Source organism: Streptomyces sp. NRRL F-6492, assembly GCF_001280125.1.
Classification (GTDB): domain Bacteria; phylum Actinomycetota; class Actinomycetes; order Streptomycetales; family Streptomycetaceae; genus Streptomyces.
On record NZ_LGEG01000234.1, the window covers coordinates 1 to 50,658 of the forward strand.

Annotated in this window: 45 protein-coding genes; 29 read left to right on the forward strand and 16 right to left on the reverse strand. The window is 74.6% G+C overall.

Annotated elements, in window-relative coordinates; genetic code table 11:
* Window positions 1–37 precede the first annotated feature (37 nt).
* The 4 genes from ADL08_RS23860 (at window position 38) to ADL08_RS23875 (ending at window position 5,121) form a co-directional block, all read left to right on the forward strand.
* Window positions 38–1,621, forward strand: coding sequence for a phytoene desaturase family protein (locus tag ADL08_RS23860; protein WP_053646264.1), 1,584 nt, complete (start codon window positions 38–40; stop codon window positions 1,619–1,621).
* Between the two features lie 286 nt (window positions 1,622–1,907).
* Window positions 1,908–2,942: an L-threonine 3-dehydrogenase gene (gene tdh, locus ADL08_RS23865; RefSeq protein WP_053646266.1), complete on the forward strand. Its 1,035-nt coding sequence runs from the start codon at window positions 1,908–1,910 to the stop codon at window positions 2,940–2,942.
* Window positions 2,943–2,945: 3 nt separating this feature from the next.
* A complete protein-coding gene (locus ADL08_RS23870) occupies window positions 2,946–4,145 on the forward strand; it encodes a glycine C-acetyltransferase (protein WP_053646268.1) in 1,200 nt (399 codons plus the stop codon).
* Window positions 4,146–4,194: 49 nt separating this feature from the next.
* Window positions 4,195–5,121 (forward strand): LysR family transcriptional regulator, encoded by a 927-nt coding sequence (locus ADL08_RS23875; protein WP_053646270.1) that lies wholly within the window; start codon window positions 4,195–4,197, stop codon window positions 5,119–5,121.
* Here the strand turns inward: ADL08_RS23875 and ADL08_RS23880 are convergent, their stop codons facing one another.
* Complete coding sequence (locus ADL08_RS23880; protein ID WP_053646331.1) at window positions 5,122–6,966, reverse strand: serine hydrolase domain-containing protein; 1,845 nt, start codon at window positions 6,964–6,966, stop codon at window positions 5,122–5,124.
* A 215-nt stretch (window positions 6,967–7,181) separates the two neighbouring features.
* Between ADL08_RS23880 and ADL08_RS23885 the strand changes: the two genes are divergently transcribed.
* From ADL08_RS23885 to ADL08_RS23900, 4 genes are all read left to right on the forward strand, one after another.
* Window positions 7,182–7,586: a MarR family winged helix-turn-helix transcriptional regulator gene (locus tag ADL08_RS23885; RefSeq protein ID WP_053646333.1), complete on the forward strand. Its 405-nt coding sequence runs from the start codon at window positions 7,182–7,184 to the stop codon at window positions 7,584–7,586.
* Window positions 7,587–7,628: 42 nt separating this feature from the next.
* Window positions 7,629–8,726, forward strand: a complete 1,098-nt coding sequence (locus tag ADL08_RS23890) for a calcium:proton antiporter (RefSeq protein WP_053646335.1) — start codon at window positions 7,629–7,631, stop codon at window positions 8,724–8,726.
* 180 nt (window positions 8,727–8,906) lie between these two features.
* Window positions 8,907–10,415, forward strand: a complete 1,509-nt coding sequence (locus ADL08_RS23895) for a fatty acyl-CoA synthetase (RefSeq protein WP_053646272.1) — start codon at window positions 8,907–8,909, stop codon at window positions 10,413–10,415.
* Window positions 10,416–10,471: 56 nt separating this feature from the next.
* A complete protein-coding gene (locus tag ADL08_RS23900) occupies window positions 10,472–10,669 on the forward strand; it encodes a hypothetical protein (RefSeq protein WP_053646273.1) in 198 nt (65 codons plus the stop codon).
* Between the two features lie 41 nt (window positions 10,670–10,710).
* Here the strand turns inward: ADL08_RS23900 and paaK are convergent, their stop codons facing one another.
* Window positions 10,711–12,003: a phenylacetate--CoA ligase PaaK gene (gene paaK / locus ADL08_RS23905; protein WP_053646275.1), complete on the reverse strand. Its 1,293-nt coding sequence runs from the start codon at window positions 12,001–12,003 to the stop codon at window positions 10,711–10,713.
* Between the two features lie 261 nt (window positions 12,004–12,264).
* On the opposite strand from paaK, the gene ADL08_RS23910 reads away from it, so the two are divergent.
* Window positions 12,265–13,077, forward strand: a complete 813-nt coding sequence (locus ADL08_RS23910) for a GNAT family N-acetyltransferase (RefSeq protein ID WP_053646277.1) — start codon at window positions 12,265–12,267, stop codon at window positions 13,075–13,077.
* A gap of 15 nt (window positions 13,078–13,092) precedes the next feature.
* Here the strand turns inward: ADL08_RS23910 and ADL08_RS23915 are convergent, their stop codons facing one another.
* Window positions 13,093–13,908: a pentapeptide repeat-containing protein gene (locus tag ADL08_RS23915; protein ID WP_053646279.1), complete on the reverse strand. Its 816-nt coding sequence runs from the start codon at window positions 13,906–13,908 to the stop codon at window positions 13,093–13,095.
* A gap of 174 nt (window positions 13,909–14,082) precedes the next feature.
* On the opposite strand from ADL08_RS23915, the gene ADL08_RS23920 reads away from it, so the two are divergent.
* The gene (locus ADL08_RS23920; protein WP_053646281.1) at window positions 14,083–15,606 is read left to right on the forward strand and encodes an alpha/beta fold hydrolase; all 1,524 of its coding nucleotides are present in this window, start codon (window positions 14,083–14,085) and stop codon (window positions 15,604–15,606) included.
* 13 nt (window positions 15,607–15,619) lie between these two features.
* Here the strand turns inward: ADL08_RS23920 and ADL08_RS23925 are convergent, their stop codons facing one another.
* Window positions 15,620–15,970 carry a winged helix-turn-helix transcriptional regulator gene (locus ADL08_RS23925; RefSeq protein WP_053646282.1) on the reverse strand — a complete coding sequence of 117 codons (351 nt, stop codon included), beginning with the start codon at window positions 15,968–15,970 and terminating at the stop codon, window positions 15,620–15,622.
* 84 nt (window positions 15,971–16,054) lie between these two features.
* Between ADL08_RS23925 and ADL08_RS23930 the strand changes: the two genes are divergently transcribed.
* The 4 genes from ADL08_RS23930 to ADL08_RS23945 all read left to right on the forward strand — a co-directional run bounded on the left by ADL08_RS23930 (window position 16,055) and on the right by ADL08_RS23945 (window position 18,352).
* Entirely contained in the window at window positions 16,055–16,723 is a 669-nt protein-coding gene (locus ADL08_RS23930; RefSeq protein WP_053646284.1) for an NADPH-dependent F420 reductase, read from the forward strand.
* Between the two features lie 36 nt (window positions 16,724–16,759).
* Window positions 16,760–17,170 (forward strand): ACT domain-containing protein, encoded by a 411-nt coding sequence (locus ADL08_RS23935; RefSeq protein WP_053646286.1) that lies wholly within the window; start codon window positions 16,760–16,762, stop codon window positions 17,168–17,170.
* 299 nt (window positions 17,171–17,469) lie between these two features.
* Window positions 17,470–17,970: a hypothetical protein gene (locus ADL08_RS23940; RefSeq protein WP_053646288.1), complete on the forward strand. Its 501-nt coding sequence runs from the start codon at window positions 17,470–17,472 to the stop codon at window positions 17,968–17,970.
* Between the two features lie 16 nt (window positions 17,971–17,986).
* Window positions 17,987–18,352 carry an RNA-binding S4 domain-containing protein gene (locus tag ADL08_RS23945; RefSeq protein ID WP_053646290.1) on the forward strand — a complete coding sequence of 122 codons (366 nt, stop codon included), beginning with the start codon at window positions 17,987–17,989 and terminating at the stop codon, window positions 18,350–18,352.
* Window positions 18,353–18,421: 69 nt separating this feature from the next.
* On the opposite strand, the gene ADL08_RS23950 is transcribed toward ADL08_RS23945, so the two are convergent.
* From ADL08_RS23950 to ADL08_RS23960, 3 genes are all read right to left on the reverse strand, one after another.
* A complete protein-coding gene (locus ADL08_RS23950; RefSeq protein ID WP_053646292.1) occupies window positions 18,422–20,617 on the reverse strand; it encodes a terpene synthase family protein in 2,196 nt (731 codons plus the stop codon).
* A gap of 162 nt (window positions 20,618–20,779) precedes the next feature.
* Complete coding sequence (locus tag ADL08_RS23955) at window positions 20,780–22,699, reverse strand: N-acetylmuramoyl-L-alanine amidase (RefSeq protein ID WP_078968466.1); 1,920 nt, start codon at window positions 22,697–22,699, stop codon at window positions 20,780–20,782.
* A gap of 394 nt (window positions 22,700–23,093) precedes the next feature.
* Window positions 23,094–24,221, reverse strand: a complete 1,128-nt coding sequence (locus ADL08_RS23960; RefSeq protein ID WP_053646296.1) for an aminoglycoside phosphotransferase family protein — start codon at window positions 24,219–24,221, stop codon at window positions 23,094–23,096.
* Between the two features lie 234 nt (window positions 24,222–24,455).
* On the opposite strand from ADL08_RS23960, the gene ADL08_RS23965 reads away from it, so the two are divergent.
* Window positions 24,456–25,949, forward strand: coding sequence for a hypothetical protein (locus ADL08_RS23965; RefSeq protein WP_053646298.1), 1,494 nt, complete (start codon window positions 24,456–24,458; stop codon window positions 25,947–25,949).
* A gap of 60 nt (window positions 25,950–26,009) precedes the next feature.
* On the opposite strand, the gene ADL08_RS23970 is transcribed toward ADL08_RS23965, so the two are convergent.
* On the reverse strand, window positions 26,010–27,479 hold the full coding sequence (locus ADL08_RS23970; protein ID WP_053646300.1) for a PP2C family protein-serine/threonine phosphatase: 1,470 nt from the start codon (window positions 27,477–27,479) through the stop codon (window positions 26,010–26,012).
* A gap of 298 nt (window positions 27,480–27,777) precedes the next feature.
* On the opposite strand from ADL08_RS23970, the gene ADL08_RS23975 reads away from it, so the two are divergent.
* Window positions 27,778–28,977 carry a threonine synthase gene (locus tag ADL08_RS23975; RefSeq protein ID WP_053646337.1) on the forward strand — a complete coding sequence of 400 codons (1,200 nt, stop codon included), beginning with the start codon at window positions 27,778–27,780 and terminating at the stop codon, window positions 28,975–28,977.
* A gap of 88 nt (window positions 28,978–29,065) precedes the next feature.
* On the opposite strand, the gene ADL08_RS23980 is transcribed toward ADL08_RS23975, so the two are convergent.
* Window positions 29,066–29,266, reverse strand: coding sequence for a hypothetical protein (locus ADL08_RS23980; protein WP_324610461.1), 201 nt, complete (start codon window positions 29,264–29,266; stop codon window positions 29,066–29,068).
* 155 nt (window positions 29,267–29,421) lie between these two features.
* Here ADL08_RS23980 and ADL08_RS23985 point away from each other — a divergent pair, with 155 nt between their 5' ends.
* Window positions 29,422–29,949 carry a GNAT family N-acetyltransferase gene (locus ADL08_RS23985; protein ID WP_053646302.1) on the forward strand — a complete coding sequence of 176 codons (528 nt, stop codon included), beginning with the start codon at window positions 29,422–29,424 and terminating at the stop codon, window positions 29,947–29,949.
* A gap of 77 nt (window positions 29,950–30,026) precedes the next feature.
* Here the strand turns inward: ADL08_RS23985 and ADL08_RS23990 are convergent, their stop codons facing one another.
* On the reverse strand, window positions 30,027–30,578 hold the full coding sequence (locus ADL08_RS23990) for a YdeI/OmpD-associated family protein (protein WP_078968467.1): 552 nt from the start codon (window positions 30,576–30,578) through the stop codon (window positions 30,027–30,029).
* A 114-nt stretch (window positions 30,579–30,692) separates the two neighbouring features.
* Here ADL08_RS23990 and ADL08_RS23995 point away from each other — a divergent pair, with 114 nt between their 5' ends.
* Window positions 30,693–31,607: a carbohydrate kinase family protein gene (locus ADL08_RS23995; protein WP_053646306.1), complete on the forward strand. Its 915-nt coding sequence runs from the start codon at window positions 30,693–30,695 to the stop codon at window positions 31,605–31,607.
* Between the two features lie 69 nt (window positions 31,608–31,676).
* Here the strand turns inward: ADL08_RS23995 and ADL08_RS24000 are convergent, their stop codons facing one another.
* Window positions 31,677–32,030: a DUF805 domain-containing protein gene (locus ADL08_RS24000; protein WP_053646308.1), complete on the reverse strand. Its 354-nt coding sequence runs from the start codon at window positions 32,028–32,030 to the stop codon at window positions 31,677–31,679.
* A 213-nt stretch (window positions 32,031–32,243) separates the two neighbouring features.
* Window positions 32,244–32,624, reverse strand: a complete 381-nt coding sequence (locus ADL08_RS24005) for an SPW repeat protein (protein WP_324610460.1) — start codon at window positions 32,622–32,624, stop codon at window positions 32,244–32,246.
* 294 nt (window positions 32,625–32,918) lie between these two features.
* Here ADL08_RS24005 and ADL08_RS24010 point away from each other — a divergent pair, with 294 nt between their 5' ends.
* A complete protein-coding gene (locus ADL08_RS24010; RefSeq protein WP_053646340.1) occupies window positions 32,919–33,284 on the forward strand; it encodes a cupin domain-containing protein in 366 nt (121 codons plus the stop codon).
* A 16-nt stretch (window positions 33,285–33,300) separates the two neighbouring features.
* On the opposite strand, the gene ADL08_RS24015 is transcribed toward ADL08_RS24010, so the two are convergent.
* Both ADL08_RS24015 and ADL08_RS24020 read right to left on the reverse strand, forming a co-directional pair.
* Entirely contained in the window at window positions 33,301–34,713 is a 1,413-nt protein-coding gene (locus ADL08_RS24015; RefSeq protein ID WP_053646312.1) for a sulfatase-like hydrolase/transferase, read from the reverse strand.
* Window positions 34,710–35,762 (reverse strand): TauD/TfdA dioxygenase family protein, encoded by a 1,053-nt coding sequence (locus ADL08_RS24020; RefSeq protein WP_078968465.1) that lies wholly within the window; start codon window positions 35,760–35,762, stop codon window positions 34,710–34,712. Before ADL08_RS24020 ends, ADL08_RS24015 begins: the two co-directional genes overlap by 4 nt.
* Before the next feature lie 546 nt (window positions 35,763–36,308).
* Here ADL08_RS24020 and ADL08_RS24025 point away from each other — a divergent pair.
* The 9 genes from ADL08_RS24025 (at window position 36,309) to ADL08_RS24060 (ending at window position 47,208) form a co-directional block, all read left to right on the forward strand.
* Window positions 36,309–37,541 carry an ROK family transcriptional regulator gene (locus ADL08_RS24025; RefSeq protein WP_053646314.1) on the forward strand — a complete coding sequence of 411 codons (1,233 nt, stop codon included), beginning with the start codon at window positions 36,309–36,311 and terminating at the stop codon, window positions 37,539–37,541.
* 76 nt (window positions 37,542–37,617) lie between these two features.
* Window positions 37,618–37,689 carry a putative leader peptide gene (locus tag ADL08_RS39035; RefSeq protein ID WP_313896399.1) on the forward strand — a complete coding sequence of 24 codons (72 nt, stop codon included), beginning with the start codon at window positions 37,618–37,620 and terminating at the stop codon, window positions 37,687–37,689.
* Window positions 37,690–38,038: 349 nt separating this feature from the next.
* Entirely contained in the window at window positions 38,039–39,637 is a 1,599-nt protein-coding gene (locus ADL08_RS24030) for an ABC transporter substrate-binding protein (protein ID WP_053646316.1), read from the forward strand.
* A gap of 1 nt (window position 39,638) precedes the next feature.
* Complete coding sequence (locus ADL08_RS24035) at window positions 39,639–40,583, forward strand: ABC transporter permease (protein ID WP_053646318.1); 945 nt, start codon at window positions 39,639–39,641, stop codon at window positions 40,581–40,583.
* 2 nt (window positions 40,584–40,585) lie between these two features.
* Entirely contained in the window at window positions 40,586–41,461 is an 876-nt protein-coding gene (locus tag ADL08_RS24040) for an ABC transporter permease (protein ID WP_053646320.1), read from the forward strand.
* A complete protein-coding gene (locus ADL08_RS24045) occupies window positions 41,458–43,434 on the forward strand; it encodes a dipeptide ABC transporter ATP-binding protein (protein WP_053646322.1) in 1,977 nt (658 codons plus the stop codon). Before ADL08_RS24040 ends, ADL08_RS24045 begins: the two co-directional genes overlap by 4 nt.
* Window positions 43,431–44,369 carry a formylglycine-generating enzyme family protein gene (locus ADL08_RS24050; protein ID WP_420709672.1) on the forward strand — a complete coding sequence of 313 codons (939 nt, stop codon included), beginning with the start codon at window positions 43,431–43,433 and terminating at the stop codon, window positions 44,367–44,369. Before ADL08_RS24045 ends, ADL08_RS24050 begins: the two co-directional genes overlap by 4 nt.
* Window positions 44,366–46,708 carry an arylsulfatase gene (locus ADL08_RS24055; RefSeq protein ID WP_053646324.1) on the forward strand — a complete coding sequence of 781 codons (2,343 nt, stop codon included), beginning with the start codon at window positions 44,366–44,368 and terminating at the stop codon, window positions 46,706–46,708. Before ADL08_RS24050 ends, ADL08_RS24055 begins: the two co-directional genes overlap by 4 nt.
* Window positions 46,709–46,782: 74 nt before the next feature.
* A complete protein-coding gene (locus tag ADL08_RS24060) occupies window positions 46,783–47,208 on the forward strand; it encodes a DUF4440 domain-containing protein (RefSeq protein ID WP_053646326.1) in 426 nt (141 codons plus the stop codon).
* Here the strand turns inward: ADL08_RS24060 and ADL08_RS24065 are convergent.
* A complete protein-coding gene (locus ADL08_RS24065; protein ID WP_053646328.1) occupies window positions 47,199–47,567 on the reverse strand; it encodes a hypothetical protein in 369 nt (122 codons plus the stop codon). The genes ADL08_RS24060 and ADL08_RS24065 overlap by 10 nt on opposite strands.
* A 283-nt stretch (window positions 47,568–47,850) precedes the next feature.
* Here ADL08_RS24065 and ADL08_RS24070 point away from each other — a divergent pair, with 283 nt between their 5' ends.
* Entirely contained in the window at window positions 47,851–50,082 is a 2,232-nt protein-coding gene (locus ADL08_RS24070) for a sulfatase-like hydrolase/transferase (protein ID WP_053646330.1), read from the forward strand.
* Here ADL08_RS24070 and ADL08_RS24075 read toward each other — a convergent pair.
* A partial coding sequence (locus ADL08_RS24075) for a hypothetical protein (protein WP_053646346.1) occupies window positions 50,079–50,658 on the reverse strand: 580 nt, incomplete at its 5' end. The genes ADL08_RS24070 and ADL08_RS24075 overlap by 4 nt on opposite strands.

The window sequence follows — 50,658 nt, forward strand, 5'->3', positions numbered from 1 at the left end:
CCCTTCCCCACCCTCCGCCCGCGTGTGAGCATGAGCCATGACCGCCTCCGAGCAGCTCCCCGGCGCCCCCGCGCCCGCCGCCTCGTATGACGCCGTCGTCGTCGGGGGCGGGCACAACGGGCTCGTCGCCGCCGCCTACCTGGCCCGCGCCGGGCAGACCGTCCTCGTCCTGGAACGGCTCGGCTCCACGGGCGGGGCGGCCGTCTCCACCCGCCCCTTCGCCGGGGTGGACGCCCGCCTCTCCCGCTACTCGTACCTCGTCTCGCTCCTCCCGGAGAAGATCGTCCGGGACCTCGGGCTGACGTTCGCGGTGCGGAAGCGGTCCGTCTCCTCGTACACCCCGAAGGGCGACGGCGGCCTCCTCGTCGGCGGCGGCCCCGAGCGCACCCGCGCCTCCTTCGCCGCGCTGACCGGCTCCGACCGCGAGTACGAGGCCTGGCAGGCGTTCTACGCCCGCACCGGCCGGGCCGCCCGCCGGATCTTCCCCACCCTCACCGAACCGCTCCCCACCCGGGCCGGCCTGCGCGCCCGCGTCGACGACGCCGACACCTGGCGGATGCTCTTCGAGGAACCCCTCGGCATCGCGGTGGAGGAGAACTTCGCCGACGACCTGGTCCGGGGCGTCGTCCTCACCGACGCCCTCATCGGCACCTTCGCCGACGCCCACGACCCGACCCTCCTCCAGAACCGCTGCTTCCTCTACCACGTCATCGGCGGCGGCACCGGCGACTGGGACGTGCCCGTGGGCGGCATGGGCGCCCTCACCGACGCCCTCGCGGACGCGGCCCGCGCCGCCGGGGCCCACCTGCGCACCGGCCACGAGGTCACCCGGATCGAGACCGACGGACACCGCGCCGAGGTCACGTACCGCACCGCCGACGGCGAGGGCACCGTCGGGGCGGGCCGCGTCCTCGTCAACGCCTCCCCGCGCGACCTCGCCGCCCTGCTCGGCGACCCGCCCCCGCCCGCCCCCGAAGGCGCCCAGCTCAAGGTCAACATGCTGCTCACCCGGCTGCCGAGGCTCCGGGACCGCTCCGTCGACCCCCGCGAGGCCTTCGCCGGCACCTTCCACATCGCCGAGGGGTACGGACAGCTGGCCGCCGCCCACGCCGAGGCCGCCGCCGGGCGCCTCCCCACCGCCCCGCCCTCCGAGATCTACTGCCACTCCCTCACCGACCCGACGATCCTCGGCCCGGAGCTCGCCGCCCGCGGACACCAGACCCTCACCCTCTTCGGACTGCACACCCCCGCCCGGCTGTTCGCCGCCGACAACGACCGCGCCCGCGCCGAACTCCTCGCCGCCACGCTCGCCCAGCTCGACGCCCATCTGGACGAGCCGATCGCCGACTGCCTCGCCACCGACGCCGACGGCCGGCCCTGTATCGAGGCGAAGACCCCGCTCGACCTCGAACGCGACCTGCGGCTGCCCGGCGGCCACATCTTCCACCGCGACCTCTCCTTCCCGTACGCCGACGAACCGGCCCACGGGGAGGACGGCGGCCGCTGGGGCGTCGGGACCCGCCACGCCAACGTGCTCCTGTGCGGCGCGGGCGCGGTCCGGGGCGGGGGAGTGAGCGGCATCCCCGGCCACAACGCGGCGATGGCCGTCCTGGGGCGGTGACCTGCCGGGGCCGGTGACCCGCCCGGGCCGCGGCGCCCCGGGGCGGTGACCTGCCCGGGGCGGCGACGTTACGGGCGGGCCGCCGCCCCGGAAGGGTGAGCGCCCCCTCCGCGTGTTGACGCCGGGCCGTCCCCGCCCGGGGTGTGAAGCTGATCTGCGAGCGCGCTTAAGAAATCCTCGATGGACCGGGAGCCGCGCGTACGGAAGATTCTCTTCCAGGGATCTTGGGCGCACAGCCCTGCCCCCACCCCCACATCACAGGACACGCACGTCGGGAGCCGTTGCATTGAAGGCACTGGTCAAGCTGAAGGCGGAGCCGGGACTCTGGCTCACGGACGTGCCCGAGCCGGAGACCGGCCCCGCAGACGTCCTCATCAAGGTCAAGCGGACCGGCATCTGCGGCACCGACCTGCACATCCGCTCCTGGGACGGCTGGGCGCAGAGGACGATCGACACCCCGCTGACGATCGGCCACGAGTTCGTCGGCGAGGTCGTCCACACCGGCCGTGACGTCGCCGACATCGCCGTCGGCGACCTGGTCAGCGGCGAGGGCCACCTCGTCTGCGGCAAGTGCCGCAACTGCCTGGCCGGCCGCCGCCACCTCTGCCGCGCCACCATCGGCCTCGGCGTCGGCCGCGACGGCGCCTTCGCCGAGTACGTGGTCCTGCCCGCCTCCAACGTGTGGGTGCACCGCGTCCCCGTCGACCTCGACGTCGCCGCGATCTTCGACCCCTTCGGCAACGCCGTCCACACCGCGCTCTCCTTCCCGCTCGTCGGCGAGGACGTCCTGGTCACCGGCGCCGGCCCGATCGGCATCATGGCCGCCGCCGTCGCCAAGCACGCCGGCGCCCGCAACGTCGTCATCACCGACGTCAGCGAGGAGCGCCTCGAACTCGCCCGCAAGACCGGCGTCACCCTCGCCCTGAACGTGGCCGAGCGGACCATCGCGGACGGCCAGCGCACCCTCGGGCTCAAGGAGGGCTTCGACGTCGGCCTGGAGATGTCCGGCAACCCGCACGCGATGCGCGACATGGTCGCCAACATGACCCACGGCGGCAAGATCGCCATGCTGGGCCTGCCCAGCGAGGACTTCGCCGTCGACTGGGCGAAGATCGTCACCTCCATGATCACGGTCAAGGGCATCTACGGCCGCGAGATGTTCGAGACCTGGTACGCCATGTCGGTGCTCCTGGAGGGCGGCCTCGACCTCGCCCCCGTGATCACCGGACGCTACGCGTACACCGACTTCGAGGCCGCCTTCGACGACGCGGCCTCCGGCAAGAGCGGCAAGATCATCCTCGACTGGACTGCGGGAGCCTGACCCATGTTCGATTCCGTTCGCGACGACGTCCGAGCCACCCTCGAAGAGATCCGGCAGGCGGGACTCCACAAGCCCGAGCGCGTCATCGGCACCCCCCAGTCGGCCACCGTCGAGGTGACCGCCGGCGGCCGCCCCGGCGAGGTGCTCAACTTCTGCGCCAACAACTACCTGGGCCTCGCCGACCACCCCGAGGTGGTCGCCGCCGCCCACGAGGCCCTGGACCGCTGGGGCTACGGCATGGCGTCCGTCCGCTTCATCTGCGGCACGCAGGAGGTCCACAAGGAGCTGGAGGCGCGCCTGTCCTCCTTCCTCGGCCAGGAGGACACGATCCTCTACTCCTCCTGCTTCGACGCCAACGGCGGCGTCTTCGAGACGCTCCTCGGCGCCGAGGACGCCGTCATCTCCGACGCCCTCAACCACGCCTCGATCATCGACGGCATCCGCCTCTCCAAGGCCCGCCGCTTCCGCTACGCCAACCGCGACATGGCCGACCTGGAGCAGCAGCTCAAGGAGGCCGTCGAGGGCGGCGCCCGGCGCAAGCTGATCGTCACCGACGGCGTCTTCTCGATGGACGGCTACGTCGCCCCGCTCGACGAGATCTGCGACCTGGCCGAGCGCTACGACGCCATGGTCATGGTCGACGACTCGCACGCCGTCGGCTTCGTCGGCCCCGGCGGCCGCGGCACCCCCGAGCTGCACGGCGTCATGGACCGCGTCGACATCATCACCGGCACCCTCGGCAAGGCCCTCGGCGGCGCCTCCGGCGGCTACGTCGCCGCCCGCGCCGAGATCGTCGCCCTGCTGCGCCAGCGCTCCCGCCCGTACCTCTTCTCGAACACCCTCGCCCCGGTCATCGCCGCCGCCTCCCTCAAGGTCCTCGACCTCCTGGAGTCCGCCGGCGACCTGCGCGAGCGCCTCAGGGCCAACACGGAACTCTTCCGCTCCCGCATGACCGAGGAGGGCTTCGACGTCCTCCCCGGCGACCACGCCATCGCCCCCGTCATGATCGGCGACGCCTCCGAGGCCGGACGCATGGCCGAGCTGCTCCTGGAGCGCGGCGTGTACGTGATCGGCTTCTCGTACCCGGTCGTGCCGCAGGGACAGGCCCGCATCCGCGTCCAGCTCTCGGCCGCCCACTCCACGGAGGACGTGAACCGGGCCGTGGACGCCTTCGTGGCGGCCCGCGCCGCCCTGGCCGGCTGACGCCGGGACGGCGGCGTGAGCAGGCCCTCCGGCCTGCGAGACTGGGGACATGATCGAAGCGCGGCGGTTGCACATCCTCCGTGCGGTGGCCGACCACCGCACGGTCACGGCGGCGGCCGCCGCGCTCTACCTCACCCCCTCCGCCGTCTCCCAGCAGCTCGCCGCCCTGGAGCAGGAGACCGGCCACCGCCTGGTCGAGCGCAGCGCCCGGGGCGCCCGCCTCACCCCGGCCGGCGAGATCCTGCTGAGCCACGCCAACGCCGTCCTGGCCCAGCTGGAGCGCGCCGAGGCCGAACTCGCCGCCTACGGCTCGGGCGAGGCCGGTACGGTCACGGTCGCCGCCTTCGCCACCGGCATCGGCCTCGTGGTGGCCCCCGCCCTCGCGGCGCTCGCCCGCACCGCGCCCGGCATCCGCGTCCGGGTGCGGGACGCCGAGGGCGACGAGAGCCTGCTCATGGTCCTGGACCGGCAGGTGGACGTGGCCGTCGCCGTCGAGTACCGGGGCGCCCCGGCCGAGGACGACGACCGGCTCACCCGCGTGCCCCTCTACGCGGAGCCCTTCGACGCGGTCCTGCCGCTCGGCCACCCCCTGGCGGCCGGCGAGCGGGTCGCGCTCGCCGCCCTCGCCAAGGACGACTGGATCGGGCAGTCCACCGGCAACCCCTGCCACGACGTGACCGTCCTGGCCTGCGAGTACGCCGGCTTCGCCCCCCGCTTCGCACACGTCTCCGACGACTTCCGCGCCGTCGTCGCCCTCGCCTCCGCCGCCGCCGGGGTCGCCCTCGTGCCGCGCTCGGCGCTGCGCGGGACGGACCTCACGGACGTCGGGATCCGCCCCGTGGACGGGGTCGCCCCCACCCGCCGGGTCTTCGCGGCGGTACGGCGCGGAGCCGAGGAACACCCCCTGATCAGCCCGCTCCTGACCGAACTGCGCACGGCGGCGGCCGGCTGGGGGCCGCGACCGCGCACGGGGTGATCAGTCCCGGGACGCCGTCCACCCCACCGCCTCGACGCGCGCCCCGTCCGCGGGCCGGGCCTCGTCGAAGAGCGGGCGCCCCGAAGCGTCGAGGACCCGCACCCCGTCCACGTACACGCCCCGTCCGACGTACCGCGCGTCCGTCGTGTACCGCCACCGCAGCCGGACGGGGACGGCGCCCCGGGCCGGCTCCGGCACCTCGGCGGCGAGCCGGTGCCAGACGCGCCCGGACCAGCCGCCCACCGCCCCCGCCGGGTGGGGCAGTGGCTCCCCTCCCGGGCGCGCGGTGACGAACGGCAGCGGCTCCCAGCTCGCCCCGCCGTCGCGGGACACCTCCAGGAAGGCGGCGTCCGCGTCCGGTTCGGTGTCCCACCACAGCGCGCACTCCAGGCGCGCGGCGCCGGGGACCGGGGGCAGGGCGAGGGTGGCGGTGGTGCCGCTCTCCATGCCGGAGAACCAGGCCGTGCGCCCCCGGACGGGCCGTACGGGCACGGCCCTGGCCAGCCGGTTCGCGGTGGCGACGCGCGGCGCGGAGCCGGAGCGCCAGGAGCGCACCGGGTGCACGGAGTTGCCGAGGACGATCAGGAAGGCGTCGGTCGTCGGGTCCAGGACGAGGCCGGTGCCGGTGAAGCCGGTGTGCCCGGCCGTGCGGGGCGTGGCCATCGCGCCCATGTACCAGTGCTGGTGGAGCTCGAAGCCGAGCCCGTGCGCGTCGCCGGGGAAGGCGGTGTTGAAGTCGGTGAACATCAGCTCCACGGACGCGGGGGAGAGGATGCGGGCCCGGCCGTACGCCCCGCCGTTGAGCAGGGCGCGGGCGAGGACCGCCAGGTCCCAGGCGCGCGAGAAGACCCCCGCGTGCCCGGCGACCCCGCCCAGCGCGTACGCGTTCTCGTCGTGGACCTCGCCCCGCACCATGCCCCGGTCCAGGCCCGACCAGGGCGGCCGGGCGTCCTCGGTGGCGGCGATGTCCGGCCGCCAGGAGGGCGGCGGGTTGAAGCGCGTGCGGCGCATCCCGAGCGGAGCGGTGATCTCGTCGTGGAGCAGGACGTCCAGACCGCGACCGGTGATCTCCTCCAGGACCAGCTGGAGCGAGATCAGGTTGAGGTCGGAGTAGAGGTACGCGGACCCCGGCGGGTTCGCGAGCCGCTCCTCCCAGAGCAGCCGCAGCCTCCCCTCCCGCGTCGGCTCCCGGTACAGCGGGATCCAGGACCGGAACCCGGAGGTGTGGGTCAGGAGCTGGCGCACCGTCACGTCCCGCTTCCCGCCGCCGCCGAACTCCGGCAGGTACGCGGCGACCCTCGCCTCCAGGTCGAGCGTCCCGCGCTCGATCTGCTGCACCGCGAGGATCGAGGTGAACAGCTTGGAGACGGAGGCCAGGTCGAAGACGGTGTCCTCGGTCATCGGCCGCCGCTGCTCCGGCGGCAGTTCGACGCCGGTGTCGGTCTTCTCGTCGTAGGCCGCGTACCGCACGGCCGAGCCGATCGCCCGGTGCAGGGCCACGGTCCCGCCGCGCCCGGCGAGCAGGACGGCGCCCGCGTACCAGGGGTGCGCGGGGGAGGGGCCGAGGAACGCCTCGGCCTCCGTCACCAGCCGGTCCAGGTGCGGCGCGAGCAGCCCGGCCCGCGCGGCCGAACCGCGCCGCAGCGTGGTCCGCCGCGCGACGGCCCCGGCCCCGGAGCCGCCTCCGGCCCCCGGCCCGCTTCCGGCTCCCGACCCGCCTCCGGCTCCCGCCGCGAGGCCGGCGCCCGGCACCGCACCGATCGTCACCGCTCCTCCGAGGGCCAGGAGCCCGCCGCCGAACGCGCGCCGGGTCGAACGTCCTCGTCTCGCCGCATCCTCCGTCATGCCCACTGTCTCCCACCGGGGACAGGCGCCAAACGGCTCCCCCCCCCGGCACATCCCTTCAGGTAGCATCGGTCGTGAAGATCTCTTTGCTTTCAAAGCAAAATAAAGAGTTTGAAACCGAAAAGAAGGGGGATATACGCGTGCCGAACGCCCACGAGGAGGACGAGGACCCCGGACCGGATCTGGACGAGGCCGTACGCACGCTGCTGCTGCTGATGCCTCGGACGGTCGCACGGGTCAAGCGCGTCAGGATCCCCGAGGACCTGCGGTCGCTCACCCTCGCGCCCCGCCACCTCTCCCTGCTCGCCCACCTCCTCTTCGACGGACCGCTGAGCGTCAACGAGCTCGCCGCCCATCTGGAGGTCGCCCCCACCACCGTCAGCCTGATGGCGGGGGACCTGGCGAAGCAGGGCGTCCTGGAGCGGGTCGAGGACCCCGCCGACCGCAGGCGCAAGATCGTGTCGATCTCCGAGCGGCACCGGGCCGCCATCGACGGCTGGCTCGGGCGCAGCGCCGACGCCTGGCGTGCGGCCCTGGCTCCGCTCGACGCGAGGGAGCGGCGGATGTTCATCGAGACGCTCGCCGCGTACGAGCGGGGCCTCGCCGAACCCCTGGAATGAACGAAATCGGGCGAAAGCCCCCTTTATGGCAGGATGCGGATCATGAGTTCGAGCACGGCGGCATTGACACGTCAGTGGACCACCTGGGGACCAGTGGTGGCGGCACTGGCCCTGGGAGCGGCCTGGGGGCGTGACCTCCCCGGCTTCGTCGTGGGGCTCATCGCGCTCTGCCTCCTCGCGGCGGTCCTCGCGGCGGTCCACCACGCCGAGGTGATCGCCCACCGCGTCGGCGAACCCTTCGGCTCGCTCGTCCTCGCCGTGGCCGTCACCGTCATCGAAGTCGGACTCATCGTCACCCTGATGGCCGGAGGCGGTGAGAAGACCTCGACCTACGCCCGCGACACCGTCTTCGCCGCCGTCATGATCACCTGCAACGGCATCGTCGGCATCTCCCTCCTCGTCGGCGCGCTCCGCAACCGCGTCGCGGTCTTCAACGCCGAGGGGTCCGGCGGCGCGCTCGCCATCGTCTGCACCCTCGCCACGATGACGCTGGTCCTGCCGACCTTCACCACCAGCCACCCCGGCCCCGAGTTCTCCGGCATCCAGCTCGTCTTCGCCGCCGTCGCCTCCCTCTTCCTGTACGGCGTGTTCGTCGGCGTCCAGACGATCCGGCACCGCGACTACTTCCTCCCCGTCCCGCGGCCCGGCCACGAGTCGGAGGACGAGCACGCCGCCCCGCCGGGCGACCGCGAGGCCTGGTTCAGCCTCGGCCTGCTCCTCCTCGCCCTCGTCGCCGTCGTCGGCAACGCCAAGCTGATCTCGCCCACCATCGAGGACGGCGTCCAGTCGGCCGGTCTGCCCAAGGCGGTCGTCGGTGTCGTCATCGCCCTGATGGTGCTGCTCCCCGAGACCCTCGCCGCCGTCCGCGCGGCCCGCCGGGACAGGATGCAGACCAGCCTCAACCTCGCCTACGGCTCCGCCATCGCCAGCATCGGCCTGACCGTCCCGGCGATCGCGCTCGCCTCGATCTGGCTGTCGGGGCCCCTGGTGCTCGGCCTGGGCCCCCTCCACCTGGTCCTGCTCGTCCTCACCGGTGTGGTGAGCGCCCTGACCGTGGTGCCCGGACGGGCCACGCTCCTCCAGGGCGGCGTCCACCTCTCCATCTTCGCCGCCTTCGTGTTCATGTCGTTCAGCCCCTGACGGCCGCCACCCGCCGTCCCGGCGGGCGCGGGCCGGCCTTCCCGCCCCGGAACCGGGAGGCCGCCCGGCGCCCGCCGGGGCGGCCACGGCGTCCACGGGCGCCGAGGCGGTGGCGACGGCCGTGGACGCCGCGCCGCACGGCACTTGACCTTCCGTGAGGTGCGCGCCGAGGATCGCGCCATGAGCCGACTCCCCAGCCGCACCGTCGACGGCGTCCTGCGCGCGAGCGCCCGGCGCGTCCCCGACCGGACCGCCCTCCGGTACGCCGACCGGAGCTGGACCTACGCGGAGCTGGACGCGGCCGTCTCCACCGCCGCCGCCGTCCTGCGGGAGGCCCACCACGGCATCGGACTGCCGGAGTGCGCCCGGGTCGCCACCTACGGCCACAACTCCGACGCCTACCTCATCGCCTTCCTGGCGTGCGCCCGGGCCGGCCTGATCCACGTACCGGTCAACCACCACCTGACCGGCGACGACCTCGCGTACGTCCTGGAGCAGTCGGACAGCTCGCTCGTCCTCGCCGACCCCGCCCTCGCGGACCGGATCCCGGACGGCTTCCCCGTCAAGCCGCTGCGGGACGCGCCCGGTTCCCTGCTCGACGCGCTCGCCGAACCGGAGACGTACGACACCGACCGCGACGCCCGCGACCTCGCCCAGCTGCTCTACACCTCGGGCACCACCGCCCTGCCCAAGGGCGCGATGATGACCCACCTCGCCCTGGTCCACGAGTACGCGAGTGCGATCGAGGCCCTCGACCTGCGCGAGGACGACCGGCCCGTGCACGCGCTGCCGCTCTACCACTCGGCGCAGACGCACGTCTTCCTGCTGCCCTACCTCGCCGTCGGCGCCGAGAACACCCTCGTCGACGGCCCCGATCCGGCCGTCCTGTTCGACCTGGTCGAGACGGGCCGCGCCGACAGCCTGTTCGCCCCGCCGACGGTCTGGATCGCCCTCGCCAACCACCCGGAGTTCGCCTCCCGCGACCTCTCCGCGCTCCGCAAGGCCTACTACGGCGCCTCGATCATGCCCGTGCCCGTCCTGGAGCGCCTGCGCGCCCGGCTGCCGGAGCTGCGGTTCTACAACTGCTTCGGCCAGTCCGAGATCGGCCCGCTCGCCACCGTCCTCGGCCCCGACGAGCACGAGGGCCGGATGGACTCCTGCGGCCGCCCGGTCCGCCACGTCGAGGCCCGCGTCGTCGACGAGAACGGCGACGACGTCCCCGACGGCACGCCCGGCGAGATCGTCTACCGCTCGCCGCAGCTGTGCAAGGGGTACTGGAACAAGCCCGAGGAGACCGGGGCGGCCTTCAGGAACGGCTGGTTCCACTCGGGGGACCTCGCGGTCCGCGACGCCGAGGGCTACTACACGATCGTCGACCGGGTGAAGGACGTCATCAACTCCGGCGGCGTCCTGGTCGCCTCCCGCCAGGTCGAGGACGCCCTCTACACCCACCCCGGAGTCGCCGAGGCGGCCGTGATCGGCCTGCCCGACGACCGCTGGATCGAGGCGGTCACCGCGGTGGTCGTCCCGCGCGGCGAGGTCACCGAGACCGAGATCCTCGCCCACGCCCGCGAGAAGCTCCCCCGCTTCAAGGCCCCCAAGCGCGTCCACTTCCTGCCCGAACTGCCCCGCAACGCGAGCGGCAAGATCCTCAAGCGCGAACTGAGGGACCGGTTCGCGAAGGCCTGAAGGGCGTGTGTCGAAAGTGGCGTCGTCTGCCCGAAGGGCAGGCCCGGCGGTGTCCGGTGCCCGACCTGCGCGTGCCGCTCCTGGTGCTGCTCGCCGGGCGCAGCCGCACCCATCGGGCCGCCGAGGCCGCCGACCGGGTCCGGCGCACGCTCCCGGAGGCCGAGGTGGCCCTGCTCCCGGACGCCACCCACCACTCCCTGCCGCTCACCGAACCGGCGCGGCTCGACGCCCGGCCGCTCGCCTTCCTGGGCTGACGGCGCCGGCCGCCGCGTGATCCCGTCCCACGGGACGGGCCCTACTCGGACCCCCGCAGGTCCACGATCCGCCTGATCTTGCCGACCGACCGCTCCAGCGTCTCGGGATCCACCACCTCGACCCCGACCGAGACCCCGATGCCGTCCTTGACCGCCGCCGCGATCGTCCGGGCCGCCTCCGCCCGCTGCCCGGCCGTCGCGTCCGCCCGCGCCTCGGCCCGTACGGTCAGGGCGTCGAGCCTGCCCTCCCGGGTCAGGCGCAGCTGGAAGTGCGGGGCCACGGCCGGGGTGCGCAGGACGATCTCCTCGATCTGGGTGGGGAAGAGGTTCACCCCGCGCAGGATGATCATGTCGTCGCTGCGTCCCGTGACCTTCTCCATCCGCCGGAAGACCCGCGCGGTCCCCGGCAGCAGCCGGGTCAGGTCCCGGGTCCGGTAGCGGACCACCGGCATGGCCTCCTTGGTGAGCGAGGTGAAGACCAGCTCCCCCTCCTCCCCGTCCGGCAGCACCTCGCCCGTGAACGGGTCCACGACCTCCGGGTAGAAGTGGTCCTCCCAGACGTGCAGGCCGTCCTTGGTCTCCACGCACTCCTGGGCCACGCCCGGCCCCATGACCTCCGACAGGCCGTATATGTCGACCGCGTCGATCGCGAACCGCTCCTCGATCTCCTTGCGCATCTCCTCCGTCCACGGCTCGGCACCGAAGACGCCCACCTCCAGGGAGGTCGACCGCGGGTCCACGCCCTGCCGCTCGAACTCGTCGAGGAGGGTCAGCATGTACGAGGGGGTGACCATGATGACCTCGGGCCGGAAGTCCTGGATCAGCCGCACCTGCCGGGCCGTCATGCCGCCCGAGGCGGGGATCACCGTACAGCCCAGGCGCTCCGCCCCGTAGTGGGCGCCGAGCCCGCCGGTGAACAGGCCGTAGCCGTACGCGACGTGGACCTTGTGCCCGGGGCGCACGCCGGCGGCGCGCAGGGAGCGGGCCACCACGTCCGCCCAGACGTCCAGGTCCCCGTCGGTGTAGCCGACGACGGTGGGCCGGCCGGTGGTGCCGCTGGAGGCGTGGATCCGCCGGACCCGCGACGGGTCGACGGCGAACATCCCGAAGGGGTAGTGGTCGCGCAGGTCCGACTTGGCGGTGAAGGGGAAGCGGGCCAGGTCCGCGAGCGCACGGCAGTCGTCCGGGGAGACCCCGGCCGCGTCGAAGGAACGGCGGTAGAAGTCCACGTTCTCGTACGCGTGCCGCAGGGTCGCCCGCAGCCGCTCCAGCTGGAGCGCCGCCAGCTCCTCCCGTCCGAGCCGCTCGCCGCCGTCCAGCAGGTCTTCCGTCATGCGCCGCTCCTCCACGCTCTCCACCGCGCTCGTCGCCGTACCCGTGAAGCAACCTACCGATCATTCGGTAGATCCGCTCGGGTCAGTAAAACCGGAGGTACGGGGGGCTTGGCAAGGGGGCGGACACGAGGAGCCGCGAGACGGGACGTCCGGTCGCCTCTCCCGCGGCCCCTGCCGCGACGCGGCGGCCCGCCGGGCGGGACCGTCCCCGCCCGCCAAAACCCGTTGCCGGGCCCCGGCCCGGGTGCTGGAGTGACCGCCATGGAACCCCAGCACCCCCGCGCACCCCGCGACCCCCGTGAACTGCGCGACCTGTACGACCGCCAACTGCGCCGCGGCGCCCGCCCCGACGGCCCCGGCAGCCGCGTCGAACGCGTGGGTGCCGTCGTCCGCCAGACCGGCCCCGCGCACGCGTGGAACGGCGTCCTCTGGTCCGGACTCGACGCCGGCGACACGGCGGGCGCCGACGCCGCCGTCGCCGCGCAGATCGACCACTACCGGGCCGCCGGCCTGCCCTTCGAATGGAAGCTGTACGGGCACGACGCCCCCGCCGACCTCGGCGACCGGCTCCGCGCCGCCGGCTTCACCGCCGGGGAGCCCGAGACCCTGATGGCCGCCGAGGCCGCCGCCCTGCCCCGGGACGTCCCGCTGCCCGAGGGCGTCGAACTCCGCGCCGTCACCGACGAGGCGGGCGTACGCCAGGTGGTCGAGGTCCACGCACGCGCCTTCGGCACCGACAGCGCCCCCATCGGGCGCCGACTCCTCGATCAGCTCGCGGCCGCCCCCGACGCCGTCGCCGCCGTCGTCGCCCTCGCCGACGGCGAACCCGTCAGCGCGGCCCGCCTCGAACTCCACCCCGGCACCGACTTCGCCGGCCTCTGGGGCGGCGGCACCGTCGAGGGCTGGCGCGGCCGCGGCCTCTACCGCGCCCTCGTCTCCCACCGCGCCCGCATCGCCGCCGACCGGGGCCACCGCTACGTCCAGGTCGACGCGGCGCCCACGAGCCGCCCGATCCTCCGCCGCCTCGGCTTCCTGGAACTGGCCACCACGACCCCGTACACGTACGAGGTCTGAGCCGGGCCCCCCTTCTCAGGCCGTCCAGTGCGCGGGGCGCTCGAAGCCCTCCGGGAGGCGGGTGGCGGCGTTCCCCCGGGCCGAGTTCAGCTGGGGCTGCGTGAGGAAGAGGGCGTCCGTCAGGTCCGCGCCCGACAGATCGGCGTCCCGCAGGTCGGCGCCGATCAGATCGGCGAGCGACAGGTCCGCCCCCGTCAGGTCGGCGGCGATGAGCAGCGCCCCGCGCAGGTCCGCGCCCCGCAGCCGCGCTCCGCGCAGCCGCTTGCCGATCAGGTCCGCCCCGCGCCGGCTCTTCGGCCGGCCCCCGGCCGTGGCGCGGACCAGCTCGCTCGTCCTGAGCAGCAGCGGGTTCACCTCGGCCCGCACCGCGTTCACGTCCAGCTTCTCCAGCGCGTCCGGCGCTCCCGCCGCGAGCGCCTCGACCCGGGCGAGCGCCGCCCGCACCTCGGCGTGGACGGGACGGGCGGCGGGCGGGACCAGGGCCGCGGTGAGGTACCGCAGCAGCTCGTGGAGCCCGCGCACCACCGGGAACACCTCGTACATCCGCCGGGCCGTCTCCGGCGCCTCGCGCCACGACACGCCGCCGAAGGTCGCCTGGGACACCCGCTGGCCCGCGCCGAAGCAGTCGTACACCGTGCAGCCCTGGAAACCGCTCGGCCGCAGCCGCGTGTGGATGCCGCAGCGGAAGTCCTCCCGCAGGTTCCGGCAGGGCTCGCCGGAGGACTTGTCCACGGCGAAGTCCGCCGACCTGGCGAAGGGCAGCGCCACACAGCACAGACCGAAGCAGTTGGCGCAGTCGCCGCGCAGGGCGGATTCCCGGGTGTCGGGCACGGTGAGACGGTTCCTTAGGGGTGCGGGGTCGGCCCGGGGGAGGGCCCAGGAGGTCCGTGAGGACCGGGGGAGGACCCGGAGGGCGACCGGGCCCGTCCACCGTATCGCGCGCCCGGCTCCCGCTCCCGGCGAAATCCATTGCCAAGATCATCACGGTCCGGTGAGGATCGGCGCATGCCGACGTTCACGACGTATGACGGGACCGAACTCGCCTACCGGACACGGGGGGAGGGCGAGCCGCTGGTGTGCCTGGCGGGCGGGCCGATGCGCGACGCCGCCTACCTCGGGGACCTCGGCGGACTCACCGCCCACCGCACGCTCCTCCTCCTCGACGCCCGCGGCACCGGAGCGAGCGCCGAACCGGCCGACCCCGGCACGTACCGCTGCGACCGGCAGGTCGGCGACGTCGAGGCGCTCCGCGCCCACCTCGGCCTGGAGCGGATCGACCTCCTCGGCCACTCGGCGGGCGGCAACCTCGCGACCCTCTACGCCGCCGCCCACCCCGAGCGGATCCGCTCCCTCGTCCTCGTCACCTCCGCCGCCCGCGCGCTCGGCGTCACCACCACCGACGAGGAGTGGGACGCGGCCGCCGAGGTCTTCGCGGACCGGCCCTGGTACCCGGAGGCCAGGGCCGCGCTCGACGCGACCGGCCCCGACACCCCCCTGTCCCGCGTGTGCGAGATCGCCGCGCCCTTCTCCTACGGCCGCTGGGACGAGGCCGCCCGGCACCACGCGGCCGCCGCCGACCGGCAGACCCGCTGGGAGGCCGCCGGCGCCTACCACGGCGAGGGCGCCTACGACCCGCCCGCGACCCGCCGCGCCCTCGCCGCGCTCACCGCTCCGGTCCTGGTCCTCGCGGGGGAGCACGACGCCGGACCGGCCCCCGCCAAGGCCGCGGAGGCGACCGCCCTCTTCCCCTCCGCCGAACTCGCCGTCCAGGCCGGCGCCGGGCACCACCCCTGGGTGGACGACCCGGACGCCTTCGTCCGCACGGTCGCCGCCTTCCTCGACCCCGCCGTCCGCACGGTCGCCGTGGACGGCGTGCGCCTCGCCCACCGGGTCGCGGGACCCGAGGGCGCCCCGCCCGTCGTCCTGGTCCACGGACGCGGCGAGAACGGCACCACCTGGGCGCGGATCGCGGCCGACCTCGCCGCCGACCACCGGGTGTACGCGCTCGACCTGCGCGGCCACGGACTCAGCGACCGGCGGCCCGGCGGCTACGGCTTCGACGCCTTCCGCGACGAACTCGGCGGCTTCCTCAAGGCCCTCGGCCTCACCGGCGCCACCGTCGTCGCCCACTCGATGGGCGCCGCCGCCGCGTACCTCCTCGCCCAGGAGGAGCCCGGCCTCGTCGGCCGCCTCGTCCTGGAGGAACCCCCGGTCTTCTTCCCGCTCGACCCGCCGCGCCCCGCCGCCGAGCGCCCCGAGGGCCCCCTCGACTTCGACTGGGAGATCGTCCCGGCCACCGACGCCCAGCTGAACGCCCCCGACCCGGCCTGGCGCGAGCGGCTCGCGTCCCTCACCGCCCCCACCCTCGTCCTGGCCGGCGGCCCGACCAGCCACGTGCCCCAGGAACACCTGACCTGGCTGGCCGACCGGATCCCCGGCGCCCGCCTCGTCACCATCGGGGCCGGACACCTCGTCCACACCGACCGTCCGGCCGCATTCCTCACCGCGCTCCGGGAGTTCGGCCTGTAGGGCCCTCGCCCCCTCACCCGCCGTGGCGCTCCTGGGCGGCCATCACCTCGTCGCCGTGCTCGAAGGCCCACGCCCCGAACGCGTCGATCGGACCGAGCAGGGTCCGCCCCAGCGGGGTGAGCCCGTACACGACCCGGCTCGCCGTCCCTGCGCGGACGCGCCGCTCCACCAGGCCGTTGAACTCCAGCCGCCGCAGCGTCTCGGTGAGGACCTTGGAACTGATGCCGCCGACGCGTCCGCGCAGTTCGACATGGCGGCTCGGGCCGTCGCGCAGGGCCCAGAGCACCACCGCGTTCCAGGTGTTGGCGAGCAGGTCGAAGGCCAGTCGGGCCCGGCAGTCGGCGAGGTGTCCGTCGGAAGTCACGTACCGGATGGTGCCCTATCGGCTCCCTAGTGTCGTTCCCGAAGTGCCGGACGTCGGCGCCGGAGGACCGGAAGGACGGGAACGATGAGGATCGGTGTGCTCGGAACGGGCAACATGGCGGACGCCCTCGCCACCCACTGGGTACGGGCGGGCCACGAGGTGCTCGTCGGCGGCCGCGACGGGCGGCGGGCCGAGCGGCTCGCCACCCGGCTGGGCGGCGGGACGCGGCACGGCACCCCGGCGGAGGCGGCCGGGTTCGGCGCCGTCGTCCTCGCCGCGCTGCCGTACGGCGCGGGGGCGGAGGTCGTCGCGGACGTACGGTCCGCCCTGGCCGGGCGGGTCCTGCTGGACTGCTCCAACCCGGTGGGACCCGGCTTCCGGCTGCTCACGGACGGCGGCCCCTCCGCCGCCCGCCGACTGGCCGACGCGGCGCCCGGGGCGCGGGTCGTCAAGGCCTTCAACCTCTGCCACGAGGACGTGTGGCGGATGACCCCGCCCGTCTTCGGCGGCCGGCCCCTCGCCGTCCCGGTCTGCGGGGACGACGGGGAGGCGCTCGCGCTGGTCGCGGAACTGGTGCGGGACACCGGCTGCGCCCCGCTGGCCGGGGGCGGCCTCGACCGCGCCGCCCTCCTGGAGGCCACCGCCGCCCTCTTCATCGGCCTGTGGGTCGGGGAGGGCGCGGACGCCCAGGCGATCGCCCCGCCCCTGGCGTTCGCGGCCGGCCCGGCGGAGGGCGCCCCGCCGCGCCCGTGACCGCGCCCGTGACCGCGTCGGCCTACCCTGGCGCGCATGAACGCGGAACGTGATCTCACCCGGCTCCTCGCCGGCCTGCGACCGGAACTCGACCCCGGCCGGTACGTCTTCACCACGGTGGACGGCCCCGTCCCGGCCGGGCTCGCCCCGGTGGTCACCGTCACCGAGCCCGAGGGGCTCACCCTCGTCGTACGGCAGGAGGAGGCGGACGCGGCCTCCCTCCCGTACGACTACGTGGCGGGCCGGATCACCCTGCGGGTACACTCCGCGCTCGACGCCGTCGGGCTCACCGCCGCCGTCGCGCGCGAACTCGCCGACGCCGGCATGAGCTGCAACGTCGTGGCGGGCTTCCACCACGACCACCTCTTCGTCGAACACGCCCGCGCCGAGGAGGCGTTGGCCGCCCTGAACCGGCTCGCGGAGCGGTCGGGCGGCCGGACCGGATGACGCGTACGGGCGGCTCCGGACGGCGCGCGCGCACCGGACCTCGGGCGGCACGCGCCGCCCCGGGGCCCGGCCGCGCGTCCCACCCGGAGCCACGGGTCCACCGGGGCCCCGGCCTCCCGTACGGGAGCACCCGGAGCGACTGATCGGATGCCCGGAGTGGTGAGTGCCCCCGTCCGCGAGCCTCCCGGAGGGGACCGCCGAGCGTGCGGCGGGAGCCGCGGCACCCCCGCGCGGGCGGGGCGGCGGCACGGGGCCGCCCGGCGCACCGCGCCCCCCGCCCGGGCACGTACCATGGCCGTATGTCCTTCCTCCGCCGCCGCAGCGCCGCCACACCCGCGGGCCCGGACTTCGACGTCCTGGCCATGGACCCGGGGGACTGGCCCGGCAACCTCGGCGCCGGCCTGCTGCCCGCGCCCGACGGCTCCTGCCAGGGCGTGTTCCTCCGGTACGACCTGTTCGGCGGCCGCGGCCCCGCGATGATCATCGGCAACCTGCCGGAGGGCTCCCCGGCCCGCGAGCTCGCGGACGCCCAGATCCCCTTCGAGGTGGCGCAGCTCCTCGCCGCCCTGGAGAACGACGAGCCGGTCGAGGTGCTCGACACCGAGGACGTCCCCGTGATGCAGGGCGACAACCTCCTCATCGTCCGACGCCTCAAGCTCTCCGAGAGCCGCATCTCCTGCGTCCAGTTCGACCGCAGCGACAACGTCCTGGTGACGATCGCCAGTTGGGACCGGCCGATCACCGACGACCTCTACGCGCTGCTCAAGCCGCTGCCCGCCGAGCTGTTCCAGCAGGGCTGACGGGGGAGCGGGGCCGATGAGCGCGCGCGTCGACAGCTGGATCTGGGCGGTCCGCCTGACCAAGACCCGCTCCCAGGCCGCGGCGGCCTGCCGGGCCGGGCACGTCAAGGTCAACGGCGAGCGGGCCAAGCCCGCCCAGCCCGTGAAGCCCGGCGACGAGGTCCGGGTCTTCCACGGCGGCCGGGAGCGGATCGTCGAGATCAAGGTCCTGCACGCCAAGCGGATCGGCCCGCCGGTCGCCGCCGAGGCGTACGTGGACAACAGCCCGCCCCCGCCGCCCCGCGAGCACGTCGCGGTCGCCGCCGTCCGCGACCGGGGCGCCGGCCGCCCCACCAAGCGCGAGCGCCGGGAGATCGACGAACTGCGCGGCCGCCGCACCTGAGACGGTCAAGCCCCCGGGAACCTCCCGGGGGCTTTCGCGCGCGTCGGCGGGGTGCGGCGCGCGCGTGGGTCAGCGCGGCGCGGACCCGAGCAGCTCCGTCACCCGCGCGGCGGACGTGCCGAGCCCCTTCGGAGCGTGCCGCAGCAGCGGGGTCCCGGCGCCCGAGCGCACGTCCTCGGCCCGGTAACGCCGCACGCTCCGGTGCCAGTTGAGGATTCCGGCGAGCCAGTCCTCCAGCTCCCGCAGATACGCCCCGAAGGCCGCCCTGCCCTTCTCGTCGAGTCCGAAGTCCTCGTACAACAGCGGCACTTCGTGCTTCTTCACGTGCTCGTACTGGCGCAGCCGGCCCCGCATCAGGTCGTCGACCATCGCGACCGCCGTCGGGTAGTCGCAGTCGAAGAACTTCTGGAGCACGAGCACGCCGTTGTGCACCTCGCCCTCGACCTCGATCTCCTTCTGGTAAGAGAAGAGGTCGTTGAGGAGCGTCGCGTAGTCCATGACCGACCGCTCCAGGGCGCGCACCGTGCCCGTGCGGTAGAGCGCGGCCGGCAGCGCGTCGGCGTGCCGCAGCCGGCACAGCAGGGTGGTCAGCTCCGAGCCGAAGGTGGAGCGGCGCATCTCGATGTAGTCGACCGGGTCGGGCACCCGGTGCTGCGCCTGGTTGTGCAGCTCCCACAGCCAGCTGTCCAGCATGGCGTCGAGCGCGTGCCGCAGCTGCCCGCGCGCCTCCGGCGACATCGGGCCGGCCGTCCGCGCCCACAGGTCGGCCAGCGAGCGCTCCATCGGGTTCACGGCGAGCGCCGCCCCCAGGGCCGGGTCCTCCAGCGGCATGCAGGCCTTGAACCGCCCGGTCTGCTCCTTCGCGCCGATGAGGTCGCGCGGGCGGCCGAAGACCATCGGGTAGTGGTCGTCCCCGTACGTCCCCCAGGTGAGCCACTCGGAGCTGAGCTCCAGCTCCTCCAGGGTGGCGTCGGGGTCGAGCCCCGCCGCGCAGAGCGCCAGGTCGAAGCCGTCCATCATCGACCGGTCCCAGATGTCGTCCAGGAGCCCCATCCGTTCGGCCCAGTCCTCGGAGAGCCGCTTCGCCTCCTGGTGGTGCGGGCTGAGCGCCAGCGGGTACGGCAGGTCGAACTCCGGCAGCAGCGAGGGCCCCACGTACTGGTGCGGCACGTGGGTGAGGGCCCGCAGCCGCGAGGCCGCCGGCCGCCCGAAGAGGTTCCGGACGTCCAGGGCCGAGGTGCCGATGACCCCGGCCAGGTGCGAGGAGCCGCCGACCATGCCCTCGTTCATGTACCGGCTGGAGCGCATGTGCCACTCGTGCCCGCCGGACTGCCAGTCCTGGAGCCCCTTCGCGTACGCCGCGACGGCCGCGCACTCCTCCGGTGTGAGCCCCTCTTCGGCGGCGAGCGGCGGCACCTCGGTCAGGGCCGTGTTCTCGAACTGGTGGAGGCGCGAGGTCAGCAGGTCGTTGACGGCGTTCGCCGCCTCCTGCGTCGTGCAGCCCAGGAACCGCTCCAGGACGAGCACGCCGTTGCTGTTCTCGCCCTCGTCCTCCACCTCGCGCTGGTACGAGAAGAGGTCGTTGCGCAGGTGCACCGCGTCCGAGAAGGTGTCCCGCAGCACGCACAGCGGCCGGGAGCGCGCCACCCGGTCCGGGACCTCCGCCCCCGCCGCGTACTCGACGAGCCCCGCCGACCAGGGCGCCCCGCCCACCTTGCGGCGCATCTCGATGTACTCGACGGGGTTGGCGACGCGCCCCTCGTTGATGTTGTCGAGCTCCCAGAGCGACTCGTACAGCAGGTGCTCGGTCGCCTCGGCGAACCGCTTCCGCCAGCCCTCGGACATCGCGGGGACGGTCCGCCGCCAGAGGTCCGCGAGGCCCGCCTCGACCGGGTTGGCCGGCTCGGGCATGTCGGCCGGGTCGGCCGGCATGAACATCGGCAGCCGGTCCAGATAGGCCTTGCTCCCGGCCCGGTCCTGGGTGCGCTTGAAGACCTCCAGGAAGTGGTCGTCGAAGAAGAAGACCCAGGTGTACCAGTCGGTGACGAGGTTCAGGGCCTCCTCGCCGCAGTCGGGGTGGGTGTAGGCGCAGAGCAGCGCGTAGTCGTGGGAGTCGAGGTCGTGCTCCTCCCAGACCCCCGAGCCCTCCAGCATCCCCCTCTCGCGCGCCCAGTCACGCGTGTGCGTGCGGGCGGCCTCCACGTGGGGGTTGAGGCGCGCCGGATACGGGACGTAGAAATCCGGCATGACGAAGGGCTGTGGCATGTGCTGGGGGGCCTTCCGGTGTGCGAGGGGCGTCTGACCGGCCCAGCCTTACCCCTCGCCCGTACGGCGCACGCGATCTCCCGAATAGTCGTATGAACGCCGACGGGGTGGTGCCGGACCGCGCGTCCGGCACCACCCCGCGGCTTTCGGCCGCCCCCTCCGCTAGATCCGGGAAACCCGCACGTCGGCGGCCTTCACGAAGGCCACCCGATGGCCGAACTGGATCTCGTAGTACTCCTCCTGGCCCCGGACGACCGTATGCCCGGACGTGTCGAACGTGGGTGCGAAGAAGTACTCGCCCGGGGTACGGCCGCCCACCACGTACCGCTGACCCGCGAGCAGCCCGTACGGCAGCGGCGACACCGCCTGGACCGGCACGCCCGCCGGATAGGCCGAGGCCTCCGGATAGGCCCGCCCGTACACCGGCACCTCCGCGAGACCCGGCCGCGGCGTCAGGACGAGCCCCCGCCCGTTCACCGCCGTGGGCCGGGTGCGCGGGTTGTGGAACCAGGCCTTCTGGCCGAGGTACCAGACCGCCGTCCACTCGCCCCGGCGCTCCGCCACGGCGAAGCTCTGCCCCGTCGAGGCCCGCGCGCCCGTGTCGTTGACGCCGGTGGTGGAGTCCTCCCCGCCCGGACGCAGCCCGACGTCCTTCACCAGCGGCGCGTCGGCGCTCGGCGCGGTGTGCAGGCGCACCGCCCCGCTGCCGTGCGGCGCGCACGCCGTCCCCGCCGTCACGCAGCCCGTGTGGACCGGCCGGTGGGTGTCGTAGTCCGGCCGGATCGTCACCACGCCCGCGTGCGGACCGGCGCTCGGGACGATCGGACGGCCGAGCAGCCGGAAGTAGTGCGCCCAGTCCCAGTACGGGCCCGGGTCCGTGTGCATGCCCCGGATCGAGGACGTCACCGTGCCCGGCACGTTGTCGTGCCCCAGGACGTGCTGCCGGTCCAGCGGGACGTCGTACCGGGCGGCGAGGTACCGCACCAGGCGCGCCGACGAGCGGTACATCGCCTCCGTGTACCAGGAGTCCGGCGCGGTGAGGAAGCCCTCGTGCTCCAGGCCCACCGACTTGGCGTTCACGAACCAGTTGCCCGCGTGCCAGCCGACGTCCTTCAGCGGCAGGTGCTGCGCGACGTGCCCGTCGGAGGAGCGCAGCGAGTACTGCCACGACACGTACGCCGGGTCTCGCACCAGGCCCAGGGTGACGTCCCAGGTGGCCTCGGTGTCGTGGATCACGATGTAGTCGATCGACTGGGAGACGGGCCTGTTCCCCTTGTCGTGGTTGCCGTAGTCGCCGTCGCCGAACTCCTCGTACGGCGCGGGGATCCACTCGCAGGCCACCGTCCGCGGGCACTCCACCGGACCGGCCGACGGCGCGCGCAGGCCGAGCGCCGCCACCTGCCCCGTGGCGGGCGCGACCGACGGGTCGGCCGGGAGCGTCACCACCTGTCCGCCGTCCGTCGTCCGGGTCTGCCCGCTCCGGATCACGTCGAACACGTCGTTCGCGTACGTGGCCGCCGTCGCCGAGTCGTCCGCGCCGGAGTACCGCGCCACCGCCCCGTACCAGTCCGCCGGGTCCGCGCTCGCGGGCAGTCCGGCCTCCCGCTGCGCGGCGGCGAGCAGGGCCGCGCCGCCCTCGATGTTGGCGGCCGTCCGGGTCCGCAGCTCCTCGGCCGGGATCCCGGACAGCGCCGACGCCCGCTCCAGGGTCCGCAGCCGCTCCGGCAGCCGGTCGGCGGACGGCACCGGCGCGGGCGCCTCCGTGCGCGCCGGGCGCGAGGAGTCGCCGCGCGGGTCCTCCTCGCCGTCCGAGTGGTGCGGGGCGGCCCGCGTCAGGGCCGCCACCGCGTCCGTCAGGTGCATCGGCCCGTACCCGCCGGTCACGCTCGGCGCGCCGCCGTGGCCGTCCCACCGCGACTGGAGGTACGAGACGGCGAGCAGCACGCTCTCGGGCACGCCGTGGCGCGCGGCCGCCCGGGCGAACTGCCCCTGGAGGGAACCGGCCTCGGGCGCGTCGGCACCGGCCGGTGGCGCGGCGGACAACAGGGGGAGCAGCAGGGCGGCGGACGCCAGGGCGCCCACCGCCCTCGGTGTACGTCGGTGGGACCCGGAACGGAGCAAGGCGGCCTCCAGGGGGCGTGGGGGTGACACGGGGGGCGTGCGGGGCCGGACCCGTACAGGGGTATCGGCTCCCGAACGATCCGTCAATCACACCCGCACCGTAGGAAGTTCCCACGTCAGAGCGGGAATGGAGGCCGGATGGCGGAGTTTCGCGACGACGGGCCCCGGGCCTGGGACGCGTCACTGGAGTGGACCGCTGGAGGGGCGTCCGCGGGGGAGGACGCGACCGGAGAAGAGGGAGGACGCGATCGGAGAGGACGAGGAGGAAGCGACCGGAAAAGCCGGTGCGCCGCGTCCCGGTGTGTCGGCACCGGGCGCACGGCGCACCACCCCCGTGGTCGGCGGGGCCCGCCCTTCAGCGCGTCCCGACCGCCGCGCGCACGGCCCGCCGTGCCATGGCGCAGTCGTCGTGCAGCCGCCTGAGCAGCAGCCGCTGTTCCTCCCCGGGGGCGAGCGCCCCCGAGGGCACCGGCACGGAACCGGCCGGCGGGGCCTCCTTCATGGTGCGCTGCACCGCCGTCTCGTAGGTGCGGATCTCCCGCGTGAGCACGATCATCAGGTTCACCAGGAAGGCGTCCCGGGAGGCCGGGCCCGCCTGCTGGGCGAGCTGGCTGATCTGGCGCCGGGCCAGCGGCGCGTCACCGAGCACCGCCCACAGGGTCGCCAGGTCGTAGCCGGGCAGGTACCAGCCCGCGTGCTCCCAGTCCACGAGGACCGGTCCCGTCGGGGAGAGCAGGATGTTGGAGAGCAGCGCGTCACCGTGGCAGAACTGGCCCGTCCCCTGGCGGCCGCCCGCGTGCGCCAGACCGTGCAGCAGCTTCTGCAGGTCGTCCCTGTCCCGGTCGGTGAAGAGCCCGAGCTCGTGGTAGCGGGCGATCCGGGCGCCGTAGTCCAGCGGGGCGTCGAAGGTCCCGGCCGGCGGCCGCCAGGCGTTGAGCCGGGCGATCGCGCCGAGCGCGGCCCGCACGTCGGCGCGGGGCGGTGCCTCGACGGGGTGGCGCGAAAGGGCCGCCGCCCGTCCCGGCATCCGCTCGATCACCAGCGTGCAGTTCTCCGGGTCCGCCGCGACCAGCCGGGGCGCCCGCACCGGCGGACGGTGCCGGACGAAGGCGCGGTAGGCAGCTATTTCGTGCCGGAACCGCTCGACCCAGGCCGGCGAGTGGTCCAGTAAACACTTCGCGACCGCCGTGGCCCGCCCGGTCGTCCCGACGATCAGTACGGAACGACCGCTGCGCCGCAGGACCTGCACCGGCTTGAACTCCGGGCAGATGCGGTGGACCGAGGCGATCGCCATCTTCAGCTGGGCGCCCTGGGGGCCGGACAGATCGATTCTTCCGCTGACCGGCTGGGTGCCCGTGCCGCCCGCCCAGCGCCTCGGCCGGACGGCCTGGGGAGCGGGGGCGAGGTACGGTCCGGCGCCGGCGGGGACGATGCGGTGCTGCGGCCGGGGCGGGGCGGACACGGAGGACGATGCTGTGTACATGGAGGTGACAGATCCCTTCGTGCGCCGACGAGTTGCGTGCGTCGCCCCGCCCGCCCCCCGGTCCGCACCCTGGGGAATGAGGGCCGGTCGACGGGGCGGGGTGGCGCGTTCCTACCTGACACCCGTGCGCGGGTGGCGGAACATCGGGCGCACCCTGGCGAACCCTGGCGAATAGTCGCCAGCCCCGTGACAGGGGGTTACTGTCAACTCAGCCGAGAACCTGGGGGCTTAGACGTGACCGGAGAAACCAACACCCGTCTCGCGGACCTGTTCGGCCTGGCCGGCTGGTCCAAGGGCGAACTCGCGAGGCTCGTCAACCGGCAGGCGGCGGCCATGGGCCACCCCCAGCTGGCGACCGACACCTCGCGGGTGCGGCGGTGGATCGATCGGGGCGAGACCCCGCGCGATCCCGTCCCCCGGGTGCTGGCAGCCCTGTTCACCGAGCGACTCGGCCGTGTCGTGACCATCGAGGACCTCGGGTTCGTACGACACGGGCGTACAGGGAAGCGGCAGGACGTCGACAAGACGGAGAACCCTGACCAACTGCCCTGGCCACCCGATCGTACGGCGGCGGTCCTCACCGAATTCACGGGAATGGACCTCATGCTCAACCGACGCGGCCTGGTGGGCGCGGGTGCCGCGCTTGTCACCGGCTCCGTACTCAGCAACGCCATGCACGACTGGCTGCAGACCGACCCCGCCCGCCCGGGCGCCGCTCCGCGTGCCACCGATCCCCTCCACGCCGACCCCGCCGGGTTCGACCGCTACGAGGCCGCCCCCATCGGGTCGGAGGAGATCGAGGCCCTGGAGTACTCCGTGGGGGTGTTCCGCGCCTGGGACGCCTCCCGGGGCGGCGGTCTCCAGCGCAAGGCCGTGGTGGGCCAGCTCAACGAGGTGGGCGGCATGCTCGCCTACCGCCACCCCGACCACCTCCAGCGGCGCCTGTGGGCCGTCGCCGCCAACCTGGCCGTCCTCGCGGGCTGGATGTCCCACGACGTCGGCCTCGAACCCACGGCGCAGAAGTACTTCGTCATCGCCGCCCACGCGGCCCGCGAGAGCGGTGACCGGCCCCGGGCCGGCGAGGCCCTGTCCCGCGCCGCCCGGCAGATGGTGCACCTGGGCCGCCCCGGCGAAGCCCTCGACCTGATGAAGCTCGCCAGGACGGGCTCGGGCGAGCGGCTGCTGCCCCGCACCCGGGCCATGTTCCACACCATCGAGGCCTGGGCACAGGCGTCCATGGGCCGGGCGCAGGCCATGCGCCGCACCCTCGGCGAGGCCGAGGACCTGTTCGTGTCGGACCGGGGCGACGAGAAGACGCCGGACTGGATGCAGAACTTCGACGAGGCCGACATGCACGGCATGGAGGCCCTCGCCTACCGCACCCTCGCCGACCACGACCCGACCGCCGCCATCCCCGCGCAGCGCCACGCCAAGCTGGCGATCGAACTGCGGAGCAAGGGGCACGAGCGGTCGCACCTCTTCGACCACATCTCCCTCGCCTCGGCCTGCTTCATCGCCGACGACCCGGAGCAGGCCGACCGGTACGCCCGGCTCGCCCTCATCTCCATGGGGGACACCTCGTCCCACCGGACCTGGGACCGGCTGCGGCAGATGTACCGGCTCACCGGCCAGTACGCCGACCACGCCGGGACCGACAGCCTGCGCGAGGAGATCGAGCTGGCCCTCACCCGGTCGCCCGTGGTCCGTCCGAGGCCGGGGCAGGCCTGATCCCCGGCCCCGGAGGGACCGGGGTCGCCGTCGTCGCCGTTGTCGTCGACGGGGGTCGGCTCAGTGGCCGACCCGGACCACCATCACGCAGGCGTCGTCCTCGCGCGACTCCTCGCCGAACTCCTCGACCACCACCCGCACGCCCTCCTGCGCGTCCCGCGCTCCGGCGAGCCGGGGGCCGAGGGCGAGCAGCCGCCGTGCGCCCGTGTCGTCGTCCGTACCGCCGCCACGGGTCAGCCCGTCGGTGTGCAGGACGAGCAGGTCGCCCGGGAGCAGCCGGGTCTCGGCCTCGTCGTACGCGGCGCCGGTCGTCGCCCCGAGGAGGACGCCCTCGGGCCGCCGGAGGGCGCGTCCCGTCCCGTCGCGGAAGAGCAGCGGGGCGGGATGGCCGGCCTGCGCCCAGGTCAGGGTCTGGGCGACGGGGTCGTAGCGGCAGCACATCGCACTGCCGAGCGCGGGCTGGACGGAGGTCTCCAGGAGCTGGTTGAGGTGGCCCATCAGGGCGGCGGGACGGATCCCGGCGACGGCCATGCCGCGCAGCGCGCCGAGGAGCATCGCCATGGAGGAGGTCGCGGCGACCCCGTGGCCGGTCAGGTCGCCGACGGTCAGCAGGGCGTCCCCGTCCGGCAGCGCGAGCGCGTCGTACCAGTCGCCGCCGATCAGTCCGGTGCTGGCGGCCGGGAGGTAGTGCGCGGCCACGTCGAGCGGGGCCGGTCCGTCGTGGGCGAAGTGCAGCGAGCCGCGCCACGGCGGCAGGACCGCCTCCTGGAGCTCGACGGCGACCCGGCGCTCGGTGCGCTCGATGTCCCGGCTGCGCTCCAGGCCGGCCCGGCTCTCCCTGACCGCCCGCTGGCTGCGCCGCAGTTCGCTGACGTCGCGCAGGACGGCCCACATGGAGGCGGTGCAGCCGTCGGAGTCGAGGACGGGCTCGCCCGTCATGTGGACGGTGCGCACCCGGCCGTCGGTCCGCACGATCCGGAACTCGCCGTCGATCGGCTTCCCGTCGATCAGACAGTCCGTCACCATCCCCTGGAGGAGGGGCTGGTCCTCGGCGAAGACCATCGTGGGCATCTCGTCGAGCGACAGCGGGCCGTTCTCCCGGGTGCGGCCGAAGATCCGGTACAGCTCCTCGGACCAGCTGACCTCGTCGGTGAGCAGGTTCCACTCGGCGCTGCCGACCCGGGAGAGCAGCGCGCCGGTGCGCGCCGGGGCGGCAGCGCCGTACGCGGTGCCGGGATCGGGGTCCGCCGCGAACCCCGTGTCGTGGACGGTGTCCGCCCCGGGCGGGACCTCCACCGGGACGCCGGCCCGCAGCTGCCCCAACTGGGCGCCCAGGTCGTCGAGCTGGTGCACGGCGAGGTCGCACAGGGCACGCCGCCACCGCCGCCGCGGGTCGTCCTCGTCCGCCACGGCGCCCCGGCGGACGGCGTCGAGCTCGCCGCGCAGGCGGCGGGTCTGCGAGATCAGCGCGTCCACCGCGCCCGGCTCCGGCGGCTGGGCGGGACGGTCCGCGAACAGAGGGGACGGCATGTCGTACTCCGATACAGGCGCGGCGCGGCCGAGTGTGAAGAGGCGGCCCGCGTACGACTGTTGCACAGCCCGGGACGGCTCGTAAGAGGTTTGGCAACACTCGATCCGGTGGTGCTTCCGGCATATGCCAAAGGCCCGGTGGGGTCGGCGGTGAAGGTCGGAAAGGGTGCGAACGGAGGTTCGGCGAGAGGGGATTGTGTACGAAGAAGGCCATGGGCGCGGCGTGCACGCGGCCCGCCGCTCCCGGGCCGCGTACCGTACCGCCCGCAGCACGACCCGCCGTCCCGAAAGGCCCCGCGTGACCTCGCTCGCCACCGCCCAGCGCTCGCTCGCCGACCCGTCCGTACGACACCCGCTGTGGCCGCCGCTCACCGCGGGCTGCCCCGTCACCTCCACCGACGACGTCGCGTACCCCCTCGACGTCGACTACGCCTACGACCGGGTCCCCGCCGACCTGTTCGACCGCCCGGCCGCCCACGGCCTCGAACGGTGGGCCCCGCTGCTCCCGCCGCTCGCCGCGCCCGGCCTCGGCGAGGGGAACACCCCGCTGGTCGAACTCCCCGACGGCGTCCTGGTCAAGGACGAGTCCCGCAACCCGACCTGGAGCCACAAGGACCGGCTCAACCGGGTCGCCGTCAGCGCCGCCGTCGCCTCGGGGGCGAAGGGCGTCGTCGTCTCCTCCTCCGGCAACCACGGCGCGGCGGCGGCCGCCTACGCGGCCCGCGCCGGACTGCCCTGCGCCGTCTTCACCTCCCCGTACGCCCCGCCCGCCGTCGCCTCCCACCTCCGCGCCTACGGGGCGACGGTGCTCACCGTCCCGTACGCCTCGGTGCGCCCGCTGATGCGCCGGATCGTCGACGAGCTCGGCTTCCAGAACGTCAGCAGCCTCACGGACACCGCCCACACCGGGCACCCCTTCGGACCGGAGGGCTACAAGACCCTCGCGTACGAGATCGCGCTCGACCTCGGCCGCGCCCCGGCGGAGGTCCACGTCCCCACGGGGTACGGCGAGTTGCTCTTCGGCGTCGCCAAGGGCTTCCAGGAGCTCGCCCGGCTCGGCGTCACCGGCTCCGTCCCCCGCGTGTACGCGGCCGAGCCCGCCGCGGCCGGCGCCCTCACCGAGGCCCTCCGCACCGGGCGGGACGTCGCCCGCGTCCCGGTCGGGCCGACCGCCGCGTACGCCATCGACTGCGAGATCAACGGCTACCGGGGCGTCCTGGCCGTCCGGACGACCGGGGGAGCGGCCCGCACGGTCTCGGACGAGCGGATGGCGGCCGCGCGGGCCGAACTGGCCGCCCAGGGCATCTGGTGCGAGACGTCCGCCGCCGCCGGACTTGCCGGGCTGCGCGCCCGCGGACCGCGCGAGACCGACGGCCCGGTGGTGTGCGTGGTCACCTCCGGCGGCTACAAGGACGTCGCCACGGCGCAGGACACGTACGCGCCGATGGAGCCGGACTGGAGGACGATCGAGAAGCGGCTGACCCGCGCCGCCCTCTGAACTCCGACCGGTCGCGGCGGGGCGGGCGTTCGACGGGGAAGCCGCCGACGACGAGACCTACGGGGACGACCGGCGCCGCGGGAGCGGCTCACCCCCCGGCGCCCCCGGGGCCGCCCGTGCCCGCCTTCGGGAGCACGACCCGGATGCCGAACCCGTACGTGCCGGTCGCCTCCGCGATTCCCATGAAGAGCGGGGCGAAGTTCTCCTGGCCCCGGGCCGTCCGGATGCCGCCCGGGTCGAGCGGGGAGCCGTCGGGCCGGCCGAGGTCGTGGAGGAGACCGCGCACCACGTCCTTCGCCGCCGGGTCCTCGCCGGAGAGGAAGACCGTGGACGGCCCCTCCAGGGAGCCGGGGCTCCCGCCTCCGCCTCGGTCCCGGGGCCGTATCCGTGTCGATCCCGCGCCCCAGGGCGGGCGGCCGACGGGGGCTGCGAGAGGATGGGAGGGTGTCCACCTCACCGAGCCCGGCCCAGGACCCCGCGTCCCCGGCGCGATCGCTCCGTACCGAGCGGCTGTTGCTGCGGCCCGTCCGCGGCGGTGACGTCCCGGCCTTGACGCGCCTGTGGACCGATCCCGACGTGCGGCGCCACCTCGGCGGCCCCGTCACCGGGCCCGTCATCCGCATCCGGCAGCGGCGGATCGTCGGGGCGCCCGGGTTCCACGCCGTGATCCGCGCCGAGGACGGCGTCCTCCTCGGACTCGTCACGGTGGAGGACGGCGGGCGGGGCGGGGAGACGGAGGTCTCGTACCAGTTCCTGCCCGAGCACTGGGGGCACGGTTACGCGCGCGAGGCGGTCGGCGCGGCCGTCGCGCGGGCCCTGGAGGGCACGCCGAGCGTGGTCGCGGTCACCCAGGAGGCCAACCACCGTTCCCGCCGGCTCCTGGAGGCCGTGGGCCTGGAGCACGCCGAGTCCTTCGTGGAGTGGGACGCCCATCAGGTGTTGTACCGGCGGCGGGGCGACCGGACCGCCTGAGCCCCTTCCGGCCGCCGTCCCCCGCCGAAGCCGCCCGCGGTTCCCCGACGCGCCCGCCCGTCCGCGCCCGCCTCTCCTCACCGCGGCCGCCCGCCCTCCGCCAGCGCCGTCACCGCCCGTGCCAGCCGCGCCGCCCTCGTCCTCGCGGTGCGGGCCTGCCAGAGGCTCAGGATCACCAGATAGCGGTCCGTCCGGTTCAGGGCCTCGAAGGCCCGCGCGGCGCGCGGCTCGGCCGCCAGGGCCGCCGCGAGGTCGTCCGGCACGGTCGCGTCCTTCTGGGAGGGGTACGCGGCCTCCCACCGCCCGTCCGCCCGCGCCGCCCGCACCTCGGCGAGGCCCGGCTCGCGCATCCGGCCGGCGGCGGTCAGCGCCTCGACCTGGCGCACGTTGACCCGGGACCAGAGGCTCCGGGGCCGGCGCGGGGTGATCTTCTGGAGGTAGGACCGCTCGTCGCGCGCCATGCGCTTGCCGGTGATCCACCCGTAGGCGAGCGTGCCGTCCAGGATCTCCCCGGCGGTCGGCGAGGCCAGGTCCGAGCCCTTGCGGGCGAGCAGCAGCCAGATGCCCGGGGTGTCGCCGTGGTGCCTCTCCAGCCACGCCTCCAGCTCCTCCCCGCCGTCGAACGCCATGACCGCGAGCCCCTCGACCGTCTCCACCGGAACCTCCCCCGCAACAGGACCTGGACGCTGACACGATACGGTCGGCGGCCGGGACACCCGCTCCCCCTCCGAGGAGATCCGACCATGTCCTTCCTGGTGATCGGCGAGTGCGTCGCCGACGTCGTCCGCGCGCCCGGCGTCGCCGACCGCGTCCACCCCGGCGGCAGTCCCGCCAACGTCGCGTACGGACTCGCCCGCCTGGGCCGGGACGTCACCCTGCTCACCCAGCTCGCCGACGACCCCGCCGGGCGCCTGATCGGCGCCCATCTGCGGGACGCGGGCGTACGGGTGGAGGTCGGCGGACACCCCGGGCGCACCCCGTCGGCGGTCGTGGCCCTCGACGCGGAGGGCCGGGCCGCGTACGCCTTCGACATCGCCTGGACGCTGGAGGCCGTGGCGCTGCCCGCGCGGGCGCCCGCCCATGTGCACATCGGCTCGATCGCGGCCGTCACCGCCCCCGGCGCCGCGGCCGTCCTGGCCGGGGCCGAGCGGCTCCGCGACCGGGCCACCGTCAGCTACGACCCCAACGTGCGGCCCGGACTGATGGGGGAACACGCTTCGGCCGTCGCCCGGGTCGAACGCTGTGTCGCCCTCGCCGACCTGGTCAAGGCGAGCGACGAGGACCTGGCCTGGCTGTACCCGGGGCAGGAGCCGGCGGCCGTCGCCGCCCGCTGGCTGACCCTCGGCCCGGCCGTCGTCCTGGTCACCCGGGGCGCGGCCGGCTCCTTCGCCGTCACGCGGCACCACACGGTCGCCGCCGGGGCGCCCCCGGTCGACGTCGTCGACACCGTCGGCGCGGGCGACTCGTTCATGTCGGCCGTCCTGGACGGGCTGGCCGGGCGGGACCGGGCGGCCCTCGGCGCCCTCTCCGCCGGGGAACTGGCCGAACTGCTCGCGCGGGCCGGGGCGGCGGCGGCCGTGACCGTCTCCCGGGCCGGGGCCCGGCCGCCCGACCGGGCCGAACTGGACGCGGCCCGCCGGGATCCGGCCGGGGCGTGACGCGGCCGTGGCCCCCGGAGGAATCCTCCGGGGGCCACGGGCAGGTGTGGTGCGTCGGTGCGGGGACCGTCAGTAGGCCGGGGCCAGCTTCGGGTTCGGGCCGTACGCGTTCTGCTGCTGCTCGCCCTCGAGGCAGTTGAAGACCAGCAGGACGATGCCGCCGATGAGCGGGACCAGGGCGATGAGGATCCACCAGCCGGAACGGCCGGTGTCGTGGAGACGCCGGACGGACACGCCGAGGGCCGGCAGGAAGACGGCCAGCGTGTAGATGAGGCTCAGGATCTGTATGCCCAGGACGTTGTCCAGGATGGCGAGGATGACCGCGGCGATGAAGTTGAAGAGCGTGAACATCCAGAATTCCTTGCGGCGCGCTCGGCCGCTGAACACCGCGTACTTCTTGAGAACGTCGAGGTACCAGTTCACTTTGTCCCCCCAAGGACTGGGTATGCGAGCGGGAGAGCCTGTCCCTGTGGAGCAAGCTTTACGCAGAACTTAGGTGGCCGAAACCGCGTGGGTCAATTCGTTACCGTGTGGATGCGGTTCGCCGGTGGGGGACGGCGAACGGCGGCACCTCCTGGGAGTTCAGGTGCCGCCGTTCCGGACGGGGTCGGTGGGGGAGCGAGGAGGGGCCGGACGTCACGTCCTCCCCTTGCTCATGAGCAGTCCGCCGGCGGTGAGCGCGAACAGGCAGACGCACGCGCCGGTGATGACGTTGCTGAGGATCATGCCCGTGTCGGGGCCCCGGGTGACCACCCACGGCGAGACGATCAGCCACGCGCCGAGCAGCAGGACCGCGAAGTTCAGGTCCCGCGACCGCTCGGGGACCATCGACATGCACAGGCCCATGACCGCGAGGGCGATGCCGACGATCAGGTTGCTGACGGCGAGTTCCGGCCGGGCCGCGGCGAAGTGGACCGTCCACGCCGAGATCGCCGCGTAGACGCCGGCGAGGATCACGAGTTCCTCGACCGCCGCCACGCCCCGGGTCCGGAGCACACGGGCATAGCGGTCCCGCATTTCCGGTGCGTCGGGGTGTCCTGAGATATCGCCGTGTCGATGAGAGACGTCGGCCATGTGACTCGCCTCCTTCTGGTGTCCCGCAAGTCGGGCCGCACTCGCGACGCGTCGCGCCGCTGTTTCATTGTGCTCTTATCTGGCCTTTATGTGTAGTTCTGTCCCTTGAGGGATGTGCACAGAATTCGGGCTCCGGACGTGCCGGATTCCACCAAAGGGCACCACTCGTTCGTCAGGGGACCGGCGTAGCCTGGAAGGGAACTCGGGGAATCGACCTTCCAGAGCCGGGAGCGAATGATGACCGGCATCGTACGCAGAAGCTTCGACTCGGCGGACGAGACCCGCCCCTTCGAGGACGGCAAGGGCAGGCTGGACCTGCTGACCGACGCGGGCGGCCCGGTCGGCCGCGCCGTGTTCGAGCCGGGCTGGCAGTGGACCAAGCACGTCAAACCGATCGCGGGCACCGACAGCTGCCGGGCCGCGCACGTCGGATACGTCGTCGGCGGCCGGTTGAAGGTCGTCATGGACGGCGGCGAGACCGAGGAGTTCGGACCGGGCGACTTCATGCGGGTCGAACCCGGTCACGACGCGTGGGTCGTCGGCGACGAGCCGTGCGTGGTCCTCGACTGGGCGGGCTTCGGCGACTACGCCAAACCTGCCTGACCTGCGGTCGCGCGTCTCAACGGTGCCCGAACCTCACCCCCTCCCACGGCACCCGGTCGTGCGGGAAGGACTCCGGGCGCCGTTGGGCGAGCGTGCGCGGCTCGGCTTGTTCGACCACCGGTTCCGCCCCCTCGACGCGCAGCAGCCACCCGGCCAGCGCCTCCCGCAGCCCGTCGGCCACCTCCCGGTGCGAGGCGAGCCCCACCAGGTTCTCCAGCTCGTACGGGTCGGAGACCAGGTCGTACAGCTCCGTCTCCCGGTAGCGGTCGGCCGCCGGCTCGCGCCAGGCATCGGTCCCGGGCGGCGCCGACACCACGTACTTCCACCGCTCGGTCCGCACCGCGCGGCCGACCTGGTCCTCGCTGAGCTGGACGAAGACCGACTCCGGCCGCTCCGGGTCCGTCCCGCCGCCGACGAGCGGCAGCAGCGATCGGCCCTGCACCCCCTCCGGCACGTCGAGTCCCACCGCCTCGACCAGCGTCGGCATCAGGTCGGCCGTGGACACCGGCCGCCGGACCAGGCCGCCGCCCCGGAAGCCGGGACCGGTCAGCGCCCACGGCACCCGCACCGAGGAGTCGTGCGCCGACCGCTTGTACTCGGAGTTGCGCGTGCGGAAGTGGGAGCCGTGGTCGGCGGTCCAGGCCAGGACCGTGTCGTCCTCGATGCCCAGGGAGCGCAGCGCGTCCCGCAGCCGGCCCACCCCCTCGTCGACCCGCTTGACCTGCCCCAGATAGCCGCCCAGGTGCCGGTGCGCGCCGCCGTGCGGGGCGCCGGGGCTCAGCGCGGCGAGGTCCGGCGGCAGCCAGCGCCCCTCGTACCGCTCCCGGTACCCGGCGGGGGCCGGGTAGTCGTCCGTGGGGTTCTGGTGGTGCGGTTCGAGCAGCGAGAGGAAGAGCAGGAACGGCCGGTCGTGGTGGTCGGCGACGAACCGGATCGCCGCGTCGACCAGGGCGTCCGAGCGGTAGCCCGGCAGCCGGACCGGCTCGCCCTCCTCGTCGTGCACCACGGTGCGGTACGCGTCCGAGGTGAACTCCAGCCGGTCCGAGGCCAGCCAGTGCGCGTAACCGCCCCGGCGCCCGGGCGGCACGGGGCCGTCCGGGTTCTCCTCGCCGGCCAGGTGCCACTTGCCGATGTACCCGGTCGCGTACCCCGCCGCCCCGAGCACCGAGGCGAGGGTGGGGACGTCCTCCGGCAGCGGGAGGCCGTTGCGGAAGACCCCGGTGGAGGTCGGCCAGCGGCCGGTCTGCAGCGCCGAACGGGCCGGCGCGCAGACCGGGTTGGGGGTGATCGCCCGCTCGACCAGCGTGCCCTCGCGGGCCAGCCGGTCGAACTCGGGGGTCACCCCCGCCGGATTGCCGTGGACGCCCGCGGTGTCCCACCGCTGCTGGTCGGTGAGGACCACGATCACCCGGGGCGGGACGTCCGTCATGCGGCGGAGGTCTCCGCCGCGCCGGCCGCCGCGTCCGCGGCCGTGTCCGCCGTCGAGGCGCCGGAGGCGATGCCGAACGCCGGGTCCGGCACGGACTCGGGCGCGAGCAGCACCGAGGAGCGCCCGTCCACGCCGACCGGCACGTCGCCGTCGATGGTCACCCGGCGCAGCTTGCGGTCGTGCTCGTCGGAGTCGTCCACGCCGTAGTGCTGGGTGGCGCGGTTGTCCCAGATGGCGACGTCGCCGACCTGCCACTGCCAGCGGACGGTGTTCTCCGGGCGCTCGACGTGCCGCTGGAGGAGGGAGAACAGGTCCCGGGAGTCGGCGCCCGTCAGACCGCTGATCCGCTGGACGAAGTTGCCGAGCAGCAGGGTCCGCTCGCCGGTCTCCGGGTGGACCCGCACGACCGGGTGCTCGGTCAGGAACTTCGTCGAGGCGAAGACCTCGCGGAAGCGCACCAGCTGCTCGGGCAGGACGCCGGGGCGCAGGGCCGCGTAGTCGTAGTCGTTGGAGTGCACCGCGCGCAGGCTGTCGGCCAGCGCCCGCAGCGGCTCGGGGAGGTTCTCGTACGCGGTCGCCGTGTTCGCCCACAGGGTGTTTCCGCCGTACGGCGGGATGACGATCGCGCGGAGGATCGAGAAGGCGGGGTAGGCCGGGACGAAGGTCACGTCGGTGTGCCACTGGTTGGCCCGGCCGCCGTAGTCCGAGTCGATCGGGAAGGAGTAACGGCCGTCGGCCGAGGGGACGGTGGGGTGGGCGACGGGTGTGCCGAGGAGCCGGCCGAAGGCCTCCTGGGCCTCTTCGTCCAGGTGGCCCTGGTCCCGGAAGAAGACGACCTTGTGCGCCAGGAGGGCGGCGCGGATCTCGGCGACGGCCCCGGCGGACAGGTCGCCGCCGAGGCGGACGCCGGAGATGACGGCCCCGAGGCGGCCGCCGACCTTCTGGACGGTGATCTCCTGGAAGGGGGCCTCCTGGGCGGGGGCCTCCTGGTCGGTGGTCTTCCGGTCGGTGCTCTTCTGCTCGGCGGGAGAGGTGGTGGCGGTCGACATGGCGGGGATCCTTTCGGGGCCTGGGAACAGGCCGGAGCAATTAATCTCGGAGCGGAAGTAATGAGCCGACGGATGGACCGTCACGGACGTACGCGCCCGCCGGGCCCGGAAGCGGGGTGAAGGGCCCGGAGGGGTACGGGTCGGACGGGACCCGGTGCCGATGCGGCGGCGCCGGAGGAGCCGGGTCACGGGGGCGGCGCCGGCGAACCGGCCACGCGAGGGGTCGCGAGGGTCAGACGCCGGAGACGGCGGGACAGGAGGAGGTCGCGAACATGTCCCGGAGCCTCGCAGCGGCCGCAGCGACGCGTCAAGCGCCCGTCCGCTCCCCGAACCACCGCCCCCGGTGGTTGAATCGGCGCCTGCCCGGTGCCGCGGGACCGGCCTTCCGCGCCCTGCCGCACCCCCCTTGACCAGGGGCGATCCCATGTCGTCGGCAGAGCGCGGCCGCTACCGGACGGCGGGTGACGGCCACGCCGCCGGCCGCCGGGGATTTCACACCGCCGCAACATGGCCGGACCGCCGCACCAGTGAGCCAGAGAGGCACCCATGACCACGACCACCCCGTACGGCCCCCGGATGGCGGGCGACGGCAGGCGCGAGGCGAACGCCGCCACCGTCCTGCGGACCGTCCTCGACCACGGGCCGGTCGCCCGCAGCGCCGTCGCCCGGCTCTCCGGCCTCAGCCCCGCCGCCGTCTCGCGCCAGGCCACCGACCTCACCCGGCTCGGCCTCCTGCGCGAGCTGCCCGAACTCGCCGGGGGCGGGGGAGTGGGACGGCCCCAGATCCCCGTCGACCTGCACATCGGCGCCACTGCGGGGCCCGTCGTCGGCGGCCTCCACCTCGGCGTCCCCGGTTCGACCTTCGCCCTGGTCGACCTGCGGGGCCGGGTCCTGGCCCGGCACGCCCACGCGCACGAGGGCATCGCGCCGGACGCCCTGCCCGGAGAACTCGCCCGCGAGCTGCGCGGCTTCCTCGACGAGCACGCCCGGGGCCGCCCCCTTCTCGGGGTCGGCGCCGCGATCGGCGGCTGGGTGGACCCGGCCGCCGGGATGGTGGTCCGCCACGACGCCCTCGGCTGGCGCCGCCGGCCGCTCGCCGCCGAACTCGCCCGGGGCCTCGGCGGGCGCACCGTGCGCCTGGACAACCACGCCCGTTCCATCGCCCAGTCGGAGATCCTCTTCGGCCGGCCCGCCGCCCGCCGCAGCCTCGTGCACCTCTTCGTCGGCAACGTCGTCGACGCGGCCGTCGGGCTCGCCGGGGTCGTGCACCAGGGGCCCGGGGCGGCGGCCGGCGACGTGGCGCACCTGCCCGTGCCCGACTCCACGGCCCCCTGCCCGTGCGGGCGTTCGGGCTGCCTGGAGGCGACCGCGTCGAACACCGCCCTCGGGCTCACCGCCGTCCGCCGCGGCATCGTGCCCGAGCCCGACACCTCACTCGTGGTGGACGCGGCGGCGGCCGGGGACCGGCGCGCCGACCGGCTGCTGCGCGAACGGGCCCGCGCGGTCGGCCGCGCGGTGGCGCTCCTGCTCGACGTCCTCAACCCCGACCTGGTCGTCGTGACCGAACAGGCCAGCGTCGTCGAACCCGACTACCTGGAGGAGATCCGGGGCGCCGCGATCGACCTCTCGCACGTCTGCGGGGACCCCGAACGCATCGTCAGTCCACATGCCGGACCGGCCACGCTGCCCGTCGCGGCGGGCACCGTTCTTCTGAACCCCCTGTTCAGAAGGCCTCTTGAGACCTTCGAAGAGCTCCTCCCCGCAGGGGCCGAAGACTGAGGTCGTCTCAGAATGCGGTCAACGCCGGTTGACCGCTCCGCGAAGCCGCTGTCATATTGCTCCCGTGAATCCGGACATGCGCCTCATCTCCCGCAGGCACGTCGACCTCTGTCGACAGGCCAGCGCGGTCTGTGCCGTCCGCGCCTGACCCCGGCGCCGGTCGTCGCACCGGCCACGCCGCTCCCGCACCGGTCCCGCGTGACCCGGGACGCCCGCCGCACCCCCGTCACCGACGGCCGGCGAGCGCCCCGACGTTCCGGCCGCCGACCGGTCGCGCCACCGCGACTCCGTGACGCGAAGGCTCCGAAGCTCCCGTCGGGTCCCCGGCTCCCGGACTCCCGGGCGCCGCACCTCCCCGTAACCCCGTAACCGGTTCCGCGTACCTCCGTACACGAAAACCGCACTCGCCCCCACCTCTCTCGTGGCTCCTTCCTTCCGCAGCGGAAAGAATTCCGCCCGCCCTGCGGACCTCCACCCCTTTTCACAGGCAGGCATCGATGACCGAGCTGTTCCCCACCACGCCCACCGCCCTCTCCCGGCGCACCACCCTGCGCGCCGCGGGCGGCGGCACCCTGCTGCTCGGGCTCGGCCTGGCGGGCTGCCGCTCGGCGGTCTCCGAGGGCGCGACCGAGGCGCCCGGCGCCAAGGCGACCGCGGAGCCCCGGCGCGGCGGCACCCTCACCGTCGCCGTCAACTCGGACTTCACGCCCAGCCTGCTCTTCGCCCAGAGCGGCCAGTCGCTCCAGCAGCGGCTGGTCTACAACACCCTCGTCCGCTACGACGACCGCCTGAAGCCGCAGCCGGAGCTCGCCACCTCGTGGGAGTACGCCGAGGACGGCCGCAGCATCGTCCTCAAGCTGCGCACCGGCGTCACCTACCACGACGGCCGTCCCTTCACCGCCGACGACGTGATCTTCGCGGTGAAGAACCTCCAGAACCCGCTGCGCGCCGCCCAGTTGAGGGCCACCGCCGCCGCGATCACCGGTTTCGAGAAGCGCGGCGACCACGAACTCGTCCTCAAGCTCGCCCACCCGGTCAACAACCTGTTCGACCTCTTCGAGTTCATGATCATCACCGACCGGAACAGCGTCGAGGACGCCGTCGCCGGCAAGAAGCTCAACGGCACCGGCCCCTTCAAGCTCACCAAGTGGAGCCCCGGCACCGGCCTGAGCTTCACCCGCAACGAGAAGTACTGGCAGCCCGACCGCCCCTACCTGGACGCCGTCGAGTTCCGCGTCATCTCCCAGGCCGACGCCCTCCTCTCCTCCCTGCGCACCGGCCAGACCCAGCTCTCCTACGGCGTCCCCGGCCGGAACCTCGCCGTCCTCGCCGCGAACCCCGAGCTCGTCATCAGCGAGTACGCCACCGGCGGCGGCGCCCACTACCTCGGCGTCAACACCACCGTCGCCCCGCTGAACGACAAGACCGTCCGGCAGGCCCTCGCCTGGGCCGTCGACCGCGAGCGGATCCTCAAGCAGGTCCTCGGCGGCTACGGACTCGCCTCCGCCACCCCCTGGCCCAAGTCCTCGCCCGCCTTCAGCGAGGCCGGCCGCACCCACTACACCTACGACCCGGGCAAGGCCCGCGAGCTCCTCAGGTCCGCCGGCCACACCAAGCTCGACCTGCCGCTCCTCCACATCAACCTGCCCGGCGACACCGCGGTGGCCGAGGCCATCCAGTACGACCTCAAGCAGATCGGCGTCCGGGTCACCCTCGAACCCACCGACCCCGCCACCGCCCAGAAGAACCTCATCTCCCAGTCCATGCCCGGCCTGTGGACCATGAGCCACGGCTTCGCCCAGGTCCAGCCGTCCACCCTCGCCGTCAGCGCCTATCCCTTCAACGAGGCCAAGAACACTTCCAGGTTCCGCTCCGCCCACTACACCGAGGTCGTCCGCGAGGCCTGGACCACCCCCGAGACCGGCGCCCGCGCCAACGCCCTGCGGCAGCAGATCACCGACACCCTCCTCGACGAGGCGTTCATCATCGACCTCGTCATCCGGGGCGCCGTCCAGGTCGCCGCCAAGAAGCTGCACGGCGTCACCCTCAACAAGTTCTCCTACCTCAACCTCGACGACGCCTACCTGGCGGGCTGAGATGCGCGGCTATCTGCTGCGGAGGCTCCCCTCCGCGCTCCTCGTCCTCCTCGTCGCCTCCTTCGTCGTCTTCGCCGTCCTCCGGCTCGTCCCCGGAGACCCGGCGGCCGTCCTCGCCGGACCCGACGCGAGCGCCGAGACCGAGGCCGCCATCCGGGCGCGCCTCGGCCTCGACGAACCCCTGCCCGCCCAGTACCTCCACTGGCTCGGGGACCTGGTCACCGGCGACCTCGGACCGTCCTACGCGATCGGCGGGCAGACCGCCGACCTCATCGCCGACGGACTCGGCGCCACCGTCGAACTCACCCTCGGCGCCCTGCTGTTCGTCGTCGTCCTCGGCGGCGCCTTCGGCATCCTCGGCGCCACCTCCCGCAGCCGCTGGGTGCGCACCGCCGTACGGGCCGTCACCACCGGGGCCCTCGCCGTGCCGCCCTTCGTCACCGGCGTCCTCCTCGTCCTCCTCTTCTCCGTCCTCCTCGGCGTCCTGCCCCCGGGCGGTCGCGTCCCCCTCCTCACCGCCCCCGACCTGGGCGTCCAGTACCTGCTGCTGCCCGCCCTCTGCCTCGCCCTGCCCAGCGCCGCCGTCCTCGGCCGCTACCTCAAGGACGGCATCGAACGCGCCCTCGGCGAGGACTACGTCCGCACCGCCACCGCCGCCGGCATCGCCCCCCGCCGCCTGCTCTGGCGCCACGCCCTGCCGAACGCGCTCCCGCCCGTCGTCACCCTCCTCGGCATGCAGACCGGCAACCTGCTCGGCGGCGCCGTCCTGGTCGAGGCGATCTTCGCCTGGCCCGGTCTCGGCCAGCTCGCCGAACAGGCCCTGGTCCGCCGGGACTACCCCGTCGTCCAGGACCTCCTGCTCCTCCTCGTCACCGTCTTCGTCCTCGTCCAACTGTTCACCGACCTCGTCCACGCCTGGCTCGACCCCCGGATCAGGTGGGAGTGACCATGCCGAATCACCCTGTCAAGCCGTCCCCGGCCACCGTCGGAACGACCCCGGCCCGCAGGCCCCTCCACCCCTACCGGGCCGCCCTCGCCACCGGCCGCGGCCGCACCGGCCTCGTCCTCGTCGGCCTGGTCGTCCTCGCCGGACTCCTCGCCCCGCTGCTCTCCGGCCACGGTCCCACCGACCAGAGCGCCCTGACGCTCGCCGGGCCCGGCACCCCCGGACACCCGCTCGGCACCGACGACCTCGGCCGCGACCTGCTGTCCCGGCTGCTCCACGGCATCCGCGCGGACCTCGGCATCATCGCGGTCGCCGTGCCGCTCGGCGCGGTCCTCGGCTGCCTCTCCGCCCTGGCCGCCGCCGCCCACCCGGCCGCCGACACCGTCGTCCAGCGCGCCTTCGACCTGATCCTGGCCTTCCCCGGACTCATCCTGGCGCTCGCCGTCACGGCCATCCTCGGCCCCGGCCGGCTGCCCGTGATCCTGGTGATCGCCCTGGCCGAGATCCCCGTCTTCGGACGGCTGCTGCGCACGGGGATCCTCGTCCAGCGCGGCCGGGAGTACGTGACCGCCGCCCGCGTCGGCGGCACCTCCGGCGGCCGGATCCTCACCCGGCACATCCTGCCCAACGCCGCCGACCCGCTCGTCGTCCAGATCGCCGTCTCCCTCACCGTCGCCGTCTTCATCGAAGGCGCCATGAGCTTCCTCGGCGTCGGCGTCCGGCCGCCCGAACCCACCCTCGGCGCCGTCCTCAGCCAGTCCATGCCCTATCTGGCCCAGGCCCCGCACTTCGCCGCCGGACCGCTCGTGACCGTGACCGCGCTCGTCCTCGGCCTCTCCCTGGTCGCCGAGGCACTGAACCGGGAGATACGCCGATGACCACCCCTCCGCTCCTCGACGTCCGGGGCCTGGACGTGGGGTTCACCACCCCCGACGGCCGGCCCCTGCACGCCGTCCGGGACGTCTCCTTCACGCTCCGCAGGGGCGAGACCCTCGCCGTCGTCGGCGAGTCCGGCTCGGGGAAGTCCACCACCGCCCTGGCCCTGCTCCGGATGCTCCCCGGCACCGGCCGGATCACCGGCGGCTCCGTCCTCCTCGACGGGGAGGACCTCGCCACGGCCACCGAGGACCGGCTGCGGGAGGTGCGCGGCGCGCGCGTCGGCATGATCTTCCAGGACCCGATGACGGCCCTGAACCCCGTCCTCAGCATCGGCCGCCACCTCGACGAGGTGCTCAGGGCGCACGACGGCCGGGACCGCACGCCCACGGACGACACCGGTACCGGCACCGGTACCGGCACCAGTACTGCCACCGGCGCCCACCCCCACACCGCCGCCGGCAGGCCGGCCCGTCGCGCCGGGAGCGCCCGCCGCGACAAGGCCGCCCGCCGCGCCCGCGCCGTCGAACTCCTGCGCCTCGTCGGCATCCCCGACCCCGAGCGCCGCCTCGACGACCACCCGCACCAGTTCTCCGGCGGCCAGCGCCAGCGCGTCCTCATCGCCATGGCCCTCGCCGGCGAACCCGACGTCCTCCTCGCCGACGAACCCACCACCGCCCTCGACGCCACCGTCCAGGACCAGATCCTCACCCTCCTCGGCGAGCTCACCCGCACCACCGGCACCGCCCTCGTCCTCATCACCCACAACATGGGCGTGGTCGCCCGCGCCTGCGAACGGGTCCTCGTCATGTACGGCGGCACCGTCGTCGAGGACGGCCCCACCGCCGAGGTCCTCACCCGCCCCCGGCACCCCTACACCGCCGGCCTCCTCGCCGCCGTGCCCCGGCTCTCCGCGCCCTCCGGCACCCGCCTCACCGGCATTCCCGGCACCCCGCCCGACCTCTCCCTGCCCCTCGCCGGCTGCGCGTTCGCCACCCGCTGCGCCCTCGCCGAGGACCACTGCCACACGACCGCGCCCCCGCTCACCGCCCTCACCGACACCGTCCGCGCGGCCTGCCTGCCCGCCGCCGAACGGGCCGAGCCGCTGCCGCCGCCCCCACCGCCCGCCCGGATCGAACGGCCCGCGCCCGGCGCCGTCGTCCTGGCCGCCGAAGGGCTCCGCAAGACGTACCGGGGCCGGGGCCGCCGCACCTTCACCGCCCTCGACGACGTCTCCCTCACCCTCGCGGCGGGGGAGACCCTCGGCATCGTCGGCGAGTCCGGCTCCGGCAAGTCCACCCTCGCCCGGGTCCTCGCCCACGCCCACCCCTCCGACGGCGGCCGGATCCTCCTCGACGGCCGGGACGTCACGCGCCCCGGCCGCGCCGAGCTGCACGCCGTGCGCCGCCGCGTCCAGATGGTCTTCCAGGACCCGTACGCCTCCCTCAACCCCCGCATGAGCGTCGGCGAGATCGTCGCCGAGCCGCTGCGGGCCTTCGGGACCGTCGCCCCGGCCGGACGGGCCGACCGCGTCGCGGAGCTCCTCCGCCTCGTCGGCCTCGACCCGGCCGCCGCCGACCGGCACCCGCGCTCCTTCTCCGGCGGCCAGCGCCAGCGCGTCGGCATCGCCCGCGCGCTCGCCCCGGAGCCGTCCGTCCTCATCTGCGACGAACCCGTCTCGGCCCTCGACGTCTCCGTCCAGGCGCAGATCGTCGGCCTCCTCACCGACCTCCAGCGCGACCTGGGCCTCGCCCTCGTCTTCATCGCCCACGACCTGGCCGTGGTCCGCCAGGTCAGCCACCGCATCGCCGTGATGCACGAGGGCCGGATCGTGGAGACCGGCGCCGCCGACGAGCTGTGCGAGCGGCCCCGCGACCCCTACACCCGCGCGCTGCTCGCCGCCGCGCCCGAACCCGTACCGGTCGCGCCCGCCCCCGTGCCCGCGACCGTCAGGGCGGAGGCGGTGTCCGCGTGAGCGCCTGCTGCACCCCCGGCCGCACCTGCGCGGGCTGGAGCGGCCACCCGGCCTCCGCCGAGCCGCTCCCCCTGCCGACCGTACGGACCGCCCCGCCGGACGAGCCCCTGCTCGAACTGGCGGGCGGCACCTTCCGGATGGGCGACGCCTTCGGCGAGGGCTACCCCGCCGACCACGAGGGGCCCGTACGGGAGGTGACCGTCGCGCCCTTCGCGATCGGCGCCACCGCCGTCACCAACGCCCGGTACGCCGCGTTCACCGAGGCCACCGGACACCGCACCGACGCCGAACGCTTCGGCTCCTCCTTCGTCTTCCACCTCCTGCTCCACCCCGCCGCCGGGCGCCACGTCCTCGGCCGGGTCCCGCAGGCCCCCTGGTGGCTCGGCGTCGAAGGGGCCTGCTGGCACGCCCCGGAGGGCCCCGGCTCCGACCTCGAAGGCCGCGCCGACCACCCGGTCGTCCACATCTCGTACGACGACGCCCTCGCCTACTGCGCCTGGGCGGGCGTCCGGCTGCCCACCGAGGCCGAGTGGGAGTACGCGGCGCGCGGCGGCCTCGACGGCGCCCGCTACCCGTGGGGCGACGACCTCACCCCGGACGGCCGGGAGAGGTGCAACACCTGGCTCGGGGACTTCCCGCACCGCTCCGACCGGCCCGGCGGGCACGTCGGCACCGTCCCCGTCACCGCGTACGAGCCCAACGGCCACGGCCTGTACAACACCTCGGGCAACGTCTGGGAGTGGTGCGCCGACGCCTTCGGGACCGCGGCCCCCGGCGAGCGCGCCATCCGCGGCGGCTCGTACCTCTGCCACTCCTCCTACTGCAACCGCTACCGGGTCGCCGCCCGCTCCCACAACACGCCCGACTCCTCGACCGGCCACGGCGGCTTCCGCGTCGCCCGCTCGCTCCCCCCGGAAGGACCCGCCCCCGCATGACCACCGGCACCCCCGGCGAAACCGCCCCGACCGCCACCCGCCGCGACCCCTACGAGGGCTTCGCCGGACGCGTCGGCCGCACCTTCGCCGAGTCCGAACCCGCCTGGCCCGCCCGTACCGCCCCGCCCGCCGGGGCACCCAACATCGTCGTCGTCCTCGTCGACGACATGGGCTTCAGCGACATCGGCCCCTTCGGCTCCGAGATCCCCACCCCGGTCCTGGACGCCCTCGCCGACGACGGCGTGCGGCTCACCAACTACCACACCATGCCGCTCTGCTCGCCGGCCCGCGCCGCCCTGCTCACCGGCCTCAACCCGCACCGCGTCGGCTACGCCATGGTCGCCAACTCCGACCCCGGCTTCCCCGGCTACGGCATGGAGATCGCCGACGACATCCCCACCCTCGCCGAACTCCTCCACGACGCCGGCTACGCCACCTACGCCGTCGGCAAGTGGCACCTGGTCCGCGACTCCGCCTCCAACGCCGCCGACCACCGCGGCAACTGGCCCCTCCAGAAGGGCTTCGACCAGTACTACGGCGTCCTGGAGGGCCTCACCAGCCTCTTCCACCCGCACCAGCTCGTCCGGGACAACAGCCCGCTCGACATCGACGAGTTCCCCGACGACTACTACTACACCGACGACATCACCGACCAGGCGATCTCCATGGTGAAGTCGCTGCGCGCCCACGACCCCGACAAGCCCTTCTTCCTCTACCTCGCCCACAACGCCGTCCACGGCCCCCTCCAGGCCAGGGCCGAGGACATCGCCCGCCACCGGGGCCGCTACGACGAGGGCTGGGACGTCCTGCGCGAGCGGCGCTTCGCCGCCCAGCTCGCCGCCGGGCTCTTCCCGCCCGGCACCGAACTCCCCGCCCGCAACAGCGAGGCCGGACTCGACGTGCCCGCCTGGGACTCCCTCACCGAGGAGCAGCGGCGGCTCTACGCCCGCTACATGGAGGTGTACGCGGCGCTCGTCGACAACATCGACCAGAACCTCGGCCGGCTCACCGCCACCCTCGACGCGCTCGGCGAACTCGACAACACCATCGTCGTCTTCACCTCCGACAACGGCGGCACCGGCGAGGGCGGCGCCGAGGGCACCCGCTCCTACTTCAGCCGCTTCGTCCACCACCCCCGCCTCCCCGGCGACTGGAACCCCGACGTCGACCGCGACCCCGAACTCATCGGCGGCCCCCGCAGCCTGGTCCACTACCCGCGCGGCTGGGGCATGGCCTCCAACACCCCCTTCCGCCTCTACAAGGGCCACACCTACGCCGGCGGCGTCCGCGTCCCCCTCGTCCTGTCCTGGCCCGAGGGCGTCCGCGACGGCCGCCTCGCCGCCGGCCTGCGCCCCCAGTACCAGTACGTCACCGACATCGCCCCCACCCTCCTCGAACTCGCCGGTCTAGCCCGGCCGGAGAGCCGCCGGGGCGTCCCCCTCCAGGAACCGGACGGCGTCAGCTTCACCCCCGTCCTCGCCGACCCCGCACACGACTCCACCCACCCCGAGCAGTACTGCGAGATGACCGGCAACCGCAGCCACTACCGCGACGGCCGCAAACTCGTCACCCTGCACCGTCCGGGCGCGCCCTACGACGACTCCGAGTGGGCCCTCTACGACATCAGGACCGACCCCACCGAGATCCACGACCTCGCCGCCGACCACCCCGACCTGGTCAAGGAGCTGTCGGCCGCCTGGGAGGACGCCGCCCGGCGCAACGGCGTCTTCCCGCTGCCCGACCACAGCGGCGCCCTCGCCCGCCGCAACCCCGCCGAGCAGCGCCTCTCCCGCCCCCTCACCCTGCTGCCCGGCACCCCCGAACTGGAGCGCTACCGCTCCTCCCGGCTCGTCTCCCTGCGCTCCTTCGAGATCGCCGTCGCCATCGAGGAGACCGGCGACGGGGTCCTCGTCTCCCACGGCGACCAGGGCGGCGGCTACAGCCTGTACGTCGAGGACGGGCGCCTCGTCCTCGCGTACAACGAGTACGGCACCCTCCACGAGACCGACGCCGGGCCCCTCGGCCCCGGCCCGCACGACGTCCTCGTCACCGCCACCGCCGAGGAGGGCCTGCGCTGGCGGTTCGCCGTCACCGTCGACGGCGAGCACCGGGCCGCGCCCGACAGCGTGCACCAACTGATCGGCATGGCGCCCTTCCAGGGCATCAGCGTCGGCGTCGACCGCAAGTCCCCGGTCTCCTGGCCGCTCCACGAACGCCACCGCTCCTTCCGCTTCACCGGCCGTCTGCGCTCCGTCACCTACCGGCCCGGCGCCCCCGGCCCCGACGCGCCCGAGGCGGTCGCCGCCGCGCTGGAGGAGGCCGCCGCGGCCTTCGAGTAGGAGCCCGTCCGCGTGTCGGCGGGCCCGGGGGACGCTCCGGGCCCGCCGACACGGAGGGGCGGCACAATGTCCGTATGGAAGAAGACGAGCGAACCCCGGCTCCCCGTCACGCCGACTCCGACGTCCGCGAGGCCGTCGAGGGCGAACTGCGCCTGCTCGACCCCGCCGTGCGCGCCTCCCGCCGGCTCGCCGCCGAACTCCTCGACCCCGAGTTCACCGAGGTCGGGGCCTCGGGGCGCCGCTGGACGTACGAGGAGATGCTCGCCGCCCTCCCCGACATGGCCGGCGACACCGGGGAGGGGACGCACTACGAGCCCGCCGCCTTCACCGGGACGCTGCTCGCGCCCGGCGTCGTCCACCTCACGTACGAGACGGTCCGCGACGGGCACCGCGCCCGGCGCAGCTCGCTCTGGCGCCGCGCGCCCGAGGCGGACGGCGGACACCTGCGCCTGTACTACCACCAGGGGACGCCCGTGCCCGGGAAGGACGCTCAGCCGTAGGCGTCCGTGACGCAGTCGGCGGCGCACCGGCCGTGCTCGTACCGGCTCCGCAGCGCCGCCGCCGCGTGCCGCCGCTCCACCCCGTCGTAGCCGTAGCGCTCCTCGGCCGTCCGCGCCACGGCCTCCACGGTGACGATCGCCGGCTCGCCCTCACCGGCGGCCCGCCGGGCCGCCGCGATCACCAGGTCGGCCGCCCGCCGGAGGTTCCGGGCGTACTCCCGCTGGGCGAACGACCGCGCCCGCGAGGCGGCGAACGGCCGCACGGCCCGGCCCTTGTGCAGCAGACCGAACGCGATGAGTCCCGCGGCGGGCAGCACGAGGAGCAGCGCCCCCGCCACGGCACCGGCGTCCCACCCCATCACCCGCCCCCTTCCGCACGGCCCCGCGACTCCGCGAGGGCCTTCCGATTTTAGGGGGTTTCTTGCCGATCCGGCCCGATCGACAAGAAACCCCCTGAGGCCCGCGGGCGGCGCACGGCCGGTCGTCCGGCCGGGACACCCGGTCCGGTCCCCATGCCGGTACCCCGTGCCGTGTCACACGTTCTTCATGTCCCGTGCATGGTCCGCCGGGACGGGCGCGCCCATGATCGGCGAGGGGTCCCGCCCCGCCCTCTCTCCCCGCCCCCGCCCAAGGAGCCTCGCCATGTCCAGCCGCCGCCGTTTCCTCGCCGGGTCCGCCGCCACGCTCGGCCTCGGCGCCCTGCCGGCGACCGGCACCGCCGAAGCGCGGACGGCCGGGACGGCACCCGCGGCACCCGGGGCGGCCGCCACCCGGCCGCCGAACCTGGTCGTCGTCCTCGCCGACGACCTCGGACACGGCGAACTCGGCGCGTACGGACAGAAACTCATCTCCACCCCGCGCATCGACGCGCTCGCCGCCGGCGGACTGCGCTTCACCGACGCCTACTCGACGGCCGCCGTCTGCGCCCCCTCCCGCTGCTCGCTCCTCACCGGCCTGCACACCGGGCACGCGACCGTGCGCGCCAACCCGTCCGGAGCCCAGGGCGCCCTCACGGCCGCCGACACCACCTTCGCCCAGGTGCTCGGGGCCCGCGGCTACCGCACCGGCCTCATCGGCAAGTGGGGCTTCGGACCGGAGAGCGCCGGCCAGGACAGCCACCCCAACGCCCGGGGCTTCGAGGAGTTCTACGGCTACATCGACCACGGCCACGCGCACCAGTACTACCCGGCGTACCTCTGGAACAACGGCGTCAAGGAGACGATCCCCGCCAACGCGAACGGCGCCAGGGGCGCCTACGCGCCGGACCTGCTGCGCCGGCGGGCCCTCGACTTCCTCGACCGGCACGCGGCCGAACCGTTCCTCCTCTTCCTCGCCCCGACCGTGCCGCACGCCCCCAGCGACGTCCCCGACACCGGCGCGTACGCCTCCCGGAACTGGAGCGGGGCCAACAAGGGGCACGCCGCGCAGGTGAGCCTCTTCGACGCCCTCGTCGGCGACGTCGTCGACCGGCTGCGCGCCCTCGGCCTGGAGGACGACACCGTCCTCCTCGTCACCAGCGACAACGGCCCCCACGAGGAAGGCGGGGTCGACCCCGACCTGTTCGACTCCAACGGACCGCTGCGCGGCTACAAGCGCAACCTGTACGAGGGCGGGATCCGCGTCCCCCTCGTCGCCTGGGGCCCCGGCCGGGTCCGGCCCGGCACCAGCGACCGCCCGACCCCGCTCACCGACCTCCTCCCCACCCTCGCGGAACTCGGCGGCGCCCCCGCCCCCACCGACGTGGACGGCCTGTCGGCCGCGCCCCTCCTCACCGGCGGCACGGACCCGGCCCGCCACGACCACCTCTACTGGTACCGCGACGAGAAGGGCGTCACCTCCCGCGCCAACGCCCAGGACGGACAGCGCGCCACCTGGCTCGCCGAGGCGCTCCGCAAGGACCGCTGGAAGGCGGTCAGGTTCGCGCCGGTCCGCGACCGCGCCCTCCCCGACGACCAGTGGCAGGTCGAGCTGTACGACCTGGCCGCCGACCCCGGCGAGAGGTCCGACCTCGCGGCCCGCCACCCGGCCCGCGCCGCCGAACTGGTCGCCCTGATGCGCTCCTCCTGGCGCGACCGGTACCCGCGCACCGCCTTCGGGGCGTCCCTGACGGTGCCGTCCCTCGCGGTGCCGGGGAAGCCCTTCACCGCCACCGCCGTCCTCGCCAACGGCTCGGCACGCCCCTGGACCTCGGCCGCCCTCGCCCTGAGGGCCCCGGCCGGCTGGACCGTGCGCCCCACCACGGCCACCGCGGCGGCACAGCTCGCCCCCGGCGCGCGGCTCACCGCCGTCTGGCAGGTCACCCCGCCCGCCGGCGCCCCGGCGACCACCCCCCGGACGCTGACCGCCGAGGGCACCGCCACCGCCCCCGGCGGCCCGGTGCGGTACGCCGCCGACGGCGCCGTCACCACCCCGCCCCCGGCGCCCACCAAGGACAGCTACCTCTCCGACCTCCCCTGGATCAGCGCCGTCAACGGCTGGGGCCCCGTCGAGCGCGACGCCTCCAACGGCAAGAACGCCGCCGGCGACGGCACCCCGATCTCCTTCGGCGGCACCACCCACCCCAAGGGCCTGGGCGTCCACGCGTACAGCGACGTCGCCTTCCACCTGGGCGGCGCCGGCGACCGCTTCACCGCCCTGGTCGGCATCGACGACTTCTCCGCCCGCCAGAGCACCGTCGGCGCCACCCGCGCCACCGTGTACGGCGACGACCGCGTCCTGCACACCACCGGCGTCCTGACCGCCGCCACCGGCCCCGTCCCCCTCGACCTCGACGTCCGGGGCGTCCGGGTCCTCCGCCTGGAGGTCGCCGACGCCAACGACAGGACCTCCTTCGACCACACCTCCTGGGCCCTGGCCCGCGTCACGGTCGTCTAGTCCGTCCGCCAGACGTGGACCTCGGTGCCCGGCTGCCGCTCGGAGAACAGACCCGAGGGGGAGGCCTCCCGCAGCAGCCGGCGCAGGTCCGCCTCGAACTCCTCCAGGCGGGCGCCGTACAGGTGCGGAGCCGAGTACGACATCGAGAACACCCCGGCCACCACGTCGTCCTCCGTGCGGTCGAGCACCTGCCCGCCGGGGACGGCGTGGCGCTCGGGCCCGGAGAAGCCCGCGCGGGCGAGCACCGCGGCCTCCCCGCCCGGCGTCCCGTCCGGGAGCACGCCCCGGCCGGCCCGGCGGACCGGCCCCAGGTGGCGCGCCACGAGGCGGCCGATCGCCGCGCGGGGCGCCACCGGACGCGGAAGGCCCTCGAAGGACCGGACCTCCGTCTTGTCGTCGGCGACGTGGACGAGCGCCCCGCCGGGCCCCAGCATCCCCTTCACCGCGGCCGCCACCCGCTCCCGGTCCATCCAGTGGAAGGACTGGCCGAAGGCCGCCACGGCGAACGCGCCCAGACCGGCCGGCAGCTCCTCGGCCCGCATCCGCACCCCCCGGGTCCGCCCGCCGGCCCCCGCC

Coding starts and splice junctions, on each gene's coding strand:
- ADL08_RS24040 (WP_053646320.1), top strand. CDS start 40,586: ATGCCGAATCACCCTGTCAAGCCGTCCCCGGCCACCGTCGGAACGACC.
- ADL08_RS23910 (WP_053646277.1), top strand. CDS start 12,265: ATGGAACCCCAGCACCCCCGCGCACCCCGCGACCCCCGTGAACTGCGC.
- ADL08_RS23940 (WP_053646288.1), top strand. CDS start 17,470: ATGTCCTTCCTCCGCCGCCGCAGCGCCGCCACACCCGCGGGCCCGGAC.
- ADL08_RS23990 (WP_078968467.1), bottom strand. CDS start 30,578: ATGGCGTTCGACGGCGGGGAGGAGCTGGAGGCGTGGCTGGAGAGGCAC.
- ADL08_RS23870 (WP_053646268.1), top strand. CDS start 2,946: ATGTTCGATTCCGTTCGCGACGACGTCCGAGCCACCCTCGAAGAGATC.
- ADL08_RS23890 (WP_053646335.1), top strand. CDS start 7,629: ATGAGTTCGAGCACGGCGGCATTGACACGTCAGTGGACCACCTGGGGA.
- ADL08_RS24005 (WP_324610460.1), bottom strand. CDS start 32,624: ATGCGGGACCGCTATGCCCGTGTGCTCCGGACCCGGGGCGTGGCGGCG.
- paaK (WP_053646275.1), bottom strand. CDS start 12,003: ATGACGGAAGACCTGCTGGACGGCGGCGAGCGGCTCGGACGGGAGGAG.
- ADL08_RS23880 (WP_053646331.1), bottom strand. CDS start 6,966: ATGACGGAGGATGCGGCGAGACGAGGACGTTCGACCCGGCGCGCGTTC.
- ADL08_RS24020 (WP_078968465.1), bottom strand. CDS start 35,762: ATGTCGACCGCCACCACCTCTCCCGCCGAGCAGAAGAGCACCGACCGG.
- ADL08_RS24070 (WP_053646330.1), top strand. CDS start 47,851: ATGTCCAGCCGCCGCCGTTTCCTCGCCGGGTCCGCCGCCACGCTCGGC.
- ADL08_RS23960 (WP_053646296.1), bottom strand. CDS start 24,221: ATGTACACAGCATCGTCCTCCGTGTCCGCCCCGCCCCGGCCGCAGCAC.
- ADL08_RS23930 (WP_053646284.1), top strand. CDS start 16,055: ATGAGGATCGGTGTGCTCGGAACGGGCAACATGGCGGACGCCCTCGCC.
- ADL08_RS23920 (WP_053646281.1), top strand. CDS start 14,083: ATGCCGACGTTCACGACGTATGACGGGACCGAACTCGCCTACCGGACA.
- ADL08_RS24060 (WP_053646326.1), top strand. CDS start 46,783: ATGGAAGAAGACGAGCGAACCCCGGCTCCCCGTCACGCCGACTCCGAC.
- ADL08_RS24035 (WP_053646318.1), top strand. CDS start 39,639: ATGCGCGGCTATCTGCTGCGGAGGCTCCCCTCCGCGCTCCTCGTCCTC.
- ADL08_RS23895 (WP_053646272.1), top strand. CDS start 8,907: ATGAGCCGACTCCCCAGCCGCACCGTCGACGGCGTCCTGCGCGCGAGC.
- ADL08_RS23995 (WP_053646306.1), top strand. CDS start 30,693: ATGTCCTTCCTGGTGATCGGCGAGTGCGTCGCCGACGTCGTCCGCGCG.
- ADL08_RS23885 (WP_053646333.1), top strand. CDS start 7,182: ATGCCTCGGACGGTCGCACGGGTCAAGCGCGTCAGGATCCCCGAGGAC.
- ADL08_RS23860 (WP_053646264.1), top strand. CDS start 38: ATGACCGCCTCCGAGCAGCTCCCCGGCGCCCCCGCGCCCGCCGCCTCG.
- ADL08_RS24065 (WP_053646328.1), bottom strand. CDS start 47,567: ATGGGGTGGGACGCCGGTGCCGTGGCGGGGGCGCTGCTCCTCGTGCTG.
- ADL08_RS23875 (WP_053646270.1), top strand. CDS start 4,195: ATGATCGAAGCGCGGCGGTTGCACATCCTCCGTGCGGTGGCCGACCAC.
- ADL08_RS23970 (WP_053646300.1), bottom strand. CDS start 27,479: ATGCCGTCCCCTCTGTTCGCGGACCGTCCCGCCCAGCCGCCGGAGCCG.
- ADL08_RS24045 (WP_053646322.1), top strand. CDS start 41,458: ATGACCACCCCTCCGCTCCTCGACGTCCGGGGCCTGGACGTGGGGTTC.
- ADL08_RS24030 (WP_053646316.1), top strand. CDS start 38,039: ATGACCGAGCTGTTCCCCACCACGCCCACCGCCCTCTCCCGGCGCACC.
- ADL08_RS23935 (WP_053646286.1), top strand. CDS start 16,760: ATGAACGCGGAACGTGATCTCACCCGGCTCCTCGCCGGCCTGCGACCG.
- ADL08_RS23945 (WP_053646290.1), top strand. CDS start 17,987: ATGAGCGCGCGCGTCGACAGCTGGATCTGGGCGGTCCGCCTGACCAAG.
- ADL08_RS24025 (WP_053646314.1), top strand. CDS start 36,309: ATGACCACGACCACCCCGTACGGCCCCCGGATGGCGGGCGACGGCAGG.
- ADL08_RS23950 (WP_053646292.1), bottom strand. CDS start 20,617: ATGCCACAGCCCTTCGTCATGCCGGATTTCTACGTCCCGTATCCGGCG.
- ADL08_RS24015 (WP_053646312.1), bottom strand. CDS start 34,713: ATGACGGACGTCCCGCCCCGGGTGATCGTGGTCCTCACCGACCAGCAG.
- ADL08_RS24055 (WP_053646324.1), top strand. CDS start 44,366: ATGACCACCGGCACCCCCGGCGAAACCGCCCCGACCGCCACCCGCCGC.
- ADL08_RS24010 (WP_053646340.1), top strand. CDS start 32,919: ATGACCGGCATCGTACGCAGAAGCTTCGACTCGGCGGACGAGACCCGC.